The sequence below is a fragment of the Aliiruegeria lutimaris genome (assembly GCF_900099935.1).
GTDB classification, from domain to species: Bacteria; Pseudomonadota; Alphaproteobacteria; order Rhodobacterales; family Rhodobacteraceae; genus Tropicimonas; species Tropicimonas lutimaris.
Genome location: NZ_FNEK01000036.1, coordinates 1 through 46,409 on the forward strand (window position 1 = coordinate 1; position 46,409 = coordinate 46,409).

Genomic DNA, 46,409 nt, shown 5'->3' on the forward strand with positions numbered 1-46,409 from the left:
GTCTTGCCGTGCTTCACATAAGGTTTGACATAGGCCGCCGGCATGAGCCGAACATCATGGCCAAGCTTGCGCAGTTCGCGACCCCAGTGATGGGCTGAACCGCAAGCCTCCATTCCAACCACACAGCGTGGCAATGTCTCGAAGAAGGCGAGCAGCTTCGCGCGTTTGATTTTCTTGTTGATGATCTTACGCCCGGTAGCCGAAACGCAGTGCACCTGAAAAACGTCCTTGGCCAAATCCAGGCCCACCGTCTTTACTGTCATTGGATGGCTCCTTTCCTCGCAGTCGATGACAACTGCACTTTGGCACGTTCGATGCCGGTGGAGCAGGAGCCATCCACCTCATCCGCAATGCGCAGGAAGCTGAACTACTTCAGAACCAGCCGAGAACTGGGCAATCTACCCAGCTTCCCGATCAACCTTTCCCTGTCCCCACAGCAACCGCGAAACCTCCGGCACCTGCAGCGCCGGCCGATCCCGGTTCGCCTTCAATTTCTCGATTTCTTCCCGTAGCCGCTCCAGTTCCAGATACCCCTGCATGCCGCCCAGACGCTCGATGAGCGCCACGTAGGAGCGTGCTTCGCTCATGCTGATCTCACACCCCCCCGGCCGGCGGCGAGGATGGCCTCTCTGGCGGCCTGCACGGCCTCCTGTGGGGTGTTGAGATCTGAGGGGATTTCAATCCGCACGAAATCGGCGTTCTTCGGCGGCCGGATCCGGTCGATAACCCATGTAGCCACGTGAGGGTCGCCCTCGTCGAGAGCCCGATCGATGACATCGGCGGCCTTTCCGAGAAAATCTTCCAGCCGCTCGTTGGCGAGGTGGGCAGCACGCGCGTTCACGCCATTCGCCCCCGGGGGCCGTCCGGGCGACCGAGGGGGCCTATTGCCGGGCAGGAAGCGACCGTCGGGGCCGCGTTTGTCGTTGGTTGTATCGTTGGTCATAGCGTCGCCTTTGTCGCCATTATGTGTGCCGCAAAAGGGGCAGCAATACTGACATAATAGCGTGGTTAGGGGCGAGTGTCAGGGGGAGAATGAACCTTGGGAACCGGACCTTCGAGACACACAGGGCTAAGGTAGCTTGAGCGGACTTTCTGTCCTGATGCCCGTGCAGCGAATTTCGTCAAGGCTCATCGCGTAGTTCGGCGAACGAATTGCCGCGATGCTACAATTCCTCCCCAATCCGGTTGTTCAACGGGGTCAACCTGGCCTAGATCCAAACCGAACTTTCGCCGCACGGGCACCGACTGTCTCACAACCGGACATTTCCGCCATCGAAATAGATGTGTTCAGCCACACTTCCGACGGCGTTAACCTCGCCATCAGGGCAACGCTCTTAGTCCGCGGGCATTTGAGCAGTGGGGCTGGACATGGAAATTTCTATTTCCTCGTCCGTCATGTCCTCCTCGATCCCCTCAAAAAGAGGTGTCGACAGATATCGTTCGCCTGTGTCAGGCAACATGACGAGCATCACTGAACCTTCTGGCGCCTTCTCTGCGAGCTGCATCGCGACCGCAAAGGTCGAACCTCCTGAGATGCCCGTGAAGATGCCTTCCTTGGCGGCGAGGCGCCGGGACCACTCAATCCCATCGGCGCCGGGGATCGGGATGAGTTCGTCGTAGTAGGACTTGTCAATCGCCTCCTGCAGCACCCACGGAATGAAGTCCGGCGTCCATCCCTGGATCGGATGCGGCTCGAATTTTGGGTGGCTCTCGGTCGGCTGGTGCGCGTCATTGCGGGTGTTCACGTATCCTGAAGAGACTATGGCCGCGTTGGCTGGTTCGGTCAGGATGATCTTGGTCTCGGGCCGTTCTTTGCGAAGTACGCGGGCAACGCCTGAGACCGTGCCGCCCGTGCCGTAGCCCGTAATCCAGTAGTCGAGCCGTTCGCCCTCGAAGTCGCCAAGGATCTCTCGGGCGGTCGTAGCTTCATGAATGTCTGCATTGTCCTTCGTCTCGAACTGGCTGGCGAGGAACCAACCATTCTGCTCCGCGAGTTCCTTGGCCTTGTTGTACATACCGAAACCCTTCTGGGCCCTCGGCGTGAGAACGACTTTCGCACCGAGAAATCGCATTAGCTTCCGCCGCTCCACCGAGAAACTGTCTGCCATGGTCACGACAAGGGGATAGCCTTTGGCCGCGCAAACCATGGCGAGGCCGATACCGGTATTGCCCGATGTGGCCTCAACAACAGTCTGTCCGGGCTTCAGTCGTCCGTCTTGTTCGGCGGCCTCGATGATATTCAGGGCGAGGCGATCCTTCACCGATCCGGCCGGATTGAAGGCCTCGAACTTCACATAGACGGTAACTTGCTTAGGCGCGATGTTATTAATGCGTATGCACGGTGTATCGCCAACGGTGTCCAGAACGCTGTCGTAGCGGCGCGCGCGCCCTGAAGTCGTACGAATTGTCATGTGTCCCTCCCAGTTCTTTGTAATCGCACACCTGAGCAGCCTGCCACATATCGCAATCGATTTATATGCTGGCTGCGCTCGCCGCGACGCACCGGCAGGATCTCTGCTCGAACTGAATGTAGCCTTCTGCGTGCGCGCGCAGCGGAACCCTGAGGGGGCTCGTTTGGGTTCCTCGCCGCCGTTCGGCGCCAATTCTTAGACGTCCGGTCTGGGGCCGGTCTGTTTCCGCACCAGCGACGCGGTACTCGCGCCTCAGCGGCAGGAAAGCGCAGTCAGCCGGCCGCCGCGACGGTGTGATGGTTGTTGGTCTTGATGGCGTCGATGTGGGCGACACGTTGATTGGTGAAGGACTGGCGGCGCGGTTCATCTGCGGCAGGACGTGATGCCCGAGGTTGCCGAGGCCTTGGCGTGGGTGAAGTTGGGGACGGTTTTGACCCGGTTTAGGCCGATTAAGGTCAAACCAGTTCCGACGGGTCCGGCTTAAGTAGGGCGGGCCGGAAGGACGGTTTTGACCCGGTCTCCTTATAGGGACCGGTCAAACCGGTCCCGTCCCTACGAGCTGTCCCTTGGGTTCTTCGGGTTCCAAAGGAACTGATTATTCATGCACAAGAGACCTTTTTCGACCAGCCGGTTTACCGCTTCCCTGATCTTTCCCGCGCGTCGATCCTTTTCGCCATTCTCGGGCGGGTCCATCTTGCCCTTCGCCATTTCCCGGAGATCGGAAAATCCAACGATAGTGAAGCGCCCCGGTTCTGGCCATCCCTTCCCGGAAGGGTTCTTCTTTGCATCGGGCTCTGCCGCCAAGATCTGAAAACTCTCCATCACCACCTGCTGGTTACCACCGAGGCGCTTTTTCTTGCTGGCAGTTGCATTCGCGGTCTTTACTTCCTGCAAGTCGGCAGGGACCGCGACGACCGCCTTCACCACTTTTCCTTTCGGTGTCTGGCCGAGTTCGACGGCGGTGGTACGAAATGCAAACTGCTCTCCGTCCTCACCCTCCCGCTGCTTCGTTACAGTAATCGTGCGACCAGCTTCCCCGCGCTCGATCCTGATCTCAGTGTCCAGCGCGCCGAGCAGGCTGGAATGTCCGCGCATCCCTCTTGCCGCATCCTTGCCGGAATGATGAACGAGAACAACGCAGCAGCCCACCTGTTCGATCAATTCGACGATGTTATCTATCAGTGCCCCCATGTCTTCGGGGCTGTTCTCGTTTCCACCGTTAAAAGATCGGTTCAAAGTGTCGATCACGATCAGCCTGACTGGCTTTTCGACGTCTTTGGAAAGGACCTTTGCCAGTTCGCCAATCTTCTTGCGGTACTGATCGTTGCTCCTGAGGTCGATCGTAGTGTTGATCGTCGCGAAACTTTGTAGGTCATCGTCCGACAGGTCGAGCACTTTCTTCGCAGCCGCCACCCGGTTGGAAAACATCCTAGACCCTTCCAACGCCGCGTAGATCACCACGCCCGGCTCGACCATCTTACCGTTCCACTCGCGGCCTGCAGCGATGTGCAAGGCCATCGACAGCGTCGCCGCCGACTTGCCGGAGCCGGGCTCTCCGTAGGTGACGGAAAAGCCACTTTCCATAAGAACATCTTCGATCACCCAAATGTCCTCAAGAACCGCGTTAGCGGTCTCCGCGCCCCGTTTAACCTTGAGAAGGCCAATTGCACTGCCTACTAGAAAAACCTCGCCGGACGCGATGGCCTCCTGCCGGGCAGCATTCAGGTCACGTTCTAGAGCGGCTTCGTTTGCCGAGTTCAGCGCTAGCTCCGTGTTACTCGGGTTGTGGAGATACTTAACCGGCTTTTCGTCTGGGATTGACTTGGTTGGGACAGGAACGATGAGCGATCCGGCGGGATCCCAACGAGCGTCCAAACCTTTCTTTTCCAGTTCGATGGTAATACGGGCTCGCCAATTCTCATCTGGATGATCATAAGCGGTACCCGCTTCCTCCGCGATTTTCGTTACAGTCGCTTTCACGTAGTCACGGTCAAATAGCCCAGAAGCTGTTGGGTGCTCTCCTCTCATCTGCCTTTCGAGCCGGACGAATGGATTTTCTGTCGTCATCCCACCGTCCTCCGGACCTTGACGCCCGGCAAGAGGTTTTCGGCGACCCAAGCGCCGATACCCTCCAATCCGTGCTTGCGTCGGCACTCGTCGGAAATAACAGCAACCCGGGCTGTTTCATCTTTCCAACCGCGCAGGCGACCATTCTTACTCAACTTGGGCTTGGCGGTTGATCGCACTAGTACAAGGTCGGGCAGCACCCTGCCCGCACCGATCTTCCCACCGCATCGCAAACACTTACAGGTTCCCTTAGTCATTTCGTCGAGCAAGGTACCCGCTGCGGGGTGACCGGCGTGCAGAGCCTCGTGCCAACTTGTAAACGTTGCGACGGTCGTGCCGCCCGACTTCGAGGCTTTCGGATCGTTCTGGAATATCTGACGGCGCAGCGAACCCAGTTCCGCCTCATTCAGATCTGGGTGGACCGAGACTTTCGCGCCGGGCTTGTTGAAAAGGTCTTCTATGTATTTCATTGGATCTCTCCAGTTGCTGGAGATCGCCGGGATGGGTATCCTTTTCTTGCCGTTTCCTAACGGCACGTAGGTTGACTTGCTTGCTGCCCGAACGATCTCCGCCCCTCTCCGGTCCGTCGCCGGTGGAGGGGCGACTTCACTTCATCAAGCGGCGTCCGCTTTCTCCAAGGTGGCGATGGCGGCGTGCACATCGGCCTTCGTCCAGAAGCACGGGTCAGTCGCCTTGCTGCGACCGGGGCGGTGCTTGGGGGGAGCGAACGCCCCCTGTTGAACCCGTGCCCACCAGTGGGAACGGCCATAAGGGTACGGACCAGCATGATTGACGGTCGATACAAACTGGTTCGTGCGGAGAAGCTGACTGTCGTCGAGGGCGTCAAACTCTGCCTGCGTCAGCGGCTGAGGCTTCTTTCTCATCCCGGATGCGCCTCCTTGGGCGCTGGGGCATGGCTCTAGTGGTAGGGTGATCTGACACGTCGCGATCCGGCCATGCCCTCGGTCGAGGGATGCGTCTTGCCAGATCACCGCGACCTGAGAGCTGGTTCACTGCTACCCGCCAATGGCTGCTTCGGGGCGCGTTGCTACAGTTCATCGTCAGTGATACCGCTCTGCTCCCCCGGTTTTGTTGGCTTTCGCCTCACACGCTCCGAGCGTCTGCGGATTTCCATGGACGATAACAAAGGCAACGGGGGATGGAAACAGCATATTTTCACACAACAAAAAGCCGCCCTGAAGGGCAGCTCTTGGCGTTCGGGTCAGCCCGGGATCTGCACCACGTTGGCCCCGGCCTGTCCGGTGACGAAATCAGCCCAGCGGTGCATCAGGGCGCGGCGGCGCTCGAAGGCCGAGGAGCGGGCATAAGCCTGCTGGGCCTTCGATCCGACCGCGTGGGCCAGAACCATCTCGGCGACGTAGCCGTCCGCCCCGTTGTCGATGCTCCAGTCCCGGAAAGAACTCCTGAAGCCGTGCGGCACGAAAGGCTGCCCGCGCCGCCGGAGGACTGCCGTCAGAGTCATGTCCGACATCACCTTGCCGCCCTGACCGGGGAAAAGGAGGCCGTCTTCCCGGACAAGTTCCAAGGCCGCCAGTGCAAGTGGCACACGAAACTCCTGTGCCTTCGTCTTCCGTGCCTTCATCAGTTCGGCGGGAACGGTCCAGACATCGTCCTCAATCTGGTCGGCGTGGGCGTGGCGGACCGGCGTCGATCTGGAGGCTGTCAAGATCAGGAACTTCAGCGCTCGATCACCCGCCTTGTCGCCGAGGCTGGCGAAGAACTCCGGCAGATCCTGCCACGGCATCGCCGGGTGGTGCGTCACCCTGTGGCCTTGATCGCCGAGCATCACCTTGGCCCGGTCGATTACGCGCGGATCGACGTCGTATCCCGCAGCTTCTGCATGGCGCAGGGCTTGGCCAAGCCTCTGGATCGCCTTCTCGCTGGCGCTGGTCTTGGTCCGCCAGACGGGCCGGAGCGTCTCGGCAACGTCGGCCTGCGTGATGCTCTCGACGTCTCGGTGGCCGAGCTTCGGCAGGACGTGGACCTTGAGGGGCGACATCCAGCGCCCGGCCGTGCCGTCTCCCTTCAGCCCAGCCTTGCGAGCCTCGAAGGTCAAGTCGATCACATCGGCGAGGGTGAGCCTGCCACGAGCCTCGCGCGCTTCGGTGGGGTCCGATCCCGCAGCCACCAAGGCGGCGGCTTCGTCGCGCTTCTGGCGCGCCTTCAAGAGGCTGACTGCGGGATAGCTGCCGAGGCTCATGCGCTGCCGCCTCCCGTGCAGCGAGTAGCGCCACATCCAGAGTTTGGCGTCGCCCCTGACACGCAGATAGAGGCCGCGCCCGTCCATGTGCTCACCATCCTTCAGGCGGCGGATCTTGGGGTCGGTCAGATTCATTGCGTTTTCCTTTCCATGAGGAGGCCAAAAAGGAGGCCAATCCGCACCCAATCCGTAGTTGTCCACGGTATTTCATGGTGGTCGACGGAAGGCCAGAAGATCCTTGTATCATTGGCATTATGACGATGTTTTTCTGGGGGATCGCCGGAGACCTATGGTGCGTCTCGACCGCACCAATCATCCGAAAAACAACAGGTCTTCTCTGTTCCTTCAACGAAGGAGGAGACTGTTTATCTTGGATGCACCAGCACCTGGGCACTCATGAAACGAAACAAATCATAGTCAGCTGAAGTCGCCGTCCCGACCGGATGTCGAGCGATTATTGGCGAGAGAGAGCGTACGCGCTCCACGGACACAGGCCGCATGGACGCTCCGGTCAAGTGAATGACCGTGATGGGGCTACCGAGGTGCGGCGCGGGCAAGAACTACCCGTTTTGAAGGTGGCAAGAGCGGAAAAGAGCGTGCGTTCAGTTGAGATCGCCGCGAAGTCCCCCCGTGGACCTTCCTGTCTCCGACAGCAGCATTTCTCCATGAATCGACGTCTCGGCAGGAAGCGTTTTCCGAACCGCTTCGCTGTGTAGGCACTCGGCCAGCTTCTGCCTCCCCCTCCGACCTGTTATCTCTTCATCGTGGCCCTGCCGCAGGGAAAGGCATAAAGAGAATGCGGCGGATCCCTCGCCGGACAAGAGTATCAAAGGACAACCAAATGTCATTGATCCCAAGCCTCAACGAAGTGGCTTTGACGGTGATTGCGATCTCCATCGCTGCGTCGCTCGGGCTCCTGCTCGGGCGACAGAGTTTTCGCGGTGTTGGGCTCGGTATCGGGGGCGTGCTGTTCGCGGGCATCGCGGTTGGTGATCTCGCAACTCGCGGCGGCCTGCATTTCAGTGACGAGATGATGGAATTCATCCGGGAGTTCGGCCTGATCCTCTTCGTCTTCACTATCGGCATCCAGGTCGGCCCCGGCTTCTTCGCCTCCCTGCGCAAGAGCGGGCTGCAGCTCAACATCGCCGCGGCCTGCATCGTCATTCTCGGCGTTGCGGTCACGGTGGCGATCCATTTTGCATTTGGCGTGCCGGTCCCTGCCCTCGTGGGTGTCATGTCGGGTGCCGTGACCAATACACCGGGCCTTGGCGCCGCGACCCAGGCGTTGAACGATCTCGGCGCGGGGGTCGAAGCCGAGGCGATGCCATCGCTCGGCTATGCGGTCGCCTACCCGTTCGGCATCGTCGGCATCCTGCTGACCATGTTGTTGATCCGTTTCGTGACCCGTGTCGACATCAAGGCCGAGGAAGAAGCCTACGAGACCGCGATCCGCAAGGGCGCGAGCGCCCTGCCCTCGCTCAATGTCGTGATCCGCAACGCCAATCTGGACGGGCTTCGCTTGGGCGAGGTGCCGGGCCTCTTCGACGAGGGCGTCGTTGCCTCCCGCATGAAGAAGGACGGAGAGTTGATCCTGCCCCGGCGCGACACGCTGGTTCAGACAGGCGACATGCTCCACCTCGTGGGCACGAGCGAAAAACTCAACGCGATGCGGATCGTGCTCGGCGAAGCGACGGATGCCGAGTTGACGACCAAGGGAACGCGACTGAGCTGGGCCCGGATGGTCGTCACCGAACGCAAGGTGATCGGTCACCGGCTGCGCTCTCTCGGCATCACGGAAAGCCATGGCGCCACGATTTCGCGCATCATGCGGGCGGGAGTGGAGATCCCGGTGCAGGCCGACAGCACGCTGGAATTCGGCGACATCCTGACCGTTGTCGGCAGCGCGGAGGCCATCACCGAAACCCGCGCCATGCTGGGTGACCAGTCAAAGCGGCTCGACGAGGTGGACTTTCCGGGCCTCTTCGTCGGCATGGCGCTCGGCGTCCTGCTAGGTTCGATTCCATTGGCGATGCCCGGCCTTCCGGCGCCGCTTAAGCTCGGACTGGCGGGCGGTCCGCTCATCGTGGCGATCCTGCTCGGCCGGCTCGGCCATTGGGGACCGTTCATGTGGTTCATGCCGCCGGTCGCCAACCATGCCCTGCGCGAGTTCGGAATCATCCTGTTCCTTGCCGTGGTCGGGATCAAGGCCGGCAGCCGGTTCCTGGACACGCTCCTGAACGGGGACGGGCTGGCCTGGGTTGCCTATGGCGCGTTGATCACGCTGATCCCGCTGCTGGTGGTCGGCTTCGTGGCGCGCGTTGTCTTCCGGTTCAACTACCTGTCGCTTTGCGGCGTTCTCTCCGGCTCGATGACCGATCCGCCCGCACTTGCCTTTGCCAATGCCCAAAGCCCGGCTTCGGCGGCCTCCATTGCCTATGCTACGGTCTACCCGCTGGTCATGGGGCTGAGGATCTTCGCGCCGCAACTAATCGTCTTGTTGCTCTTATAGCGACTGAGGAGCTGCAAAACGCGCCCAATCCGGCGGTTGCGCGGCAGGTACCAGCCTCTGGCAACGCGAGTCTCTGGAAACTGGCGGCGGCATTTGATAGGGGCGACGGGATGGTTTCCCGCCGGCCCCGGTCGGGATCGGGATGAAAAGGGAACTCGGTGCGGCGCCTCTGGTGCCCAATCCGGGACTGCCTCCGCAACTGTAGGCGGAAAACGGCGCCGAAATTGCCACTGCGGAGCCCCGCGGGAATGCCGGTGCCGATACCCTCCGCGAGTCAGGAGACCTGCCATCGGGTTGTAACCCTAACCCGGGGCGGGGCGCCTCGGCCGGAGCTCTGACGACATGGACATGGACAACACCCAATTCGGTTTCTCTGCCCGCGAGGCGGCGGCAGGCCTCGGCAACCTGCTCGACAAGGGCGGCATCGCGATCTGGGTGATCGCAGCGCTCTCGGTGGTGGCGCTGACGCTGGTATTCTGGAAGATCTGGCATTTTTTGCGCGACGGCACCTTCTTTGGCGGCCGCCACACAGGCGAGGCTGCGCTGCTGTGGCAGCGCGGCGAGCAGGAGGCGGCGCTGGCGATGGTCGAGGGACGAAACTCCCTGCGGGCGCGGCTGGCGCTCGCGGCGATGCAGGCCCTGCGCGACCCCAAGCTCGGCATCGCCGCCGCGGAGACAGAGACGAGCCGCGTCGCGCGCGGCCTGCTCAGCGAAGCCCGCTCCGGGCTGCGCGCGTTGGAGCTGATTGCAACCATTGCGCCGCTGCTGGGCCTGCTGGGCACGGTGCTCGGCATGATCGCGGCCTTCCAATCCTTGCAACAGGCCGGCAGCCGGGCCGATCCGGCCATCCTCGCGGGCGGGATCTGGGAGGCGCTGCTGACGACGGCGGCCGGCATGGCGGTGGCGATCGTCGCCTCGGTCTGCCTTGCCTGGTTCGAAAGTGTGCTGGAGCGGCTGCGCCACGATATGGAGGATATCGCGACGGTCATTTTCCTTCGGGCTGGCAGTGACAAGACCCCGCCAGCGGAGGACCGCGTGGAGGCCGCCGAATGAGCTTTTCCTTCGGACCGCCCACCCGCCCACGGCGTCCCAATCTCACGCCGATGATCGATGTCGTCTTCTTGCTGCTGGTCTTCTTCATGCTGGCCTCGCGCTTCGGCACCGACATGATCCTGCCGCTGGAGCTGGCCGGCAGCGGAGCGGGTGGCTATTCAGGCCCGCCCCGGCTGGTCGATATCCGGCCGGACGGGCTGGAGCTCAACGGTGTGCCGGTTGCCGAGGCGGAACTTGCATCCCGGCTTTCGACACTGGCCAGCACCCCGCAGGACGCGATCGTTCTGCGGGCACAGGACGGCGCGGAGCTACAACGGGTCATCGACGCGATAGAACTGCTGCGGGCCGGCGGTTTCGAGCGCTTCGTGATGGTCGAGTAGGATGCGGATCCCGGAACCGCCACAGCGGCCGCATTTCGAAAGCATCCTGCCGATGATCAACGTGGTGTTCCTGCTGCTGATCTTCTTCATGCTGGTGGCACAGCTGACGCCGCCCGATCCGCTCGACGTGACCGTGCCGGAGGCCGCGGAATCCGATCCGGCGGACACCGCGCTTGTGCTTTTCCTCTCTGCCGATAGTCAGCTCGCCTTCCGCGACAGGATGGGGGAAGACGCACTGGCAGCCCTGGCGGACGCCCTGAAGGCGGAGGACGCGCCGCGCGACCTGCTGCTGCGCGCCGACCGCGCGGTGCCCGGCGCCACCGTCGCGGCGCTGCTTCCCAGGCTGCGCGCCCTCGGCGTACAGGATCTCTCGCTGGTCACGGTGGCGAAATGAGCCGCTGGCTGGAATTGCCGGCCTTCCTCGGCATGGCGCTCCTCGTGCACCTGCTGCCATTCGGTTTCGGCCGGGAGGGTGGCGACGCGGGCACCGGTGGCGATGGTGGCGCTTCCATCATTGCCATGCAGGCCGCTTCGTCAGACCTCACCGCCCTGGTCGCGGCCTGGGACAAACCGCCGGAGCTAACCACCCCCACGCAGGCAACCCGGCCGGAGCCCCCCCCTTCGAGCCTGCCCGCCAACATACCGTTTGAAACGGTGCCTCCTGCCCAAGGCACTCCGCCCCCGCCGGCCCCGACGCCCGCCGCCGCCGGGGCGTATCCGCGCCAGCCGGCCGGCCCTGCGCCTCTTCCGCCCGCGCCGTCTCTTCCGGTGCTGTCGGAGGTGCAAAACCTGTCGGAAGCGTCGCCCATCCGCCTTGCCGAAACCGTCCCGAATTCGGCCCCCGACACGCCCCGACCGGCAGCTCTTTCGTCCAGCCCGCCACCGGAAACAGCCTTTGCCGCGCCGCAACCGCCAGAGCGCATGACGCCCCCCGAAACCGGGACCGTCCTTGAGGCGTCTCCGCGTCCGATGGCGCGCCCACAAAATACCGTGCCCACCACCCAGCAAACGAGATCGCCTGCTACGCCCCCGAAGCCCGCCGTAACGCCTTCCCCTGCCACGCGTGCCGCCGGAAGCGGGGCAGGCAACGCAGCGGGCGCTGCGAAATCCCCCGGCACTGGCGACCTGTCCGAAGCGAAGGCCCGCAACCTCGTGGCCCGCTGGGGCGGCGGGATCCGTGCCCGTATCGCCCGTAATAAACGATATCCCACCGCGGCTGGCCGGGCAGCGGGCACAGCAACCGTTGCGCTGAGCGTCGGGCGGGATGGACGATTGCAGAGCGTGCGGATCGCCCGCAGTTCCGGCAACGCGATCCTCGACGCTGCCGCGCTCGATGCTGTCCGCCGGGCCGCCCCCTTCGCGCCTGCTCCCCGAGGCCTCGCGGATCAGCGATACAGCTTCACGGTTCCGCTTCGCTTCACCCGCTGAAACTCTGCATTCCAACGCTGGTACGTCATGCCGCCTACTTGTTGCGAGTCGACCACAGGGCGGCCTACTCTCCACATTCCACACAGAACCTGCTTGGCCCCTGCAGGGAATCTGCACAGAAGGGGCGCTCTGGTTCGGGTGGCCTCGCTGCCCGGCAAAAGGGAACGTGGTACGGCGCCACTCGCGCGTCAAATCCGCGACTGCCCCCGCAACTGTAGGTGGAGAGCGGCGCCGACGGGCCACTGTGGATATTCCGCGGGAAGGCCGGCGACCCGCTAGGACCCACGAGTCAGGAGACCTGCCAGAGCAGCCAACCCGGTTCCCGCGCGGGGCGCGTGGAGAGCGGCGGACCCTTTCCGTTGTGGTGGCGTTGCAGCCGTCCGCGGCCGGGGGACCCCGACCAAAGACATTTCTTGATATGACGCGGCCACGAATACGTGGCCTGTCGCATGGGGTATGAAATGAAGACTTCCCTTCTCGCCTTTGGCGCCACTCTCCTGGCCGCCGGATCCGCCTTCGCCCAGGATAGCGAACCGTTCCAACTCGACGAGATTATCGTCGGCGCCGGCCTGACGCCGGTCGAAGCCTCCCGCTATGGCCGCGCCGTCAGCGTGGTCACCGCCGAGGACCTCGAAGAACGCCAGATCCGCCACGTAGCCCAGGCACTGCGTGCCCTGCCCGGCGTTTCGGTCAGCCCCTCCGGTGGCCCGGCCTCCAGCACGGTGGTGCGGATGCGCGGAACCGAGAGCAATCATTCGCTGGTGCTGGTCGACGGCATCGATGTTTCCGACCCGACCACCGGCGCCTTCGATTTCGGCGACATGCTGGCCGACGACATCGAACGGATCGAAGTGCTGCGCGGCCCGCAATCCTCCATCTATGGCTCCAATGCGATCGGCGGCGTGATCAATATCGTCACCCGCAAGGCGACCGAACCCGGCTTCCACGGATCGGCCAATGCCGAACTTGGCACCGAGCAGACCGCCGGCGGCGGGATGGCGCTTCGCTACAGCGACGAGCGTACCCGCCTGTCCTTCTCGGCCGCGCGCCGGGTCAGCGAGGGCTATGACGTCTCCGGCAGCGATGGCGAGCGGGATGGCTATGCCAAGACCGCGCTCAACGCACGCGGCGAGTTCGACCTGAACGACATGGCCATGATCGGCTTCTCCCTGCGCCACACCGAGAACAGCTCCGAATACGATGCGTTCAACTGGGGTGCGGCGAGCCGCGAAGACCTTGTGACCGATGCCGATTACGAGGCAGACAGCACCGACACTTTCGGCTCCGTCTTCGCCACGCTGGACGCCTGGGACGGCCGCTTCCGCAGCGAGATCACCTATAGCCGGGGCAAGCTGGACAGCCAGGATTGGCTCGATGGCGATGCGACCGCCGATTACACCACCACCCGCACGCGGCTGAGCTATCGCGGCAGCGTCTCGCTCGATGGCGCCGAGGTGCAAAGCTCGGCGCAGGTGGCCAGCTTGCTGATCGAACGCAAGGAAGAGACCTTCGAGAATAACGATGCCGACCTCGTCTATGACGACGCGATGCTGGGCGAGCGTTCACGCGAGTTGATCGGCTACGTGCTGGAATATCGCGGTAGCTTCCTCGATGATGCGCTGACGGTGCAAGCCACCGGGCGCTACGACGACAATGACGCGTTCGAAGACGCCAGCACCTGGTCGCTGGGCCTCTCCTACGCCCTGCCCAACGGGCTGACCCGGCTGCACGCCTCCGCCGGCACCGGTGTTCAGAACCCGACCATGTACGAGCAGTTCGGCTATAACCCCGGCATGTGGATCGGCAACGAAGCCTTGGAGCCGGAGAAGAGCCGCGGCTGGGATGTCGGAATCGAACAGCGTTTCCTGAACGATGCGCTGGTGGTCGACCTCACCTATTTCCGCTCCGAGGTCACCGACGAGATTTCCACCGCCTATGACGTCGCCACCGGGATTTCGACCGCCTATAACGAGGACGGCACGAGCGACCGCAAAGGAGTCGAACTCTCGGCGGATTACACCTTCGGCAACGGTTTCACCCTTGGCGGCGATTTCACTTGGCTCGACGCGACAGACCCCGATGGCGGCATTGAAGTGCGCCGGCCGGAGCGCGAATTGGCGCTGCGAGCAAGCTACCTGCTGCCCAATGATCAGACGCTGCTCGGCGCGGATCTGCGGCATGTCTCGGGGCTCTGGGACTTCGACTACACCACGCCTTCCTTCGGCGAAGACCGCGTGAAGCTGGACGATTTCACCGTGGTGAACGTGACCGCCCAACACCGGTTCAACGACCGCGTGACCCTGACCGCGCGGATCGACAACCTGTTGGACGAGGAATACGAGGAAATCTACGGCTATGCAGCACCGGGCCGAAAGTTCTATGCCGGTCTGAAAGCCAGCTTCTGAGCTCACCCTGACAATGCGCCACCCGTTTCTCATCGCCATCTGTCTTGGCCTCGCCCTTCTCGGGGCCGGGGATGGACAGGCCGCGCCGGAACGGGTGGTGTCAATCAACCTCTGCACGGACCAGCTTGCGCTGATGCTCGCCGCGCCCGGGCAGCTCGCGTCTGTCTCCCGCCTGTCGCAGGATGCACGCAGCTCTTCCATGGCGGAGCTTGCCCGAACGCTTCCGGCAAACAGCGTCCGCGCCGAGGAAGTGTTTCTCTACAATCCCGATCTCGTGCTTGCCGGAACCTTTACCGATCTGGCAACCCTGTCTATGCTGCGCCGCCTCGGCGTCCGGGTGGAGGTCATCGCGCCGGCCTATTCGCTGGAAGATGTCCGTACGAAGGTAACGCAGATGGGCGGCCTGCTTGGCCGTGAAGCGGAAGCGGCGGCGCTGGTGGCGGAGTTCGACAAGGGCCTTGCCGCGCTGGAACAACCAAACGGGAAGCGTCCGCGCGCCGCGATCTACGAGGCGCGAGGCTACAGCGCCGGCCCCGACAGCCTGTCGGGCGCGATCCTCGCAGCGGCCGGGTTCGACAACGTGGCGACCGAAACGGGCCTCACCGTCGGCGGCGTGATTGCGCTGGAGCGGCTGGTAATGCTGGAACCGGAGCTGGTGGTGCTGCCGACGACGTGGCCCGGCGCCTCCCGCGCTGAGGAGATCCTGCAACACAGCGCCCTGCGGGAATTGCAACGGCAAGCTGGCACTGCCCCGCTGACCGACCGCGACTGGATCTGTGGTACGCCGCATGTTCTGCGCGCCATAGGCGGGCTTGCGCAGCCGCGGACGCAACTTGGCGGTGCCGAATGACCGGGTATCGCGGCCTCATCATCGGGCTGTCCGCGCTTGTTACGGCGCTGTTTCTGACCTCGCTTCTCGTCGGACCGGCGGGGCTTTCGCCCCTGCGCAGCCTCAACGCGCTGATCTTTGGCGCGGACGGGCCGATCACCCTCGTGATGCGCGAAATTCGCCTGCCGCGCGCCATCCTGGGCGTCATGGTCGGCGGCGCGCTCGGGCTGGCGGGGGCCGCGATGCAGGGCTACCTGCGCAACCCGCTGGCCGAACCCGGCCTGCTCGGCGTCAGCGGATCCGCTGCGCTTGGCGCGGTGCTGTCCATCCAGACCGGGATTGTCGCGGGGTTTGCCCTCGCCCTGCCGCTGGCCGCGCTCGGCGGGGCGGCGCTCTCCGTGGGCCTGCTCCTGCTGCTCGCGGGACCACGCGGCGGCTCGCTCTCGCTGATCCTCGCCGGCATCGCGCTCTCCGCACTTGCCGGAGCCTTGACCTCTCTGGTGCTGAATCTCTCGCCCAACCCATTCGCAGCAGCGGAAATCGTCTTCTGGATGCTCGGCTCGCTCGCCGACCGATCCTTCCTCCATGTCGCGCTGGCACTGCCCTTCATGGCCTTGGGCGCCGCGCTGCTTCTTCCGCTCGGGCGCGGGCTGGACACGCTCACGCTGGGCGAGGATGCCGCCGAAGCGCTCGGCACCCGGCTCGGCCGGCTGCGGCTGATGCTGGTCGCCGGGGTCGCTGCCCTTGTCGGCGCGGCGACGGCCGTGGCCGGGTCCGTCGGTTTCGTCGGTCTCGTCGTCCCGCACCTTCTGCGCGGCGCGGTCGGTGCACGGCCCTCCCGCCTGCTGCTGGCATCGGCACTCGGTGGCGCAGCCATGGTGCTGGCCGCCGACATCGCCGTGCGACTGCTCGTGCCGGAACGCGACCTGAAACTGGGCGTCCTGACCGCCATCGTCGGCGCGCCGCTCTTCCTGCATCTCGTCTACCGGACCCGGCGGGGGGAGCTATGAGCCTGATGTCCCTCGATCGACTGACGGTAAGGCGCGGCGGCTGCCCGGTGGTCGACGCCGTCTCGCTGCAGGTGGAGCCGGGCGAGGTCGTTGGACTCATCGGGCCGAACGGCGCGGGCAAGACATCGCTGATGCGCGCCGCCCTCGGGCTGCTGCCACATGAAGGCCATGCGTCGCTCGCAAAAATGGTGCCCGCCGCACGCGCCAAACATGCCGCCTGGCTGCCGCAGGGTCGGGAAATCGCCTGGCCCGTGTCGGTGGAAACCCTCGTCGCCCTTGGCCGGGTGCCCCATGATGCCCGGGGTGGGCCCGCCGACGGGGAGGCGATAGACCGCGCGCTCAAGCGCATGAACCTCGCCAGCTTCCGCAACCGCACCGCCACCCAACTTTCCGGCGGCGAGCAGGCGCGGGTTCTTCTGGCGCGGGCGCTGGCACAGGAAACACCCCTGTTGCTGGCCGACGAGCCCATCGCCGGACTCGACCCCGCCCATCAGATCGCCACGATGGAGACATTCAACATGCTGGCCGCCGAGGGCCGAAGCGTGGTCGTTTCCCTGCACGATCTGGGGCTGGCGGCGCGGTTCTGCACTCGGCTGGCGATGATGCAATCCGGACGCCTCGTCGCCGAGGGCCGGCCCGCCGACGTTCTCTCGGCAGACCGTCTTGCAACGGTCTTCGGCATCACCGCCTGGCGGCAGGAGACGGAAGCGGGGCTGATGCTGCAGCCGCTCGCCCAGTCAGGAGAGCGCAGATGAAGGTCCGCCACGAGGCGCCATGGCTGATCGCCGACCTCGACGGCCCGCGCAGGGTGTTGAGCTGGGCGATAAACCGCCCCGGTTTCGTCACCGCCGAGAGGATCGTCTTCCGAGAGGTCCGCAACAAGGACCTGCCGGAAGGGCGCGATCCGGTAGTGTGGCTGGCGCAGACCCTTGAAGCCGCTGGCCTGGCGGATGCACCCGCGTTGCTGACTTCCCGGAATGTCGCGTCCTTCGAATTGCATTGCACGGCGCTGGAGGGCGTCACGGTTCATTGCCTGGCCACGGTCGGCCTTTCCAATGCCGAGCGCGTCGGCTACCGGCAGCGCTTCGATCCCGCCAGCTTCGGCACGATCAACATCGCGGTTGATTGCTCCGCCGGTCTGACCGAAGCCGCCCAGATCGAAGCGCTAACCATCGCCACGCAAGCCCGCACGGCGGCGGTGATCGACGCCGGAATGCAATTGCCCGAGGGCCCGGCGACCGGCACCGGAACCGACTGCATCGCCGTTGCGACCCCACCGGGCGAGATCGGTTTCGCCGGGCTGCACACCGCGATTGGCGAAGCCGTCGGCCGGGCCGTCTATGACGCGGTTTTCGCCGGTGCGCGGAACTGGATCGCCACCCGTCCGGACCTTTTGCCCGAACCCGACTGACAAGAGCCTCGCGGGAGAACCCGGCTCCCACACCACGGAGCAGGGCCACGCGGCTATCGGCCTGTTTTCAGATATTTCCCTCGATGCGCTCGACCAGATCGACAAGGATCGTCAAGCCGTAGGGCCAGCGCCCGAAGCCACTCTCGGCATTGATATGGCCGGCCGGGCCGAGATCGACCCATTCCGACCCCCAATAGGCCGCGAGCTGTTTGGTCCGGTCCAGCGAGATGAGCTGGTCATCATGGCTTGCCACCAGCACAGTCGGCCGATCGAGCCGGCTACGCGGAATGATCTCCTCCGCCTCGAAGCGCATCGGCTCGGCGGGGGCAACGAACATGGCGCCCGCGACATTCGGCGGGTTCTCGGCCAGCACGCAGGCGGAAGCCAGCGCCCCCAGCGAATGGCCGATCAGGATCACCGGCTTTTCGCATTCGGTCAGACGCCGATTGATCGCATCGATCCAGTTATGAATATCGCGGATATCCCAGCGGCTCATGGAAATGCGGGAAAAGAGCGGGGTCTTTTCCTCCCACATCGTCTGCCAATGCTCGGCGGAGGAATTCTTGAAACCGGGCACGAGAACGAGATCGTAATTCTCGATATGCCCTTCGAGGGTCTCGATGGCTTCAGGATTTCGGATCGGGCTCATGAATTCCGCAGCTGGTGGCGTTGGCCTTGAAAGGACGCCTCATGGTTTACCCGGCTCATCGGGCAACGCAAGGCTGTTGGCGTCGCGGGCGGCCTGTACGCGCTCGGCGATCACCGCCAACAGTTCTTCGATCGGGTGGGCGCGGGAGCGAGTGCAGGCATGGGCGGGTTTATCGCAGACAAGGCAACGCCGTTTCTGCAAGCCCACATCTCGGCGGGAGAGCGGGGTTCCGTCCGCGGCGTGCACATCCAGGTCCCACAGCCGGCCCAGCGGATGGCTCTCTTCCAACGCAACCATGGCGGATTTGAGCGCATGGGCATCCGCTTCGACCACGTAGAGCGCTTCCGGTCCGGTCTGCAGATCGTCGGCAAATACTTCGGCGAAACGCCAGCCCATGGCCGCGAGCCGGGTCGGGATCGCGATCCGGGCGGCCTCGGCCAGTTCGATGGCGGCCGGGCAGAGCTTGACCGCACCGGGCAGGACGATGGACAGCGTGATCACGGAACACTGATGGTCCGAAAGCGCTGCGTCCCGCCTTGCGACGCGGGCCTCGCGCGCGGCGAGGACCGCTTCCAGATCGGTTGGAAGGCCTTCGAAAAGGGTCATGCCCCACTGCTTTCGAGCCGCGCGAAAAACCAGGTAAGGCCGACGAGATCCGCCGTGCCTCCGGGCGAGAGGTTGCGGGCGATGAGGGCGTCGTCGAGCGCTTCGAGCCGGGCAATGAAATCGGATGCGTTAGCGCCGAGCCCCGCAATCGCCTCCGCTTCGCGGCGGACATACTCCGTCGCCTCCGGCCCGCCACGGGCGATCAGGTTGGTATCGGCATTCTGCGCCAGCAGGGCCGCAAGGGCAGCCAGAAGGCAGCGTTCCTCTCCTGCCCCGTGGGAACGTGCGGCGCGAAAGGCAGCCAGCCCGATTTCGCGGACCGTGGCAAAGCCGGACTCGGCCTCTCCGCGTGCACCGCGTATCCCGTAGCGCCGATAGATATATTCCCCGGCGGTCGTCGCCGTACGGTTGGCCCCGTCGAGGTCCCGCGCGACGATCCCGGCGGCGATAGCGGCCACCTCGCCACACAGGGCGACGGTCTCCAGAGCCGCCCCCTTTGCGGTCAGGCGACCGGCGGCACCGAGGGCAAGGCCGAAGGCGAATATCGCTCCCTTGTGCGTATTCACGCCATCCGTCGCGCGGAACATGGCCGCTTCGGCAATCAGGCCGAGGCGACGCAGTTCTGGCAAGGCCTCCGTCGCCGGCATATCCGCAGAGGCCACACCGGACAGGAAGAATTGCTCGAAGAAGGGCGCGATGGCCGCAGCGCTTGCTTCGAAAGTGGCGACATTCATGTCCGAATGCGCCCCGTTGTTGCGAAGATCCACCAGGCCCGGTTTGGGTGTCAGATGTACCTCGACCAGCAGCGCCTCGTGGACGAGCTGGGAAAGATAACCGGCGCGGGAAACCAGGGGAGCGGCGGCCGTTTGGCCAGTGCCGCGCCCCGTAAGAACCGAGATTTCCCGCGCTAGCAGGCTCATGGCGCGATCTGCCGGACGGTATCGATGATCGTACCATCGCGATAGCGGACATGGCCCACGACATTGTCGAGGAATTCCAGCGGTTCGGGCTTGCCCGAGAGCGAAATCGCCCGCTGGTAGAGATCCCCGATCGGTTTGACGGGCAGACCCGCCGCCTTCAGCCGCTCGGCCACATCGGGCCGGTTCGGGTTCACCGCGATGCCGTGCTCGGTAACGAGTACGCCGACAGTTTCTCCCGGCGTAACCCGGGTGGTTACCTGCTCGACCACGGTCGGGATGCGCGTGCGCAGTAACGGGCCAACCACGATGGACAGGTTCGCCCCCGCGGCGGTGTCCGCGTGCCCGCCAATCGCGCCGCGCACGACACCGTCCGAGCCGGTCAGCACGTTGACGTTGAAATTGAGGTCGATCTCCAGCGCCGAGAGGATCACCATGTCCAGCCGGTCAACCGTGGCACCCTTGGAGAGCGGCGAAGCATAAAACTGGGTGGAGATCTCCATATGCGAGGCGTTTGCCTGCAGGGATCGGGCGGCGACGGCATCGAAGCTCTGGGTGTCGACCAGCGTGCCGATCAACCCTTTCTCGTGCAGGTCCACCATGCCGCCGGTCTGCCCGCCAAGCGCCCATCCGGCCTTGATTCCCTTGGCCCGCATCCGGTGTTCGAGAAAGCGCGATGTCGCGGTGGAGGAGCCGCCCGTCCCGGTCTGCATCGAGAAGCCGTCCTCGAAGTAACCGGCATGTTCCATCACCTCGGCGCAGAGCTTGGCAATAAGAAGCTCGCGCGGGTTGGTGGTGGCGCGGGCCGCACCGACGGAGATCTTGGCCGGGTCGCCCACTTCCTCGACCTGCACGATCCAGTCGACCTGATCCTGCCGGATCGAAGCCGGGTTGTTCGGGAAGGGTACGATCTCCTCGGTGAGCATGACGACCTTGTCGGCATACATCGCGTCCACCATCGCGTAGCCAAGCGAGCCGCACCAACTGCGCCCGGACACGCCATTGGCATTGCCGAACGGGTCGCAGGCGGAGACGCCGAGAAAGGCAACGTCGATCTCGATCTCGCCCTGCTCGATCAGCGCCACGCGGCCGCCATGGGAGTGGAAGGTGACGGGTTCGTCCATGAGGCCGTTGGAAATGGCCTCGCCCAGCTTGCCGCGCAGGCCGGAAGTGAAGAGCTTGCGGATCACGCCGGACTGGATATTCGGGATGATGGCCGCGTTGATGCCAAGCAGCGAGCTGGGCGCCAGCGTGAGGTCCTTGAACCCCATCCGCGCCAGCGTCTCGACCACCAGGTTGATCACCTTGTCGCCCTCGCGGAAGGCGTGGTGGAAGGAGACGGTCATGCCATCCTTCAGCCCGGTCCGGCGAATAGCTTCCTCAAGGTCAGGGAGGATCTTGCGGTCGCCATTGGCCTCGGGCCCGGTGGCAAAGGGGATCTTCGCGTTGAAGCCTGCGAAGGGGGCGAGCCCTGCGACCTGCGGGTTGCGATCAGATGCCATGTCTCTCACTCCTTGCGCAGGCCGGAGGCTGCGGCGCGGTCCAGCACGCGGCGGGCATTGTCCACCACGGGGCCGTCGATCATCTTGCCGCCCATGGCGATCACGCCGAGGCCCTGTTTCTCGGCCTTCTCGGCAGCGGCGACGACGCGTCTGGCGTAGTCCATCTCCTCCTGCGTCGGCGCGTAGGCATTGTGGAGCAATTCGATCTGACGCGGGTTGATCAGCGATTTGCCGTTGAAGCCGAGCCTTTTGATCAGGTCCACCTCCTTGAGGAAGCCTTCCTCGTCATCGAGATCGGAGAAGACAACGTCGTAGCAGTCGATCTTGGCGGCGCGGGCAGCGTGGAGGACGGCGCAGCGGGCATAGAAAAGCTCCGTTCCGTCGCCGCGCTGCGTCTGCATGTCCATCACGTAATCGAAACCTGCCAGCGCGATGCCGGTGATGCGCGGGCTGGCCTGCGCGATGGCGAGCGCATTGACGACACCCGAGGCGCTCTCGATGGCGGCCATCAGGTGGGTGGAGCCAACTTCCCGGCCGCAGTCGCGTTCGATCCGCTCGACCGCTGCTTCCAGTTCGCGAACCTGTTCAGGCGTATCCGTCTTGGGCAGGCGGATCGTGTCGGCGCCGCCGCGAATGGCGGCCTGCAGATCGTCATGGCCAAAGGGTGTGTCCAGCGGGTTGATCCGCACAACGCGCTCGATGCCGTCATAGAGCGGCTGTTGCAGAGCGTGGAAGACGAGCAGCCGCGCGGCGTCCTTCTCGCGCAGCGACACGGCGTCTTCTAGGTCGAACATCACCGAGTCGGGTTTGAAGACGAAAGCGGTGGACAGGCTCGCAGCCGAGGAGCCCGGCACGAAGAGCATGGAACGGCGAAGTCTCATTTCAGCGCCTCCCAGTCGAGCGTCGTCTCGCCCGCCGCGCGCATCACGGCGGCCTGAACGCGGGCGCGGATGGTGCAATCGAGCGCGCCTTTGTCCTGGATGATCAGCGTGCCGGTGGTCACGCCGAGATGGTCCAGAACCTCCTCCACGGTGGCGCGGATCTGCTTGCCGAACTGGTGCAGGACCTCGCTCTCGATCACGATCTCAAGCGGATCGTCCGAGGGCGTGATGCGGATGAAGAGATCGCTGGACTCGAGCGTCCCGGCCAGCGCCTCCTGTTTGAGCAACATTTTGCATTCCTCTCCGTTTGGCCCACGCCGCGAGCGGGCCGGTATCCTGTCACCCCTGTTGCGCGACAAGGGCTACGTATTTCGTCTTCAACAGCTCGAAGGTCGCGGGCGGCACAAGGTTGCGAATGCTGTCAAGGTCGCCCTCGTAGAGATGCCTGCGCACTTCGGATGCCGAAATGGCGGTGCCATTGAACTCGGTTCGGGGTATTTCCACGACTTTGATCGCCGGCCCGCTGCCGCGCACCTCGTCCTGCAGCCAGACCATCATGTCGCTATTGTACTTGTTCGTCGTCGGGCAGAAGGGCTCCGTGCCGACGAAACGATGCGTGATACCAAGCGCGGGCGCGATATGGTTGCGGAACATCAGCAGATCCACAGCTGTGTGGCATTTGCCGACGATCCCCTGATCCTTGAGGAAATAGCAGGAGAAGGTCGCGCGGCTAACCATGTATTGCGAGCCGGGATGCAGGGTCAGGTTGGGGATGCCCAGGATGTTTTCCTCGGCCAGGTAGTAGCGATCCTGGTAGGAAAACAGCGAAACATCCTCGCGCACCATGAACAGGTGCAGCCAGTCGCACGCCTTCGCCGCCTGCTCGACAAGGTAGCGGTGGCCATAAGTGAACGGGTTGGCGTTCGCCACGACGCAGCCGATTTTCTCGCCCTCTACACGGTGCTTCTGCAATTGCTTGCAGTAGGATTTGATGCCGATCGGCGTGTTCTCCATCAGCACCACGGTGTCGGGCATTTCCACAAGGTCGTAGAAACCGCAGCCGCGAAAGAATTCGGCGTTCTTCGGCTCCGTATAGACGAAAAGCGTGGCATATCCGTGGCTGTGGGCGAGATAGGTGATTTCGCTCACCAGCGTCAGCGAAAGCGCCGTGCCGCGATATTCCGGAAGGATTGCAACACCCTTGATGACGTTCTGCTGCAGGCCCGCGCAGGCAACGAGCCGATCGCGGTCACGGCAGACGACGAAGGTTTCGATCCCCTGTTCGTAGAGCAGATCGCAAGCGCCCAGCAGCTTCTTGATCTCGCGGCGCTCGGCATCTTCGTGATCCGGCTCGACGGTATAGAAATCGAGGTCTTCCATGGCGACCAGGGTCCGATCTGGTGCGGTGACGCCGAGAGCTGCCGCCGCTTTTGGCGAAGGCCGGTCTCTCGCTACGTCAAGCGGTATTGCCCGCGTGGCGCCCGGAGAAAACCGACAATGTTGCAGCCCTGCCCGGCGGTCAGTGCATGTTATCCGGGCAGGGCGCTGGTTCAGATCTCCATTTCGGCCACGAGGGCGGCAAAGGAGGCGCCGTGCATGTCACGGTCCAGTCGCGTGCCCTGAATCTGGGGCCTCGGGATCGAGAACTTGACCACGTTGAGGCTGTCGATGTCGAAACGCTTAAGCAGCGTCGCATCGGCTTGCAAAAGCTTCACCACGGCCTCCGTCTTCAGCCCTTCGGAGACGCGCCGGAACATCTCCGGGGTACCGCAGAAGATGTCGATGGTCAGCCAGAACGGCCCTGCATTCTTGGAGCGGACCTTGGGAACGATATCGCCGAGCCTGCTCATGCGCCGATCTCCACGGTCTCAAGGGAAAAGGCCTCCCACGGGTCCGCAAGCTCCAGCACGTGGTTGAGGCAGAACTCGTAGACCATGCCGCGGTTCATCTCCGGCGGCGAGAAGGGGAAGGCAAAGGTCGGCATCTCCTCCTGTTCCGTCAGCGGGTGATGGAGCAGGTAGGGGTTGAGGATCTTGGCCACCTCGCGGGCCATCGCCTCGGTATCGGCGGTGACAATGCCGAGCACGCCGACCTCGCTGCCGATCTGCGCCTTGGCATCGAGGGGGCCGAGTGTGGCATCGGCCCCGATCAGGCGCAGCTCCAGCGAGAAGCCGTCCCCTGCCCTTTCTCGCACCTTGGCGCTGCACTTGGTCTCGATGTCATCGCACCACGCGCGGATATTCTCGACGTAACGGTGGTCCCGCACCAAGGCGAGCGAGACAACCTGGTAGCCCGCCTTGCGCGCGCCTTCGAGCTTCACCGTGTAGCGCTCCGAGGGCACCCATTTCGAGCCCGTCACGCGCACGCGGCGGTCGTCGAGCGCTGTATACGTGGCCTCGGTCACGTCGAGATGCCCGCCCGGCTCGTAAAGGACATACGGGTCAGAATTCTCGTAGAGCATGTGGGCGGAGACGGTGTGGGGCGTGGCCCGCGCCTCCGCCCCCATCGGAGTCATGGTGAAACCTTCCGCGTCGAACTCGATCAGGATCGTGCCCGAATTGGGCGAGGTCGTCGCCAGCGCCCCGCACTCGCCGATCTTGGCGCCATGCCAGGCCCCGCCGGGGTGGCAGCCGCGCGACAGAGGCAGCGCCGAGATGATCGCGGTATCCGTGGTCCGCCCGGCGATGACGATATCGGCGCCGGTCTCCAGCGCGCCCTGGATATGTTCGGCCCCGGCAAGAGCGACGATATTGGTGCATTCGTCGATCAGCTCGGGCGAAATCTCGGGCGCCGGCACCAGCGGCGTCACCTTGCCCGCGCCCAGCGCATGGGCGATCCGCGACGCTGGCTGGCCGGACTTCAGCACCGCCACCTTGAGCGTCTCGCCCGTTTCGGCGGCGATTTCGCGGGTGATGTCGAGCAGCCAGTCCACGGCGCTGTCGGCACCACAGGTGCCGGCGGTACCGATCAACAGCGGCACGCCGGCTTCACGGCGGGCAGCCATCAGCTCTCGCCATTCGGCCTTGGTCGAATTGGCGGAATATTTCGAGGTCCCGGTTCCAAGGTAATGGGGCCCACTATCCGTGGACCCCCCGTCGATGGCAATGATATCGGGTTTCTCGGTGATACCCCGGGCGAGCGCGTCACGGTCGTAACCGAGACCCAGCGCGCCCGAGGGGATGAGAACCTTGACCATCAATCGGTAATCCTCTGCGGCTTCTTCAGGACCTTGCGCAGGAACATCGGCGCGACGAAGCCCGCAACCGCCACGAGCCAGAGGCCAATGGAGATGGGGGAGGAGAAGAGATAGCCGATCTCCCCATCCGAGAGCACCATGGCCCGGCGCAGCGCGTCCTCCATGTGGCCGCCCAGAAGGATACCGAGGATGATCGGCACCGTGGGCACGTCAAGCTTGCGCAGCACGAAGCCGAGCGCACCGAAGGCTACCATGAGCAGCAGGTCGAAATAGCTGCCCGAGAGCGAGTAGATGCCGACGAAGGAGACCATCGTCACGCCCGGCAGCAGCACCCATGGCGGAACCATCAGGATCTTCACGAAGACCTTCACCATCGGCACGTTCATCAGCAGAAGCACGACGTTGGCGATCAGCAGCGAGGCGATAAGGCCCCAGACCACTTCCGGCCGCTCGGTGAAGAGCGTCGGACCCGGCGTGATGTTGAGCGTCATCAGCAGCGCCAGCAGGACGGCGGTGGTCCCGGAACCCGGAACACCAAGCGTTAGCATCGGCACCAGTGCACCACCGGCGGCCGCGTTGTTGCCTGCCTCGGGGGCTGCGACCCCCTTGGGGACACCGGTTCCGAACTTGCCTTCCTCGCCGGCAATGCTCTTCTCGGTCATGTAGCTGAGGAAGGAGCCGAGCGAGGCACCGGCACCGGGCAGAACGCCGGCGATAAAGCCGATGAGCGAGCAGCGCAGCATGGTCCATTTCGTCTCGACGATGTCCTTCCATGGGATCGTCACCTTATCCAGCTTGACTCCGATGGAGGTGTTCTTGCCGTGGCTCTCGATGAAGAAGAACACTTCGGCAATGGCGAAGAGACCGACGATGGCGACAAGGAAGTCCACGCCGTCATAGAGGTGCAGGTTGCCCCCCGTGAGGCGCGGCAGGCCGGAGTTGTTGTCCACACCGATCATGGCGATACCGAGACCGATACAGGAGGCGATGGCGGCCTTGGCCTGGTTGTTGGAGGACATGCCGCCAAGGGTGGCGAAAGCCAGCATGTAAAGGGCGAAATACTCGGCAGGACCGAAGACGAAGGCCACGCGAGCCAGCAGTGGCGCCAGCACAATGAGCCCAAGCGTGGCGAGGAAGGCACCGACGAAGGAGGCGACGCCGGAAAGCACCAGCGCGTCACCGGCGCGACCGGCCTTTGCCATTGGGTAGCCGTCGAGCGTGGTCATCAGCGCCGGTTCGTCGCCGGGAATGTTGAGCAAAATCGAAGAGATACGACCACCATACATGGCGCCGTAATAAACCGCGGTCATCAGGACCAGCGCGGAGGTCGCGTCGAGCCCCACGGTGAAGGTGATCGGGATGAGGATCGCGACGCCGTTCGAGGGCCCGAGGCCCGGCAGGGCGCCGACAATCGTGCCGATGAAACAGCCGATCACGGCCAGCATCAGCGTGAAAGGCGAGAGAGCGACGCCAAAACCCATCGCGAGATTTGAAAGAATGTCCATGGCGCGCCCCTCAGCCCAGCATCGATTTCGGTACCGCGACGAGGCCGAGGCCGAGCGCGTATTTGAAGATCAGGAACAGCCCGAGTGAAAGACCGATACCGGCCAGCACGGCCTTTACGGGTTTTGGCTGAATCTGGTAGGACAGGAACCCCGCGGCGATCGCCGTCGGCAGCAGGAAACCCAGCGGCTTGAGTGCATAGGCATAGCCTATGAGGACGATCACCGAGAGAGCCAGCGCCCCCAGCGTGGCAAGCTCGGGCCATTCGGGGTCCGGGTCGGGCCGGATGGCGATGACCATGCCACACAGGGCAGCCACGGAGCCGATGATGATGGGGAAGGTGCGCGGGCCGACGGGGTCGGCCATGAAACCGGTCTGGATCTGTGTGGCGCTGGCGATATACGCCAGCGCCACCAAGGTCGCGACCGCACCGAAGATACGGTCAGAGGCCATTACTGGATGACCCCCAGTTGCTTGGAAAGTGTGTTCACGTCGGCAACGACCTGATCGACATAGTTCTGGAAGTCGGCGCCGACCTTGGTGAACTCGGCCAGACCGTTGGCTTCCATAGCCGCTTTCCACTCGTCGCTATCGGCGACCTGCTTCAGCTTCTCGGCCCACATGTCGAAGGTCTCGTCGGAAACGCCCTTCGGGATGTAGAGGCCGCGCCAGTTCACCGCGACCACGTCGACACCCTGCTCCTTGGCGGTCGGGATGTCATCGAAGCCCGGCACGCGCTCTTCGGTCAGAACCGCCAGTACGCGCACATCGCCCGACTTCAGGAAGCCCACGACCTCGGACATGTCGCCTGTCATTGCCTTGGTGAAGCCACCCACGGTCTGGGTGATGGCGTCGCCGCCATTGTTGGTCGAGATGTACTTGACCTTGGTCACGTCCTCAACACCAGCCTTCTGGAACACCATCAGCGGCTTGAGGTGATCGAAGCCACCCACCGCGGAGCCACCGGCGAAGGAAACCGAGGTCGGATCCGCCTTGGCGGCTTCGATGAGTTCGTTGAGGTTCTGGAACTCGCTGTCCTTGCCGACAACGATCACGCCCGGGTCGGCGCCGATCGAGCCAACCCAGCGGACCTGGTCAGCGGTCATGCCGGCATAGGCGTTCTGGGCCAGACGCGTGGTGGTCGCCGAGGACGCGGCGATGATCAGCTCGGCGTCGTCATTGCGCTCGGCCACGACGTGGGCATAGGCAAGACCGCCACCGGCGCCGGCCATGTTCGTCACCTGGATCGGCTTGTCCACGGCGCCGATGTCGAACATGATCTTGCCGATCTGGCGGCAGGTGAAGTCCCAGCCGCCGCCGGGGTTGGCAGGCGCGATACATTCGGCGGCGAGCGCCGAGGTTGCTGTCAGGGCAAAAGTTGCACCGGCAAACAGGATGGATTTCGGATTCATGGATAGACCTCCCTTGGAATCGTTCTGGCCGACGGCCATCGGAATCGATTGTTGAAGCCAAAACCTGACACCATCCTGTCACTGTGCAAACTTTGCTCAAATTTTTAGCGGGCAAACGCCGGCGCCGGGCAGTGGCAGGGCTATTCCCGCACCACGGCGTCCAGCCACGCCTTGGAGAAGGAGGCACGCTTTAAGTCGTCGAGATAGACCAGCAGCCCCGGACCGATCCTTATCGGGCGCAGCGAAGGAGTCTCGTCGCTCGCGCGCGGATTGACGGTGGCAAAGGGGTAATAATCGGGTGGATCTCCGCTCCAGGCCGCCTCCAGAAGGAAATCGACAAAAGCACCACCGAGCCCCGGGCTCCTGGAGCTTGCCGGGATGAGGGCGGTACGGTGCATGACCGTCACGAAATCCTCCGGCATGACGATCTCGATGGCCTCGCCCGCTGCCTGTCGCGGCTCGGCATAGGAGCCCAGCGCGTTATAGGCGAAGGCAAGCTTTCCCGACGCTACATCGCTGATCATCTCTGCGGAACAGCAATAGAGATGGGTGCCGAGCCCGCCCATGACCTCCATCAGGCGCCAGAATATCTCGGACGTGCGTGCGTCCTGCGTCGCAAACAGGTAGCCTGCACCGCTGCTGCGAATGTCGTAGGTGCCGATCCGGCCTCGAAAACGCTCCGGATGTTCGCGCAGCAGCGTGATCAGGTCCTGCCGGTTGCGGGGCCGCGCCAGCCCCTCGAACGCCGCCGGGGAGACGACCAGCGTCGCCGCTTCCTGCGTGAAGGCAAAGACCTGATCGCGCCAATTGGCCCAATCTGGCAGCCGGGACGTGGCCGTGGAGACGTGGCTCCGTGCCATCCCGTCATTGGCCAGCTTGGTCTGCAGATCCATCGCGGAAGACAGGGCGACATCGAAGGCCTGCCCTTCGCTCATGAGGGCGTTCATCATCTCGGTGGAACTGGCCACGGTATAGTCGATTGTGGTGCCCGGGTTGCTTTCCTGAAACGCACGCAGCATCGGCTCGAAGATCTCGATATCGGTGGTCGACAGGATCCGCAGCACCGGGCTGCCCGGCGCGGCCTCGTAGATGACATGCGCTTCGCTCTCGAAGGCGCGGGCGGCGGTGCCCAGCGTGATCAGGGTGATCAGGACAGGGGCAAGACGAGCGAGACGCATGCGCCAACTCCTTCCGGGTTCTGTTCGAGTTCAAGCCGACCGCCATGCGCCTGGGCAACCTCGTCGGCAATGGTCAGCCCGAGGCCGGAGCCGACCGTGCCCTGCGAATTGCTGCCCCGCGCGAAACGTCGGGTCAGCCGCTTGCCGGCCCCTTTGGGAAAGCCCGCTCCCTGGTCGCTGACTTGGATATGACAGGCGCCGTCCTCGGCCCACATGTCCACGGCGATATCGCTCTCCGCGGGGGAATACTTGACGGCATTGTCCAGCAGGTTGCCGAGAGCGTTCTGGATTAGGATCGGGTCGCCCGTCACCCGCAGATCGGTCGGGGCGACGACGGTGATCGCAATGTCCTTCAAACCGGCCACCGGCTGCAGGCGGCGCACGGTTTCGGCGATCAGGTCGCTCGGCCGGAGCGGCACATGTTCGAGCTGGTCCGTGCGGAAGGTGACCATCGCGTGATCCAGAAGCTGGCCGGCGGCACGGGAGCTTTCGTCCAGCGCATGGATCATGTCGTTGAGCGAGGCGCGGTTCTCTGGCTTGTCCATGCGGTTCAGCGCGATCTCGGCCTGCGCACGCACGGTCGCAAGCGGCGTGCGGACACGGTGGGCCGCTTCGGCCATGAAATCTTCGGAGCGTGTGAGCGTGATCTGCAAGCGGCCGATGAGCCGGTTGAGCGCCTCGACCAATGGCGCCATTTCCCGCGGCACCTCGGCCACGACCGGACGCAGGTCCTGCGGCCCCCGGCGCGAAACGGAAGCAGCGAGCCGTTCCAGCGGATCGATGGCAGACTGCGCCACGGCCACGGCCAGCGCACCCGCGACGGCGAAGAAGCCGATCCCGAGATAGACCGCGTTGCGCCAGATCTCCTGCAGCGTCTCTTGCGCGCCACCCCGGGTCTGCGCAACGGAGACGGTGACATGGATCGGGCGCTGCCCGCGCGCCAGGAGCCGCGATGCCGTGGCCATGCGCACGCTCTCGCCCAGGAAATCCACCGTATCGTAGCTGCGCCCGCGCTCATTGGCCTGAAGAGCCGACCTGGGCAGATCCTCGTAGCCTGTCAGATGCGCGCCATCGACCGTGACCCTGTAGAACACCCGGTCATCGGAGACATTGCCGAGCATCGCCATCGCGGCATAGGGAATGTCGATGCTGATCTCGCCATCCAGAACTGTGGCGGATTCGAGAATGGAAGTTACGGAGGCATCGAGGATATTGTCCTGGCTGACCTGCGCGACCTTCTCGGCAAAGTTCAGCACGATGACAAAAAGCAGCCCCGCCAGCAGTGCCGAAGACAGCAGAAGCCGAAACGTGAGGCGGCGGCGGATCGAGCCGGTGATGACGGCCTTGTCGCTCATTCCACCTGCAGCCGGTAGCCGAGCCCGCGCACGGTGACGATGGAAACCGGCGAGCCGTCGAGATGCTTGCGCAGGCGGCCGACATAGACCTCGATCGCGTTCTCGGAGACCTCCTCCTCGTAGGAAAACAGCCGGTCCACGAGTTTCGCCTTGCTCAGGATCTGGTCCTGCGCGCCGAGAAACAGCTCCAGCAGGCGCAGTTCCTTGGCCCGAAGCGTGGTGGTGCGGTCGCCCACCTTGAGCGTGCCGGCCTGTGGATCGAAGGTGAGATTGCCGATATGGCGCTGGTTGGTACCGCTGCCGCCCCGCCGCCGCAACACCGCCCGACAGCGCGCCTCCAGTTCGGAGAAATCGAAGGGCTTGGTCAGGTAGTCATCGGCGCCGAGATCGAGCACCGTCACCCGGTCCGAGACCTCGGAACGCGCGGTTAGTACTATGACCGGGGTTTCGTCCTGCAATCGGCGCTGCTCTTCGAGGAAATCCCGCCCGTCGCCATCGGGCAGCATGATATCGAGCAGGATCAGGTCATATTCCGTGGTGGCAATAAAGTCCTTGCCCGAGGCAATATCCGGGCCGTGATCGACGACATGCCCATCCAGCGTGAGGCGCTCCGTTACGGCGGAGGCCAGCTTGGCATTGTCCTCGATCAGCAGGAATCGCACCCGAATTCTCCTCCAAAGCGCAGATCCGGCCCGGTTGGGGTCGATCCGCTGCGATGCTAATGCAAGCGCGCGCGGTGATCCATCGACGAAAAGAGCCGGCAACGCGCAGCTGCCGGCTCCTTTCGAAACTTCGGACCTTGCGTCAGCCCTTCATCCAGCCGAGGCCCTCATCCGTCGTGCCACGCGGCTTGTATTCGGCGCCAAGCGGGGCGTCATAGCCGAGGCTCGCGATATGGGCGAAGATGTGGTCGTAATTCACCTCGCCGCAATCGGGCTCGGTGCGCTCGGGCACGCTGGCGAACTGGATATGGCCGATCACCGGCAGACGGTCCGTGAGGCGCCGGGTCAGGTCACCCTCCATGATCTGAAGGTGGTAGCAGTCGAACATCAGCTTGATATTCGGCGCGCCGACTTCCTTGATGATCTCCACCGCCTGCGCGGAGGTGCCGAGGAAATAGCCCGGCGCGTCATGATGGTTGAGCGGCTCGATCAGGATGGTCTTGCCGAGCTTCGCCGCCTGTTCGCAGGCATAGCGCAAGTTGGCGACGAAGGTCGCGTGCGCTTCCGGGCCTTTGGCGAAACCGGCCATGACATGGACATTCGGCGTACCGATTACCTCGGCATAGGCGAGCGCCTGATCGATGGCCGCCTTGGCCTCAGCCTCGCGGCCGGGCAGCGCGCAGAGCCCGTTTTCGCCGGGATTGCCGCGCACGGTGTTGAGGCCGAGCATGGTCAGCCCGGTCTCCTTGAGTGCGGCGGCCACGTCTTCGGCGGGCGTCTCGAAGGGCCAGTGACACTCGACTGCGTCGAAACCGGCGGCCTTGGCGGCGCGAACGGCATCGGGGAGGGAAAGCTCGGTCCACAGGAAGCCGAGATTGGCGGAAAACTTGGTCATATCAGTCGTCCCATTCGACATTGAACTTGGTCACGAGGCCCTGGATCTGCGCCTCGTTCAGCATTTTCGGAGAGAGCCCGCGCGTGAGGATGGCGAGCTTCGAGGTCTCCTCAAGCTCTTCCATCGCGTAGCAGGCGGCCTCGAGGTCCTTGCCGGCCACGACGGGGCCGTGATTGGCCAGCACCACGGCGGAGCGCTTGCCCGCCAGCCCGCGGATCGCTTCGCCCATCGCCGGATCACCCGGCATGAAATAAGGCAGCAGCTTCACCTTGCCGAGCTTCATGATGCCATAGGCCGTGAGCGGTGGGATCATGTCCTCGGGGTCGGTGTCGGGCAGCATCGAGAGCGCGACCGAGTGGGTGGAGTGCAGGTGCACCACCGCGCCGGTCTGCGCGGGCCGGGTCTCGTAGAAGGCCGCGTGCAAGGCGACCTCCTTGGTCGGTGCGTCGCCGTCGATATGGGCGCGGGCCTCGTCCAGAACCGAGAGCCGTGCCGGGTCGAGACGGCCGAAGCAACTGCCGGTGGGGGTCACCAGCAGCCGCCCGTCTTCCAGCCGCGCCGAAATGTTGCCGCTGGCGCCGGGGGTCAGCCCCCGGTCGTAGAGCGACTTGGCAAAGAGACAAACCTGCTCGCGCAGGCGGGCCTCGGCGCTCACGAGATCTGCTCCAGCTTCTCGAACGCGTTGGTGAAGAAGGTAACCGCGCCAAAATTGCCGGATTTCAGCGTCATGGCGATCTGCGTGTCGCCCGAGCGGCACCATGTCCACGGCACGCCGGGGGCGATTTCCGCGTCGATCTCCATCGCCGTGACGCCGAGCGCCTTGGTCACCGCGCCCGAGGTTTCGCCACCGGCGACGACGAAGCGGCGCACACCTTGAGCCAGAGCGTCCTGCGCCAGTTGCGCCAGCGCGGATTCCACCAGTTCACCGGCCTCGGCGACACCCAGTTCGGCCTGAACCTTGGCGACGTCTTCCGGCTCGGCGGTGGCATAGATGATCTTGGGCGTTTCCGGATCCTGCGCAGCCAGCCAGTCGCGCGCGGCCTGCGGGCCATTGGCGGCCAGGTCCAGCGGGTCAAGCTTGTAACCTGCCGCCTTGGGCAGGTAATCGGCCACCTGCGCGCGCGTCATCGCCGAACAGGAGCCGGAGAAGACGATGGATCCCTTGCCCACCTGCGGCGCGGATTCGCGCTTGGCAGCTTCGGTGATGGAGCCTTCGCGCAGGTAGATGCCGGGCAGCGGCATGGCGACGGCGGAACCGCCGGTCATCAGCTTCATGTCGTGGCAGGCCTCGGCAATGATGCCGAGATCCTCGTCGGCCACCGCGTCGACGACGACATGCGCCACGCCCTGGGCCTTCAGCTCGTCGAGCCGCGCCTTCAGCGCCTCCGGGCCGCGCGCCACGGTCAGGCGGTTGGCGAGCCCCACCTTGCCCGTCACTTGCGGCTCGATCAACCGCATCAGGTTGCTGTCGCGCATCGGCGTCAGCGGGTGGTCTTTCATCGGGCTCTCCGCCAGCGGCAGCTCACCGACAAACAGGTTGCCCATGAAAATCGCGCGGCCGTTTTCGGGGAAGGCCGGGCAATAGATCGTCTGCTCCGCCCCGATCTCGGCCATCAGCGCCTCGGCCACAGGGCCGATATTGCCCTCTGCCGTGCTGTCGAAGGTCGAGCAATATTTCCAGAAGAACCGCTCCGCGCCCGCACGGCGCAGCCAGTCCAGCGCGGCGCGGGTCTCGGCCACGGCCTCGGCCACCGGCACGGTCCGGCATTTCAGCGCGATCACCTCGAAGGCGGCGACATCCGCGTCTTCCGGCGCCTCCTCCGGCACGCCCATTCTGAGCGACACTTTCACGCCGGAGCGCGCAAGCAGCCCCGCAAGGTCCGTCGCACCGGTGAAATCATCGGCAATACATCCAAGAACCACGCCCATCGTGCTCTCCATCCCTTCCGTTTGGAACCATCCGGGCCGGAAGCGCTCCGGCCCGGCATGGTCAATCAGTCTTCAACGCCCGGCAGCTTCACGCCGGCTTTCTTCGCCAACAGCTTTGCCACGGCGGCATCGTCCTCGCGGCCCATCCCGGCGGCGCTCGCTTCCTTGAAAAGCGCCAGCGCGGTGTCCGAGAGCGGTGTCGGACAGCCGTCACCGGCCTCCGAGACCACAATACCCAGATCCTTCACGAAGATGTCGACAGCGGAATGGGGCGTGTAGTCGCCATTGACCACATGCGCACCGCGATTCTCGAACATCCAGGAGTTGCCGGCCGAGCCGGTGATCACTTCGTAAAGCGTTCCCAGATCGACGCCCATCTTGGCGCCGAGCGTCATCGCCTCGGCCATGGCGGCAATATGAACGCCGGCCAGAAGCTGGTTGATCATCTTCACCCGGCTGCCTGCGCCGCAGGTGTCGCCCAGACGGTAGATACGACCCGACATCGCCTCCAGCGCCGGCATCACGCCGTCCAACACGGCATCCGGCCCCGAGGCCATCAGCGTCGTCTCGCCACTGGCGGCCTTGCCCGAACCGCCCGAAGTCGGCGCGTCGATCGCCTTCATGCCGGCGGCTTCGAGGCGAGCACAGATGTCGCTCATCGCGCTCGGCGGCATGGTCACGCATATTACGAAGGTCGTGCCCGGCTTCGCGGCCGCGACGGCCCCGTTCTCACCGAAAAGAACCGTCTCGGTCTGCGCCGCGTTCACGACGAAAACCATGACGAGATCCGCCTCCGCCGCGCCCTCGGCCGGGGTCGCGGCACGCCGGCCGCCCTCTGCCACGAATTTCGCCAGCGCCTCTTCGCGGATATCGACAGCGACGGTCGGAAAACCCTCGCGCAAGAGCGAGACAGCGGCTCCCCAGCCGATCGAGCCGAGCCCGATCACGCAGGCATTCAGTTTTGTGGACATTGCATTCCTCCTGGATTCCGGGCGCAGGCCCGTAACGCCCCGGACCGCGCCGCGGCCCGTTTGAACGACCTGCATTGGCGCCTCCGCAGCGTTTCGGCGATCTTCGTTGGATGTCGCCTTGGTATCGATACCGGTACCGATACCTTGACGCTGGACCGACTGTCAAGATTCAAGTATCTGTCAACAAAGACTGTCGCGACGGCCCCTGCCGGAGCGCGCTGGCGGGAGGCGAAAACAAGAGCAAATGGCTGGCAAAAGGCTGACCCTGGCAGATGTCGCACGGGCTGCGGGCGTCTCCAAGATGACCGCCTCGCGCGCGCTGCGCGATGCCGGAGACGTTTCGCGCGAGAGCGTCGAGAAAGTGCAGCGCGCCGCGCGCGAGATCGGCTATATCGGTAACCCGATCGCCATGTCGCTGTCGAGCCAGCGGACCAACCTCGTTGGCGTGGTTGTCCCGAGCGCCTCCAATATCGTCTTCGCCGAGGTTCTCGCCGGCATTACTGAAGCGCTGTCCGACAGCGGGTTCCAGCCGGTGATCGGTGTGACCGATTACGATCTGGACCGAGAGGCCGAGACGATCCGGAGCATGTTGTCTTGGCGGCCCGCCGGGCTGATCGTGACCGGGCTCGACCAGCCCGAAGCGGCGCGGCGTCTGCTCGAACATGCTGGTCTGCCGGTGGTCCAGATCATGGATACCGACGGCACGCCAACCGATGGCTGCGTCGGCATCGCCCAGACCGACGCCGGCGCCGCTATGGGACGGGCGCTGTTGGAACAGGGCCGGCGCCGCATCGGCTATATCGGCTGCGACCTGGCCGGTGACACACGGGCCACCAAGCGCTGGCTGGGGTTCGAAGCCGCTCTGGCCGAAGCGGGCGTACCGCTGGCCGGTACGCTGGTTGCGGACCGGTCATCTTCCATCGCTGCCGGACGCCAGTTGACCGCCGAGTTTCTGTCGCAACATACCAATATCGACTGCATCTACTATTCCAACGATGACATTGCCGTCGGCGGACTGTTTCACTGTCTCCATGCGGGGATACCGGTTCCCGAGGAGATCCTGCTGACAGGGTTCAACGGCCTGGACCTGGTTGAGGCGCTGCCGGTTCCCATCGCAACGACGATCACGCCGCGCCATGAGATCGGCTTCAAGGCGGCGGAACTTATCCTCGCGGCAGCCGAGCGACGCAGCACCCGCGTGGATACGCGGATCGAGCTTCCCACGCGGATCGAAATGGCGGCGGGCTTTCACTAACGGCGAGCAAGGCGTTTCGCGCGGGGTTACGGCGTTTTCTTCAGCTGCACGGACGTATTGTCCTCGGCATAGCGTCGGAGCTGCGCGACATCATTGATAGTGGCGAAGGTTCCGGAGATCCGCACACCCACGGAGCGCAGGCGCGTGAAGGCGCGGGACAGGGTTTCAGGCTTCATGCCCAGCCGCCCGGCAATCAGGGACTTGTCATACGGAAGGGCCACGATGGCGCTTTCGGCGTGAGGATCGCAGAATTCGAGCAGGAACCGGGCGGTACGCTCCGCGCCCGTCTGGGCCTTGAGCTGTTCGAGCTGCGACACGAGCGTGTGCAGGTGAACGAAACTCGAGGCGAGGATCGTCTCGGCAATCTCGGGGTCGCTGCGCATCAGCTCACGCAAGGCGCAGATCGGGATCTCGACGATTTCGCAAGCCGTGACGGCCTCGGCCGACACCGGGTAGTCGCTGCCGCGAAACGCGACAGCCTCGCCGAAGCTCTCGCCCCTGGAGAAGACATGCACCACCGTTTCATCGCCGCCCTGCGTGATACGGAAGAGCTTCACCCAACCTTCAACGATGATATGAACCGCATGCGCCAGCTCCCCTTGCAGGAAGAGATATTGCCCCCTGTCGAACACCCGCCAGTTCGACCGATCCAGGATTCCCGCCGCGGCCTTATCCGGAAAACCCTTCAATAACAGAGAGTTGCGCGCAATTCTCTTGCGGTCTTCGTCCTGCATCCACCCTTCCCCGTACGGATCGCGCGGCACGCATGCCACCGCTCCAGTTTCCTCCGAGCCTTGTGGTGCCATGGTTCCGGGGAAGTTTCCAGTGACGGTGAAGATTTCGGCGGGAAACGTCACGTATGTCCGGCCTTCCCTGCGATACGCGGAAAGGGGGCCGTTATATGGCTTGGATCTCTGGTTAAGGCGGTCCGGTCCGCTGCGCAGATCGGACCGCTTCAGGCTTTCAGGGAGCGCTCGGCAGCGCGCCCCGCAAGGTGCCTCGGGTCAAACGGTGGCGCCCCTGACCCGGATCGCTCTGCCCACGCAGCCGGCCACGACACCAACACAGATGGCGATGGTCAGTTCCAGCGGCTCGGCCTGAGAAAAATCGAAACCGGCAAAGATATAGGTTTCGATGACCCCGATCACTGCGCCGAAAATGGCGGCCAGCAACAGGTTACGGGTCATCATGCCCAAGGCGAGGCCGAAAATCCCGGGCAGGCTCAGGATGTTTCCGGCAATGGTTCCGAGGATGTCCAGCATTGTCCAATCCTTCTCGATTTCTGTTCAACTGGCGCCAGGCGCCGTATCTGGTCCATGGCCGGCCGGGCGCCCCACCGGGGGCCCGGCTGCCCGACGATATCACTTGGCGGCCTCGATCCCCTCGGCGATCAGCTTGTATTGCTCGAGATAGTCGGCCGGCAGGCCATGCGCGATGCCCTGGTGGCAATCGATACAGGTCTTGCCTTCGTCCAGCGCCTTCTGGTGATCCGCAGCAGCGCGGGTCTCCTGAATGGTGAAATCCATGTACTCGAAGCTGTGACAGTTGCGACATTCGCGCGAGTCGGTCGTCTTCATCTTGGTCCAGACCGACGTCGCCATCTTGAGGCGATGATCCTCGTATTTTTCGTCGGTATCGATCGTGCCGATGATCTCGTGATAGAGGTCCTTGCTGGCCATGATCTTGGCCTTGACCTTGTACTGCCACTCATGGGGTACGTGGCAATCCGGGCAGGTCGCGCGCACGCCGGAATGGTTGTTGTAGTGAATGGTCTCCGTGTACTCGTCCCAGTTCTTGGTCATCGAGTGACAGCTGGTGCAGAACTGCTCGGTGTTGGTCTCTTCCAACGCCCAGTGGAACCCGCCCCAGGCCATTACCCCGCCAAGGAACCCCGCGATCAGCAGGAAACCGAGGCTGAGCACACCGCTCGGGCTCCAGAACCCGTTCCAGATGCGGCGAATGAAGCCGGGCCGCTTTTCGTTCGAACTGTTATTTGCCATGGCTCGTCTCCTTCCCGTTCCGGGTTCAGCGCGCGACCGAAGGCACGAAAGCGTTGTCGACGAGCGCCGGAGCATTGACCTGCGGCACGTGGCACTGGTTGCAGAACCAGCGGGTTCCGGCCACCTGATCCATTTCATGGCCATCGCGGTCGAGATAATGGGTCATCGAGAGGGTCGGCGCACTGCGGTCGCCGGCATTGCTCCAGTCATGGCAGCCAAGGCATTGGTTGGCCTTCAGGTCGATCTGGTACTGCTCGACCGAATGCGGGATGAGCGGTGGCTGCTGGCGGTATTCGCGGTTGAAGCGCTGCGTATCCTGCTGGAACACCTGATCGAGAACGACCGGTTCGTCGATGGCCGCGCCGCGCAGCGAGGTCAGCCCGCCCGCGGATTGGGCCAGGCCGATCCCGGCCAGGGTCAGGGTGGTTGCGGCGGCAAGAATGCCTGCAAGGACCGGCTGTCTCATGGTTGCTCTCCGTTCATCGGTTCACGCTGCATTTCTGTTCGGCGATTCCGGGTTCGAAACCGCATCTGACGGGGCCTCGACACGGGCGTCGAAGCGGTGGGTAAATCTGAAGACGTCCATCGCGCAGACGTCGATGCACCGCCCGCAATTGGTGCAGTCGGGCGAGAGGATCAGCGGCGTCACATCGGCCTTGCCCTTCAGCGCGGGCGAGATGACCTGATTTTCCGGGCAGACTGCGTAGCAATCCATGCAATCGTCGCAATCGTCGCGCTTCACCGCGCTGATCCGAAGCAGGCTCTTGGTGCCGACAAGGCTGTAGAAGGCGCCGACGGGGCAGACATGCCCGCACCAGCCGCGGCGGGCCACGATCAGGTCGAAGACGAAAACCGCCGCGACCATGGCCCAGACGAAGCCCATGCCGAACACGAGGCCGCGATGCACCATTGTGACCGGGTTCACCACCTCCCAGGCAATCGTGCCCGTCAGGGCCGAGACTAGGAAGACGGTGGCGAGGATCCAGTAGCGGGCGGAGCGTTTCGGCTGCCAGCCCTTCTGGAGGTTCAGCTTGTCGTGCAGCCAGTGCGCGCCATCAGTCACCGGGTTGATCGGGCAGACCCAGGAACAATAGACCCGCCCGCCGATCAGCGCATAGACCACGAGAACGATCAGTCCTCCGATGAGCGCGGTCGTCTCCGGCCAGTGGCCGGCGGCCATCATCTGGCCGAGGATCAGCGGATCGTTCAGCGGCAGGAAATTGAAGGTCATCGAACCCGCAAGGTTCCCCTTCACCCACCAGATGCCGAACCACGGCCCCATGAGGAAAAGGAACAGGAAGAAAGCCTGGCTGATGCGCCGCAGCACGAGATATTTATGCGCGCCGAACCAGCCCTTCACTTCCAGCGCTTCCTGTCCGACGGGGAGATGGACCTTGCCCTTGGTGCTCATCGCGTCACCTCCGGCAGCTTGAAGACCGGATCGAAGCCGCCCTCGAATGCGCCCTCCGGCGTGGAGGGCAGCCCGTCCACGAGCCCTTCGATATAGCCTCCCGGTGCGGCCAGGTTGTCCGTGCCCGGTCCGGGCAGACGGTCGGGCAGGTCGATGATGCCTTCGACGACCGGCGCGCCCTTGGCGTCCTTCTCTTCCCAGCCGAGCCGGTAATGCTCGCCCGGAGCGCCGCGCGCCAGACGCACCGGCAGCACCTTGATCGCGGGCTCGGGCAGGACGCATTTCTTTTCGCAGATCCCGCAGCCGGTACAGGCATCGGCATGCACGATGGGCGCAAAGATCGCGTGATGGCCGGAACGCGCGTTATGGATCAGGTCGAGCGTTATCGCCTCGTCGATCATCGGACAGACGCGGTAGCAGACATCGCAACGCAGCCCGAGATAATTCAGACAGTTCTCCTGGTCGACCAGCACCGCGGTGCCCATCTGGGCGTCCTCGATGTCGGTCAGCCCCTTGTCCAGCGCACCGGTCGGACAGGCGAGCACGCAAGGGATGTCGTCACACATCTCGCAGGGAACATCGCGCGCGGTGAAATAGGGCGTACCCGTCGCCGGGCCGTCTTGGCCGAGATCGGCCAGCACCAGCGTGTCATAGGGGCAATCCCGCACACACAGCCCGCAACGCACGCAAGCCGCGAGGAAGGCGTCCTCGTCCAGCGCCCCCGGGGGCCGGATGGCCTGATCCGGAAGCGCCTTCGCTTCGCGCGCCACATAGGCCAGAAGCGAGCCCGCCACCGCGCATCCCGCAGCCATGCGCGCGCTGTCGGTCATGAACCGACGGCGATCGATATGCTTTGGCTTTGCAGCGGTGGCCATGCTTTTGTCCTGTTACCCGGTGTGAGCGCGCGTTTCCTGAATGCGCAACCTTCAGGCCCGTTCGACCTTGCAGGCGCATTTCTTGAAGTCGGTCTCTTTCGAGAGCGGGCAGGTCGCATCGAGCGTCAGCTTGTTGGTAAGCTGGCCCTCGTCGAACCACGGCATGAAGACGAGCCCCTCGGGCACCTTGTTCCGACCACGGGTTTCGAGCCGCGAATTGACCTCGCCGCGGCGGGTGGAGATGACGATCTCCTGTCCGCGCCGCAGGCCGCGCGCCTGTGCATCCTTCGGGTGCATGTAGACCACGGCCGCCGGGAAGGAGCGGTGCAGCTCCGGCACGCGGCGGGTCATCGAGCCGGAATGCCAGTGCTCAAGAACACGACCAGTGCAGAGCCAGAGGTTGAATTCCTCGTCCGGCTCTTCTGCGGCGGGCTCGTAGGGGGCGAAGATGATATTCGCCTTGCCGTCGGGCTTGCCGTAGAACTTCACGCCCTCGCCTTCCTTGACATAGGGGTCATAGCCCTCGCGGAAGCGATAGAGCGTCTCCTTGCCATCGACGACCGGCCAGCGCAGGCCGCGGGCCTGATGGTAGACATCGAAGGGGGCGAGATCGTGGGCATGGCCACGGCCAAAGGCGGCATATTCCTCGAACAGGCCTTTCTGGACGTAGTAGCCGAAGTGGTCGGATTCATCGTTGTCGAAGCCCTCGGCGGTTTCGGAGAGCGGGAACTTGTTCACCTCGCCGTTTTCGAACAGCACCTCGTAAAGGGTCTTGCCGCGCAGCTCGGGTTTCAGCGCCAGAAGCTCTTCGCCCCAGGCCTCCTCGACCGTGAAGCGCTTGGAGAATTCCATCACCTGCCAGACATCGGATTTCGCATCACCCGGCGCCTTGACCTGCTGGCGCCAGAACTGCGTGCGGCGCTCGGCATTGCCATAGGCGCCTTCCTTCTCCACCCACATCGCGGTGGGCAGGATGAGGTCCGCCGCGAGCGCGGTCACTGTCGGGTACGGGTCGGACACGGTGATGAAGGTCTCCGGGTTGCGATAGCCCGGATAGCCCTCCTCGTTCATGTTGGGCGCGGCCTGCATGTTGTTGTTGCACTGCACCCAGTGGCATTTCAGCTCGCCATCCTTCAGCTTGCGGTGCTGCAGAACGGCGTGGAAACCGGGCTTGGGCGGGATGGTGCCAGCGGGCACGTTCCAGGCTGTCTCGCAGATCTCGCGGTGCGCATCGTTCGCCACGACCATGTCGGCCGGCAGGCGGTGGGCGAAGGTGCCGACCTCGCGCGCGGTACCACAGGCCGAGGGCTGGCCAGTGAGCGAGAAGGGCGAGTTGCCCGGCTCGGAGATCTTTCCCACGAGCAGGTGGACGTTATACATCAGCGAGTTCACCCAGGAGCCGCGGGTGTGCTGGTTGAAGCCCATCGTCCAGAGGCTCATTACCTTGCGGTTCGGGTCCGCATATTGCTTGGCAAGGCGCTCAAGCTGCGCGACCGGAACACCGGACAGCTCGGAGACATATTCGGCGGTGTATTCGGAGACGGCCGCGGCATATTCCTCGAAGCTGATCGGGGTCAGCTTGCCGGAATCCGGATTGGCCGCTGCCTGTTGCAGCGCGTGCTCGTCGCGCAGGCCATAGCCGATATCGGTGTCGGTCTTGGTGATGTTGACGTTCCTCTCGACGAACTCCTTGTTCACCAGGTCGTTCGAGATGATGTAGTTGGCGATATAGTTCAGGATCGCCAGGTCCGTCTGCGGCTTGAAGATGATGCCGTTATCGGCCAGTTCGAAGGAGCGGTGCTCGAAGGTGGAGAGCACATGCACCTCGCAACCCGGCTTGGTCAGGCGCGTGTCGGTCAGGCGCGACCACAGGATCGGGTGCATCTCGGCCATGTTGGAGCCCCAGAGCACGAAGGTGTCGGCATGCTCAAGGTCGTCATAGCAGCCCATCGGCTCGTCGATGCCGAAGGTGCGGATGAAGCCCACAACGGCAGAGGCCATGCAATGGCGCGCGTTCGGATCGATATTGTTCGACCGCACGCCCGCCTTCATGAACTTGGCGGCGGCGTAGCCTTCCCAGACCGTCCACTGGCCCGAGCCGAAGATCGACACGCCCGCGCCGCCCTTCTCCTTGAGCGCGGCCTTCCATTTCTCGGCCATTACGTCGAAAGCCTCGTCCCAGCTCACCGGCTCGAATTCACCATTCTTGTCGAATGCGCCGTTCGACTTGCGCAGCATCGGCGTCGTCAGGCGGTCCGTGCCATACATGATCTTGGACAGGAAATAGCCCTTGATGCAGTTCAGGCCCCGGTTCACCGGAGCATCCGGGTCGCCCTGGGTGGCGACGACGCGGCCCTCCTTGGTGCCGACCAAAACGGAACAGCCCGTGCCGCAATAGCGGCAGGCGGCCTTGTCCCAACGAATGTCGGGCGTGCGCACCTGCGCCACGGCAGGCGCGTTCGGGAGCGTAATGCCCGCTGCGGAAGCCGTCGCCACCGCTGCGGAGGATTTCAGGAAAGTCCGGCGAGATTCTGACATGGTCATTGGCTTGGCTCCGGTTCAGATGGTGCAGGGGGTGGCGACCGGCTGCGGCGCGTCTTCGTCGCCCTGCGGGTCCTCGAAATGATGATAGGTCAGCGTCAGGGACAGCACGCCGGGGATCTGGTGCATGTCCATGATCACCTCGGAGGCTTGCTTTTCCTCGGTGTCCTCGACCACGACGATCAACCTGTCGTCTTCGGTTCGGGCATGGACCTCGACGCCGTCCATGGCGGTGGCGATCGTCTCGACGCCCTCCGCCATTCCCGGCGCGGCATGGACCAGGCATCCACAGATATTCATGCTGTCGCCTCCAGTTCGTTCGTTTCCATTCGCGCAAAATCTATCGCGCCTGCCGGACAGGCGGCGGCGCAGGCCCCGCATCCGGTACAGGCGGTCTCGTCGATCAAGGGCCGCGCCCGCCCGCCCGGCTCCAGCCGGAAGCGGATGGCCTGTTCGTCACAAAAATCCTGGCAGGTCCGGCAAGCCACGGCGTTGAGAGAAAGGCATCCTCCCTGAATGCGGGCTACCCAATCCCAATCGGCGCGCGCCTCCTCGGTCAGCGCGCCGGTCTGGCAAGCCTGGATACAGTCGCCACAGAAGCTGCAGGCACCGGATTTCAGGTCGAGAACCGCAAGACCCTGTGAATCCTTGCGAAGGATCCCCTCGGGGCAAGCATCCAGACAATCGCCACAGCCGTCACACAGGCCGGAAAAACGGCTGATCCCGACCGCTCCCGGGGGGCGGGGCAGGTCTGCGATGTGAAATTTCGCGCGGAGAAAGTTCCGGCGGTTCGTGCTGGTGGCCATTGGCTGCCTGACATACCTATCTATTAGTTGCTCAATAAAGTGACAAAGCTGACTCGTATTTGACTATCGTCAAGACTAGCCCCGTCGTGGCGCCCAACTCGCAGGTCAAGTTGTCGCACCAGAATTGACATCAGGGAAATTCGTACCTTCAGACCTGCCTCTTTTGCCGTCCGGATTTCGCAATGCAATCACAGCGATCGCGGCGTTTTCCGGCACCCCGGCGCTGCTTGCTAACGGCTTTCATCAAAGCACTCAGATCACGCCGGGTTCACGCTGCCGGCACCGGGGCGGGATCTGCTGGAAAGTGCCCGCACACAAGGCTACAACGGGAATGCAACTGACTTCGCAAGGCCAAGACTATGCTGTCCAGACTGTTTCGAAAACGGCAGCCCCCGATTGAGTTCCAACCGGTCCAACCGGAAACAGTCATCGAAATCGTTGGTGACGTTCATGGCACAGCACATCTGCTGCGCGCCCTGCCCCCGGTTGAAGATGGAGCGACCCGCGTTTTTGTCGGAGACCTCGTAGACCGCGGAATGCAGTCACACGAGACACTGGAGATCGTCTTCGAAGGCTGCCGGAACGGCGAATGGATCTGCCTGAAAGGAAATCATGAGGAAATGTTCCTCCAGTTTCTTTCCGATCCGAGCAAGGGTCGGAACTGGCTGCGCTTTGGCGGATTGCAGACAATCGCCAGTTTCGACCTCGGCGGGATCACCGAGACCTCCAGCCCGGAAGCACTCGAGGACATCGCATCCGCCATCCGTGATCGCCTCACACCGGGCCTGCTCGATTGGCTGGAAAACCTACCCCATGTCTGGATCAGCAATAATCTGGCAATTGCCCATGCCGGGCTGGACCCCAAGCTTCCGATTTCCCTGCAGAAGGAACAGGTCGCCCTGTGGGGGCACCCGGAATTCGCCAAAACGCCCCGCCGGGATGGCCAATGGGTCGCGCACGGCCATACGATCGTGGATACACCCACAATCCGCAACGGTGTGATCTCGGTCGATACAGGGGCATATGCCACGAACCTTCTGACGCTTGCGCGCATCTCTCCCGACGGACAGATAGAGTTCTCCTATGCGCCACGAAAATAGGCAAAAGGGGCTTCGCGGTGGCCGCAGCCTTAAGAAGCTTTAAGTAGGCAGCCTGCGCGCGAACCCGCGCAATGCAAATTTCGCTCGTTCTTATGTATTAATCTTCATAAGCAGGCGGTTCACCGTCACCCGTCACATTTGTGATATTTTATCTAAAGTCACAAACACCGGCCGGACCTTGCCCTAACCATGCTCACAGAAACCAGCCCGTTCCGACATCCCCTTTCGTCAACGTGATGATTTTTATAAATAATTATTAGAGATCCGAGTTTTTTCGGGGCAAAGGCTACACACATGGGCGCATGGGAACCCTGCCTTCCTCCCGGGTCTGGGGCCATGGCATGTATCCGCCGCCCCGGTTGACAGAATCTCTCAATTTGAAGACAAACGTCGATGAGAGGGCTGTCGCTCTATTGACTTGAAAGTGCGGTATTGCCGACGTTTTGATGACAATCTGAGTGTTCGTATCTGGTGATCGGTCTACAACCCTGCTTTCGGGGAGTCTTGGAAAGCTTTAGCGGTGAGCAGTATTATAGATTCTTTGACTTTGCCCCGCCGCTTGGCGGGTGATTTGCAATCATCAGGCCCGGACATTGGACGATCTGGCGCGGAAACCTCCGGCGCCTCCATTTCTCGTGGCCTCTGGGTTGCAATGCTCAACTGGACTTTCATGTTGCTCGCCCTGCCAAGTCTTATCGGAGCGGTCCTGGTACTTCTGATACTGAACAACTACCGGCTTCTGTGGTTGCCGCCCGTAGTGCAAGGTTTTTTTGACGCTATTGGCGTGTGATCGATTGCGGTCTTCTGTCAGGCCTCGTTTTGCGGCGCATTCAGAAGCCGCGGGCCGGGATGGTGATCAGCGGATCGGATCCACATCTGACGCACGAGCTCTGCGGCTCTGCCGGTAGTACTGGTTTTCCGATCCAGATCTGTTCGATCATTGCGCCCATTCAGGTCATCGCTCTCTCACACTCCCGTCGCTCCAACGTTGGCGGGAAATGGAAAGCTGCTTACGTCGCCCCCAATGCCGGATCCCCATAA

Annotated in this window: 46 protein-coding genes, 1 pseudogene and 2 riboswitches; of the genes and pseudogenes, 12 read left to right on the top strand and 35 right to left on the bottom strand. The window is 63.6% G+C overall.

Annotation, left to right across the window (positions count from 1 at the left end; genetic code table 11):
* The 7 genes and pseudogenes from BLR85_RS16425 to BLR85_RS16460 all read right to left on the bottom strand — a co-directional run.
* Positions 1–263 (bottom strand): annotated as a pseudogene (locus BLR85_RS16425) (IS110 family transposase); the annotation flags it as partial.
* Between the two features lie 135 nt (positions 264–398).
* Positions 399–587: a hypothetical protein gene (locus tag BLR85_RS16430; RefSeq protein WP_093158454.1), complete on the bottom strand. Its 189-nt coding sequence runs from the start codon at positions 585–587 to the stop codon at positions 399–401.
* Positions 584–943: a hypothetical protein gene (locus BLR85_RS16435; protein ID WP_093158458.1), complete on the bottom strand. Its 360-nt coding sequence runs from the start codon at positions 941–943 to the stop codon at positions 584–586. Before BLR85_RS16435 ends, BLR85_RS16430 begins: the two co-directional genes overlap by 4 nt.
* A gap of 391 nt (positions 944–1,334) precedes the next feature.
* Positions 1,335–2,411 carry a PLP-dependent cysteine synthase family protein gene (locus BLR85_RS16440; RefSeq protein ID WP_093158464.1) on the bottom strand — a complete coding sequence of 359 codons (1,077 nt, stop codon included), beginning with the start codon at positions 2,409–2,411 and terminating at the stop codon, positions 1,335–1,337.
* Positions 2,412–2,963: 552 nt separating this feature from the next.
* Entirely contained in the window at positions 2,964–4,478 is a 1,515-nt protein-coding gene (locus BLR85_RS16445) for a helicase RepA family protein (RefSeq protein WP_093158469.1), read from the bottom strand.
* Positions 4,475–4,948 (bottom strand): hypothetical protein, encoded by a 474-nt coding sequence (locus BLR85_RS16450; RefSeq protein ID WP_093158474.1) that lies wholly within the window; start codon positions 4,946–4,948, stop codon positions 4,475–4,477. The genes BLR85_RS16445 and BLR85_RS16450 overlap by 4 nt, the downstream gene beginning before the upstream one ends.
* Positions 4,949–5,700: 752 nt before the next feature.
* A complete protein-coding gene (locus tag BLR85_RS16460; RefSeq protein ID WP_093158484.1) occupies positions 5,701–6,834 on the bottom strand; it encodes a tyrosine-type recombinase/integrase in 1,134 nt (377 codons plus the stop codon).
* Positions 6,835–7,540: 706 nt separating this feature from the next.
* Between BLR85_RS16460 and BLR85_RS16465 the strand changes: the two genes are divergently transcribed.
* The 10 genes from BLR85_RS16465 (at position 7,541) to BLR85_RS16510 (ending at position 17,724) form a co-directional block, all read left to right on the top strand.
* Positions 7,541–9,208, top strand: coding sequence for a putative transporter (locus tag BLR85_RS16465; protein WP_093158488.1), 1,668 nt, complete (start codon positions 7,541–7,543; stop codon positions 9,206–9,208).
* Positions 9,209–9,302: 94 nt separating this feature from the next.
* A riboswitch (cobalamin riboswitch) is annotated at positions 9,303–9,513 on the top strand.
* Positions 9,514–9,556: 43 nt separating this feature from the next.
* Positions 9,557–10,261 carry a MotA/TolQ/ExbB proton channel family protein gene (locus BLR85_RS16470; RefSeq protein ID WP_244520756.1) on the top strand — a complete coding sequence of 235 codons (705 nt, stop codon included), beginning with the start codon at positions 9,557–9,559 and terminating at the stop codon, positions 10,259–10,261.
* Positions 10,258–10,641: an ExbD/TolR family protein gene (locus tag BLR85_RS16475; protein WP_093158497.1), complete on the top strand. Its 384-nt coding sequence runs from the start codon at positions 10,258–10,260 to the stop codon at positions 10,639–10,641. The genes BLR85_RS16470 and BLR85_RS16475 overlap by 4 nt, the downstream gene beginning before the upstream one ends.
* Before the next feature lies 1 nt (position 10,642).
* Positions 10,643–11,035: an ExbD/TolR family protein gene (locus BLR85_RS16480; protein ID WP_093158502.1), complete on the top strand. Its 393-nt coding sequence runs from the start codon at positions 10,643–10,645 to the stop codon at positions 11,033–11,035.
* Positions 11,032–12,069 carry a TonB family protein gene (locus BLR85_RS16485; protein WP_093158507.1) on the top strand — a complete coding sequence of 346 codons (1,038 nt, stop codon included), beginning with the start codon at positions 11,032–11,034 and terminating at the stop codon, positions 12,067–12,069. The genes BLR85_RS16480 and BLR85_RS16485 overlap by 4 nt, the downstream gene beginning before the upstream one ends.
* 113 nt (positions 12,070–12,182) lie before the next feature.
* A riboswitch (cobalamin riboswitch) is annotated at positions 12,183–12,389 on the top strand.
* A 141-nt stretch (positions 12,390–12,530) separates the two neighbouring features.
* Positions 12,531–14,474, top strand: coding sequence for a TonB-dependent receptor plug domain-containing protein (locus tag BLR85_RS16490; protein WP_170844605.1), 1,944 nt, complete (start codon positions 12,531–12,533; stop codon positions 14,472–14,474).
* Between the two features lie 13 nt (positions 14,475–14,487).
* The gene (locus BLR85_RS16495; protein WP_093158516.1) at positions 14,488–15,324 is read left to right on the top strand and encodes an ABC transporter substrate-binding protein; all 837 of its coding nucleotides are present in this window, start codon (positions 14,488–14,490) and stop codon (positions 15,322–15,324) included.
* The gene (locus BLR85_RS16500) at positions 15,321–16,313 is read left to right on the top strand and encodes a FecCD family ABC transporter permease (RefSeq protein ID WP_093158520.1); all 993 of its coding nucleotides are present in this window, start codon (positions 15,321–15,323) and stop codon (positions 16,311–16,313) included. Before BLR85_RS16495 ends, BLR85_RS16500 begins: the two co-directional genes overlap by 4 nt.
* Positions 16,310–17,068, top strand: coding sequence for an ABC transporter ATP-binding protein (locus BLR85_RS16505; protein ID WP_093158525.1), 759 nt, complete (start codon positions 16,310–16,312; stop codon positions 17,066–17,068). Before BLR85_RS16500 ends, BLR85_RS16505 begins: the two co-directional genes overlap by 4 nt.
* Positions 17,065–17,724: an adenosylcobinamide amidohydrolase gene (locus tag BLR85_RS16510; RefSeq protein WP_093158530.1), complete on the top strand. Its 660-nt coding sequence runs from the start codon at positions 17,065–17,067 to the stop codon at positions 17,722–17,724. Before BLR85_RS16505 ends, BLR85_RS16510 begins: the two co-directional genes overlap by 4 nt.
* 67 nt (positions 17,725–17,791) lie before the next feature.
* Here the strand turns inward: BLR85_RS16510 and BLR85_RS16515 are convergent, their stop codons facing one another.
* The 19 genes from BLR85_RS16515 to ltnD form a co-directional block, all read right to left on the bottom strand.
* Positions 17,792–18,373: an RBBP9/YdeN family alpha/beta hydrolase gene (locus BLR85_RS16515; protein WP_093158535.1), complete on the bottom strand. Its 582-nt coding sequence runs from the start codon at positions 18,371–18,373 to the stop codon at positions 17,792–17,794.
* A 39-nt stretch (positions 18,374–18,412) separates the two neighbouring features.
* Complete coding sequence (citX, locus tag BLR85_RS16520; protein WP_093158540.1) at positions 18,413–18,979, bottom strand: citrate lyase holo-[acyl-carrier protein] synthase; 567 nt, start codon at positions 18,977–18,979, stop codon at positions 18,413–18,415.
* Positions 18,976–19,899 (bottom strand): triphosphoribosyl-dephospho-CoA synthase CitG, encoded by a 924-nt coding sequence (gene citG, locus BLR85_RS16525; RefSeq protein ID WP_093158545.1) that lies wholly within the window; start codon positions 19,897–19,899, stop codon positions 18,976–18,978. Before citG ends, citX begins: the two co-directional genes overlap by 4 nt.
* Positions 19,896–21,398: a citrate lyase subunit alpha gene (citF, locus tag BLR85_RS16530; RefSeq protein WP_093158550.1), complete on the bottom strand. Its 1,503-nt coding sequence runs from the start codon at positions 21,396–21,398 to the stop codon at positions 19,896–19,898. Before citF ends, citG begins: the two co-directional genes overlap by 4 nt.
* 5 nt (positions 21,399–21,403) lie before the next feature.
* Entirely contained in the window at positions 21,404–22,279 is an 876-nt protein-coding gene (gene citE / locus BLR85_RS16535) for a citrate (pro-3S)-lyase subunit beta (protein WP_093158555.1), read from the bottom strand.
* Positions 22,276–22,569 (bottom strand): citrate lyase acyl carrier protein, encoded by a 294-nt coding sequence (citD, locus tag BLR85_RS16540; RefSeq protein WP_093158560.1) that lies wholly within the window; start codon positions 22,567–22,569, stop codon positions 22,276–22,278. Before citD ends, citE begins: the two co-directional genes overlap by 4 nt.
* 49 nt (positions 22,570–22,618) lie before the next feature.
* A complete protein-coding gene (citC, locus tag BLR85_RS16545) occupies positions 22,619–23,659 on the bottom strand; it encodes a [citrate (pro-3S)-lyase] ligase (RefSeq protein WP_093158564.1) in 1,041 nt (346 codons plus the stop codon).
* 170 nt (positions 23,660–23,829) lie between these two features.
* The gene (locus tag BLR85_RS16550; RefSeq protein ID WP_093158569.1) at positions 23,830–24,129 is read right to left on the bottom strand and encodes a DUF4387 family protein; all 300 of its coding nucleotides are present in this window, start codon (positions 24,127–24,129) and stop codon (positions 23,830–23,832) included.
* Complete coding sequence (locus BLR85_RS16555) at positions 24,126–25,475, bottom strand: acyclic terpene utilization AtuA family protein (RefSeq protein ID WP_093158573.1); 1,350 nt, start codon at positions 25,473–25,475, stop codon at positions 24,126–24,128. Before BLR85_RS16555 ends, BLR85_RS16550 begins: the two co-directional genes overlap by 4 nt.
* The gene (locus tag BLR85_RS16560; RefSeq protein ID WP_093158578.1) at positions 25,475–26,980 is read right to left on the bottom strand and encodes a tripartite tricarboxylate transporter permease; all 1,506 of its coding nucleotides are present in this window, start codon (positions 26,978–26,980) and stop codon (positions 25,475–25,477) included. Before BLR85_RS16560 ends, BLR85_RS16555 begins: the two co-directional genes overlap by 1 nt.
* 10 nt (positions 26,981–26,990) lie before the next feature.
* Positions 26,991–27,431: a tripartite tricarboxylate transporter TctB family protein gene (locus tag BLR85_RS16565; protein WP_093158582.1), complete on the bottom strand. Its 441-nt coding sequence runs from the start codon at positions 27,429–27,431 to the stop codon at positions 26,991–26,993.
* Positions 27,431–28,390: a Bug family tripartite tricarboxylate transporter substrate binding protein gene (locus tag BLR85_RS16570; protein ID WP_093158586.1), complete on the bottom strand. Its 960-nt coding sequence runs from the start codon at positions 28,388–28,390 to the stop codon at positions 27,431–27,433. The genes BLR85_RS16565 and BLR85_RS16570 overlap by 1 nt, the downstream gene beginning before the upstream one ends.
* A gap of 140 nt (positions 28,391–28,530) precedes the next feature.
* On the bottom strand, positions 28,531–29,568 hold the full coding sequence (locus BLR85_RS16575; protein WP_093158591.1) for an ABC transporter substrate-binding protein: 1,038 nt from the start codon (positions 29,566–29,568) through the stop codon (positions 28,531–28,533).
* Entirely contained in the window at positions 29,538–30,923 is a 1,386-nt protein-coding gene (locus BLR85_RS16580; protein WP_093158596.1) for a sensor histidine kinase, read from the bottom strand. The genes BLR85_RS16575 and BLR85_RS16580 overlap by 31 nt, the downstream gene beginning before the upstream one ends.
* Positions 30,920–31,585 (bottom strand): response regulator transcription factor, encoded by a 666-nt coding sequence (locus BLR85_RS16585; protein ID WP_093158600.1) that lies wholly within the window; start codon positions 31,583–31,585, stop codon positions 30,920–30,922. The genes BLR85_RS16580 and BLR85_RS16585 overlap by 4 nt, the downstream gene beginning before the upstream one ends.
* 142 nt (positions 31,586–31,727) lie before the next feature.
* Positions 31,728–32,480, bottom strand: coding sequence for a hydroxypyruvate isomerase family protein (locus tag BLR85_RS16590; protein ID WP_093158605.1), 753 nt, complete (start codon positions 32,478–32,480; stop codon positions 31,728–31,730).
* A 1-nt stretch (position 32,481) separates the two neighbouring features.
* Entirely contained in the window at positions 32,482–33,135 is a 654-nt protein-coding gene (gene otnC / locus BLR85_RS16595) for a 3-oxo-tetronate 4-phosphate decarboxylase (RefSeq protein WP_093158610.1), read from the bottom strand.
* On the bottom strand, positions 33,132–34,409 hold the full coding sequence (otnK, locus tag BLR85_RS16600) for a 3-oxo-tetronate kinase (protein WP_093158615.1): 1,278 nt from the start codon (positions 34,407–34,409) through the stop codon (positions 33,132–33,134). Before otnK ends, otnC begins: the two co-directional genes overlap by 4 nt.
* A 65-nt stretch (positions 34,410–34,474) precedes the next feature.
* Positions 34,475–35,380: an L-threonate dehydrogenase gene (gene ltnD / locus BLR85_RS16605; RefSeq protein ID WP_093158620.1), complete on the bottom strand. Its 906-nt coding sequence runs from the start codon at positions 35,378–35,380 to the stop codon at positions 34,475–34,477.
* Positions 35,381–35,624: 244 nt separating this feature from the next.
* Here ltnD and BLR85_RS16610 point away from each other — a divergent pair, with 244 nt between their 5' ends.
* The gene (locus tag BLR85_RS16610; protein ID WP_093158624.1) at positions 35,625–36,635 is read left to right on the top strand and encodes a LacI family DNA-binding transcriptional regulator; all 1,011 of its coding nucleotides are present in this window, start codon (positions 35,625–35,627) and stop codon (positions 36,633–36,635) included.
* A 26-nt stretch (positions 36,636–36,661) separates the two neighbouring features.
* Here the strand turns inward: BLR85_RS16610 and BLR85_RS16615 are convergent, their stop codons facing one another.
* From BLR85_RS16615 to napF, 9 genes are all read right to left on the bottom strand, one after another.
* Positions 36,662–37,369, bottom strand: coding sequence for a Crp/Fnr family transcriptional regulator (locus tag BLR85_RS16615; RefSeq protein WP_093158628.1), 708 nt, complete (start codon positions 37,367–37,369; stop codon positions 36,662–36,664).
* A gap of 270 nt (positions 37,370–37,639) precedes the next feature.
* The gene (locus BLR85_RS16620) at positions 37,640–37,897 is read right to left on the bottom strand and encodes a hypothetical protein (RefSeq protein ID WP_093158632.1); all 258 of its coding nucleotides are present in this window, start codon (positions 37,895–37,897) and stop codon (positions 37,640–37,642) included.
* A gap of 99 nt (positions 37,898–37,996) precedes the next feature.
* Positions 37,997–38,635 carry a NapC/NirT family cytochrome c gene (locus tag BLR85_RS16625; RefSeq protein ID WP_093158636.1) on the bottom strand — a complete coding sequence of 213 codons (639 nt, stop codon included), beginning with the start codon at positions 38,633–38,635 and terminating at the stop codon, positions 37,997–37,999.
* Positions 38,636–38,660: 25 nt separating this feature from the next.
* Positions 38,661–39,101, bottom strand: coding sequence for a nitrate reductase cytochrome c-type subunit (locus BLR85_RS16630; RefSeq protein WP_093158639.1), 441 nt, complete (start codon positions 39,099–39,101; stop codon positions 38,661–38,663).
* A gap of 21 nt (positions 39,102–39,122) precedes the next feature.
* Complete coding sequence (gene napH / locus BLR85_RS16635) at positions 39,123–40,046, bottom strand: quinol dehydrogenase ferredoxin subunit NapH (protein WP_093158642.1); 924 nt, start codon at positions 40,044–40,046, stop codon at positions 39,123–39,125.
* Entirely contained in the window at positions 40,043–40,921 is an 879-nt protein-coding gene (napG, locus tag BLR85_RS16640) for a ferredoxin-type protein NapG (protein ID WP_093158645.1), read from the bottom strand. The genes napH and napG overlap by 4 nt, the downstream gene beginning before the upstream one ends.
* Before the next feature lie 51 nt (positions 40,922–40,972).
* The gene (gene napA, locus BLR85_RS16645; RefSeq protein ID WP_093158648.1) at positions 40,973–43,465 is read right to left on the bottom strand and encodes a nitrate reductase catalytic subunit NapA; all 2,493 of its coding nucleotides are present in this window, start codon (positions 43,463–43,465) and stop codon (positions 40,973–40,975) included.
* Between the two features lie 15 nt (positions 43,466–43,480).
* A complete protein-coding gene (locus tag BLR85_RS16650) occupies positions 43,481–43,762 on the bottom strand; it encodes a chaperone NapD (protein ID WP_093158653.1) in 282 nt (93 codons plus the stop codon).
* Positions 43,759–44,268 (bottom strand): ferredoxin-type protein NapF, encoded by a 510-nt coding sequence (napF, locus tag BLR85_RS16655; protein WP_093158658.1) that lies wholly within the window; start codon positions 44,266–44,268, stop codon positions 43,759–43,761. The genes BLR85_RS16650 and napF overlap by 4 nt, the downstream gene beginning before the upstream one ends.
* A 359-nt stretch (positions 44,269–44,627) precedes the next feature.
* Between napF and BLR85_RS16660 the strand changes: the two genes are divergently transcribed.
* Positions 44,628–45,368, top strand: a complete 741-nt coding sequence (locus tag BLR85_RS16660) for a metallophosphoesterase (protein ID WP_093158662.1) — start codon at positions 44,628–44,630, stop codon at positions 45,366–45,368.
* The last annotated feature ends 1,041 nt before the right edge of the window (positions 45,369–46,409 follow it).

Coding starts and splice junctions, on each gene's coding strand:
- BLR85_RS16430 (WP_093158454.1), bottom strand. CDS start 587: ATGAGCGAAGCACGCTCCTACGTGGCGCTCATCGAGCGTCTGGGCGGC.
- BLR85_RS16435 (WP_093158458.1), bottom strand. CDS start 943: ATGACCAACGATACAACCAACGACAAACGCGGCCCCGACGGTCGCTTC.
- BLR85_RS16440 (WP_093158464.1), bottom strand. CDS start 2,411: ATGACAATTCGTACGACTTCAGGGCGCGCGCGCCGCTACGACAGCGTT.
- BLR85_RS16445 (WP_093158469.1), bottom strand. CDS start 4,478: ATGACGACAGAAAATCCATTCGTCCGGCTCGAAAGGCAGATGAGAGGA.
- BLR85_RS16450 (WP_093158474.1), bottom strand. CDS start 4,948: ATGAAATACATAGAAGACCTTTTCAACAAGCCCGGCGCGAAAGTCTCG.
- BLR85_RS16460 (WP_093158484.1), bottom strand. CDS start 6,834: ATGAATCTGACCGACCCCAAGATCCGCCGCCTGAAGGATGGTGAGCAC.
- BLR85_RS16465 (WP_093158488.1), top strand. CDS start 7,541: ATGTCATTGATCCCAAGCCTCAACGAAGTGGCTTTGACGGTGATTGCG.
- BLR85_RS16470 (WP_244520756.1), top strand. CDS start 9,557: ATGGACAACACCCAATTCGGTTTCTCTGCCCGCGAGGCGGCGGCAGGC.
- BLR85_RS16475 (WP_093158497.1), top strand. CDS start 10,258: ATGAGCTTTTCCTTCGGACCGCCCACCCGCCCACGGCGTCCCAATCTC.
- BLR85_RS16480 (WP_093158502.1), top strand. CDS start 10,643: ATGCGGATCCCGGAACCGCCACAGCGGCCGCATTTCGAAAGCATCCTG.
- BLR85_RS16485 (WP_093158507.1), top strand. CDS start 11,032: ATGAGCCGCTGGCTGGAATTGCCGGCCTTCCTCGGCATGGCGCTCCTC.
- BLR85_RS16490 (WP_170844605.1), top strand. CDS start 12,531: ATGAAGACTTCCCTTCTCGCCTTTGGCGCCACTCTCCTGGCCGCCGGA.
- BLR85_RS16495 (WP_093158516.1), top strand. CDS start 14,488: ATGCGCCACCCGTTTCTCATCGCCATCTGTCTTGGCCTCGCCCTTCTC.
- BLR85_RS16500 (WP_093158520.1), top strand. CDS start 15,321: ATGACCGGGTATCGCGGCCTCATCATCGGGCTGTCCGCGCTTGTTACG.
- BLR85_RS16505 (WP_093158525.1), top strand. CDS start 16,310: ATGAGCCTGATGTCCCTCGATCGACTGACGGTAAGGCGCGGCGGCTGC.
- BLR85_RS16510 (WP_093158530.1), top strand. CDS start 17,065: ATGAAGGTCCGCCACGAGGCGCCATGGCTGATCGCCGACCTCGACGGC.
- BLR85_RS16515 (WP_093158535.1), bottom strand. CDS start 18,373: ATGAGCCCGATCCGAAATCCTGAAGCCATCGAGACCCTCGAAGGGCAT.
- citX (WP_093158540.1), bottom strand. CDS start 18,979: ATGACCCTTTTCGAAGGCCTTCCAACCGATCTGGAAGCGGTCCTCGCC.
- citG (WP_093158545.1), bottom strand. CDS start 19,899: ATGAGCCTGCTAGCGCGGGAAATCTCGGTTCTTACGGGGCGCGGCACT.
- citF (WP_093158550.1), bottom strand. CDS start 21,398: ATGGCATCTGATCGCAACCCGCAGGTCGCAGGGCTCGCCCCCTTCGCA.
- citE (WP_093158555.1), bottom strand. CDS start 22,279: ATGAGACTTCGCCGTTCCATGCTCTTCGTGCCGGGCTCCTCGGCTGCG.
- citD (WP_093158560.1), bottom strand. CDS start 22,569: ATGTTGCTCAAACAGGAGGCGCTGGCCGGGACGCTCGAGTCCAGCGAT.
- citC (WP_093158564.1), bottom strand. CDS start 23,659: ATGGAAGACCTCGATTTCTATACCGTCGAGCCGGATCACGAAGATGCC.
- BLR85_RS16550 (WP_093158569.1), bottom strand. CDS start 24,129: ATGAGCAGGCTCGGCGATATCGTTCCCAAGGTCCGCTCCAAGAATGCA.
- BLR85_RS16555 (WP_093158573.1), bottom strand. CDS start 25,475: ATGGTCAAGGTTCTCATCCCCTCGGGCGCGCTGGGTCTCGGTTACGAC.
- BLR85_RS16560 (WP_093158578.1), bottom strand. CDS start 26,980: ATGGACATTCTTTCAAATCTCGCGATGGGTTTTGGCGTCGCTCTCTCG.
- BLR85_RS16565 (WP_093158582.1), bottom strand. CDS start 27,431: ATGGCCTCTGACCGTATCTTCGGTGCGGTCGCGACCTTGGTGGCGCTG.
- BLR85_RS16570 (WP_093158586.1), bottom strand. CDS start 28,390: ATGAATCCGAAATCCATCCTGTTTGCCGGTGCAACTTTTGCCCTGACA.
- BLR85_RS16575 (WP_093158591.1), bottom strand. CDS start 29,568: ATGCGTCTCGCTCGTCTTGCCCCTGTCCTGATCACCCTGATCACGCTG.
- BLR85_RS16580 (WP_093158596.1), bottom strand. CDS start 30,923: ATGAGCGACAAGGCCGTCATCACCGGCTCGATCCGCCGCCGCCTCACG.
- BLR85_RS16590 (WP_093158605.1), bottom strand. CDS start 32,480: ATGACCAAGTTTTCCGCCAATCTCGGCTTCCTGTGGACCGAGCTTTCC.
- otnK (WP_093158615.1), bottom strand. CDS start 34,409: ATGGGCGTGGTTCTTGGATGTATTGCCGATGATTTCACCGGTGCGACG.
- ltnD (WP_093158620.1), bottom strand. CDS start 35,380: ATGTCCACAAAACTGAATGCCTGCGTGATCGGGCTCGGCTCGATCGGC.
- BLR85_RS16610 (WP_093158624.1), top strand. CDS start 35,625: ATGGCTGGCAAAAGGCTGACCCTGGCAGATGTCGCACGGGCTGCGGGC.
- BLR85_RS16615 (WP_093158628.1), bottom strand. CDS start 37,369: ATGCAGGACGAAGACCGCAAGAGAATTGCGCGCAACTCTCTGTTATTG.
- BLR85_RS16620 (WP_093158632.1), bottom strand. CDS start 37,897: ATGCTGGACATCCTCGGAACCATTGCCGGAAACATCCTGAGCCTGCCC.
- BLR85_RS16625 (WP_093158636.1), bottom strand. CDS start 38,635: ATGGCAAATAACAGTTCGAACGAAAAGCGGCCCGGCTTCATTCGCCGC.
- BLR85_RS16630 (WP_093158639.1), bottom strand. CDS start 39,101: ATGAGACAGCCGGTCCTTGCAGGCATTCTTGCCGCCGCAACCACCCTG.
- napH (WP_093158642.1), bottom strand. CDS start 40,046: ATGAGCACCAAGGGCAAGGTCCATCTCCCCGTCGGACAGGAAGCGCTG.
- napG (WP_093158645.1), bottom strand. CDS start 40,921: ATGGCCACCGCTGCAAAGCCAAAGCATATCGATCGCCGTCGGTTCATG.
- napA (WP_093158648.1), bottom strand. CDS start 43,465: ATGACCATGTCAGAATCTCGCCGGACTTTCCTGAAATCCTCCGCAGCG.
- BLR85_RS16650 (WP_093158653.1), bottom strand. CDS start 43,762: ATGAATATCTGTGGATGCCTGGTCCATGCCGCGCCGGGAATGGCGGAG.
- napF (WP_093158658.1), bottom strand. CDS start 44,268: ATGGCCACCAGCACGAACCGCCGGAACTTTCTCCGCGCGAAATTTCAC.
- BLR85_RS16660 (WP_093158662.1), top strand. CDS start 44,628: ATGCTGTCCAGACTGTTTCGAAAACGGCAGCCCCCGATTGAGTTCCAA.